Origin of the sequence: Streptomyces sp. NPDC029216, assembly GCF_040648015.1 — a bacterium.
Taxonomy (GTDB): Bacteria; Actinomycetota; Actinomycetes; order Streptomycetales; family Streptomycetaceae; genus Streptomyces.
Genome location: NZ_JBEZWL010000063.1, coordinates 1 through 41,473 on the forward strand (window position 1 = coordinate 1; position 41,473 = coordinate 41,473).

The following is a 41,473-nucleotide window of genomic DNA, read 5'->3' on the forward strand; positions in this document are numbered from 1 at the left end:
ACGGCTGGCGGCTGCGGGCGGTCCTGCCGCTCGGCGGGCCCGTCGCGGGCGCGGGGGCCGGGCGATGAGCCGGCCGCCGCTGCGCGTGGTCATCGCCGACGACGAGAGGATGGTCCGCACCGCCCTGCGGGTCATCCTCGACGCCGAAGCCGACCTGGAGGTCGTCGGAGAGGCCGCCACGGGCGCCGAGGCCGTCTCGCTGGTGCGCTCCCTGGCCCCCGACGTGGTCCTGATGGACGTCCGGATGCCCGAGATCGACGGCATCCGCGCCACCGAGCAGATCCTCGCCACGATGGCCGACCCGCCCAGGATCGTGGTCGTCACCACCTTCGAGAACGACGCCTACGTCTACGACGCGCTGCGCGCCGGCGCGGTCGGGTTCCTCCTCAAGCGCGCCGACGCGGACGAGCTGATCGGCGCGGTCCGCCTGGTCGCCCGCGGGGACTCCCTGCTCTTCCCCGCGGCCGTCCGCACCCTGGCCGCCGCCCACACGGCCGCCGCCGCGCCCGCGCCGCCGGCCTGGGCGGCCCGGCTCACGGACCGGGAGGCCGACGTCCTGCGCCTGATGGCCACCGGACTGTCCAACCACGAGATCAGCGAGCACCTCGGGGTCGGCCCGCAGACCGTCAAGACGCACGTGGCCGGGATCCTCGCCAAGACCGGCTCCCGTGACCGCACCCAGGCGGTCATCGCCGCGTACGAGGGGGGCTTCCTCATGAAGAAAGCCTGAGAACCCCGCCACAATCGGGGCAGAGCGGAACGCCCGGGGCCGCCGGGACGTCCTTCTGGGGGATGAACAAGACGATCAGGCGTGCGTCGGTCTTCTGTCTGCTTCTGGTGCTGGCCCTTTTGGTGCGGGTCACCTGGGTGCAGGCATACCAAGGCCAGGCCCTCGCAGACGACAAGAACAACCGCCGCAACCTCATCGGGCAGTACGAGAACCCGCTGGGCAACATCATCGTGGGCGGAACGGCGATCACCGGCTCGGCGAAGACCGACGGCAAGGACTTCGGGTACAAGCGCACCTACACCGACGGCCCCCTCTACGCGCCGATCACCGGCTACAGCTCCCAGGCCTTCGGCACGAGCATGCTGGAGGGGGTGTTCAAGAACGTCCTCAACGGCTCGGACAGCCGGCTGAAGACGGTGATGGACATCCTCACCAACAAGCGGGCCGACCCGGGCAACGTCCTGACCACCATCGACAAGGACGTGCAGAAGGCCGCCTACGACGCCCTCGACGGCAAGCAGGGCGCCGCCGTCGCCATCGACCCGGCGACCGGCGAGATCCTCGCCGTGGTCAACAACCCCTCCTACGACCCGGGCCGGATCTCGGGAGCGGGCGACCAGGCGGCCTGGGACGAGCTCTCCGCCGACAAGGGCAAGGCCATGGAGAACGTGGCCCTGCGCAAGCCGCAGGCGCCCGGCTCCACCTTCAAGCTGGTCACCCTGGCCGCGGCGATCGAGAACGGGCTCGTCAGCAGCATCGACCAGCCGACCGGGGTCCCCGGCGACTACACCATCCCCGGCACCCGGACGAAGCTGCCCAGCGAGGCCGGCGACGCGGCCTGCAACAACGTCTCCGCCCGTACCGCCCTCAAACTGTCCTGCAACAACGTCTTCGCGGAGCTGGCCTCCAAGCTCGGCCAGGACAAGATGCGGGCCATGGCCGAGAAGCTCGGCTTCAACACGCAGATCGACACCCCGGTCCGCACCAACCCGCCCAGCAAGTACCCCTCGAAGAAGCTGTCCGTCGACCAGGTCGCGCAGACGGGTATCGGCCAGTTCGACGTCCAGGCCACCCCGCTCCAGATGGCCATGGTGACCTCCGCGATCGAGAACGGCGGCAAGCTCGTCGCCCCGCACATGGTCTCGGAGGTGACCGACTCGGGCGGCACCGTGCTGGAGAGCTTCAAGGACCCGAAGGTCCAGCAGGTCATGAGCCCCAGGACCGCCTCGATGCTCCAGGACGCCATGCGCACCGTCGCCACCGAGGGCGGCGGCAAGCCCGCGCAGGTGGCGGGCGCCGAGGTCGGCGGAAAGACGGGCACCGCCCAGCGCGGCGTGAACAACAACATCCCGCCGCTCGCCTGGTTCACCTCGTACGGCAAGGCGGGCGGCAAGCAGATCGCCGTGGCGGTGATGATCGAGAACTCGGACACCGACCGCTCCGAGATCGGCGGCGGCAGGCTGGCCGCGCCCATCGCCCAGAAGATGATGGCGGCATGGCTGAAGAAGTAGCCGCCGCCTGAACGGGTGCCGCGCGCCGGGAACCGAACAGTTTCCCGGCGCGTTCCCCTTCCCATGATCAGGACCGCACTCCCCGAAGATCTCGACGCCATCGCCGCCCTGCACACCCGGGCGCGCGCCACCTACTACCAGGGCCGCATCCCCGAACAGGCCTACGCGGGCGAGGCCGAGCTGGCCCGCAGCCGCGAGGGCTGGTCCCGGGCGGTGGGCCGGTCCGAGACCGAGGGCCGGGTCTTCTGCGCCGAGCGGGAGGGCGAGATCACCGGGGTGGCCGCCTTCCTCACGGCCGACGGCCAGACCACCCTCACCCAGCTCCACGTGGACCCCCTCCACTGGCGGCAGGGCACCGGAGCCGCCCTGCACGCCGCCTGCCTCGCCGCCTGGCGCCGCGCCGGCGTCGAACGCGTCCGCCTGGAGGTCTACGAGCACAACGTGCGCGCCCAGGCCTTCTACGCCTCCCACGGCTGGCGCCCCGACCCGTCCGCCACCCCCTCCGGCTCCCACCGCACCCTGTGGCTGGAGGTGCGCGGGACGTCCGGGGAATGAGACGGGACGGCGATTGGTTGAACCACAAACCGTTTCGTCCGGCGCACACCCGGGCGGACTCGAACCCCCACCGGAATCCGGAGAAAAGAAGGATCATGCGCGTCGAGATCTGGAGCGACATCGCCTGCCCCTGGTGCTACATCGGCAAGGCCCGTTTCACGAAGGGGCTGGCCGAGTTCGCGCACCGCGACGAGGTGGAGGTGGTGTACCGCTCCTTCGAGCTCGACCCGAACGGCGCCAAGGGCGTCACCGCGCCCGTCCTGGAGATGCTCGCCCGCAAGTACGGCCGCACCCTCGACGAGGCGCGCGGCATGGAGGAGCACGTCGCCGCCAGCGCCCGCGCCGAGGGGCTGGAGTACCGCACCGAGGGCCGTGACCACGGCAACACCTTCGACATCCACCGCCTCCTGCACCTGGCCGCCGCCCGCGGCCGCCAGGAGCAGCTCCTCGACCTCGCCTTCCGCGCGAACTTCGCCGAGGAGCGGTCGGTCTTCGACGCGGAGGTGCTGCTCGCCCTCGCGGTGGAGGCCGGACTGGACGAGGCGGAGGCCAAGGCGGTCCTCGCCGACGACTCCGCCTACGCCGCCGAGGTGCGGGCCGACGAGCGCGAGGCGGCCGAACTGGGCGCCAACGCCGTCCCGTTCTTCGTCCTCGACCGCCGCTACGGCATCTCCGGCGGCCAGCCCGCCGAGGTGTTCACCCAGGCCCTGGAACAGGCCTGGGCCGGCCGTGAGGTCCCCGAGCCGGCCGCCGGCGCCGAGGCCTGCGAACCGGACGGGGCCTGCGCCGTACCCCAGGCCTGATCCGCCGACCCCGCACGGGCGCCCGCGTACCTCCCGTACCGGGCGCCCCGCCGCAGCCAGGTCCCGGCCCGCTCGGCGCGCCCGTCCCGCGGCCCGGCCGTAGGCTGGACGTACACGCGCACGGCGAGGGCCTCCGCCTGCTTCCGGCGCGTCAGTTCGCTTCGGTTTCAACCAGCTCGGGGACCCGACTCCTTTGCGGAAGGAGACCCCGATGACCGCCAAGAAGCGTACGTCCGCCGCCTCCGGGGCCGCCGCCACGGCGGACGGGCAGGAACAGCTCATCGCCTCGGCCAAGCAGTACATCCGTACCCACGGGTCCGGTTACCTCAAGGACCCGAACATCTCCTCCATCGGCATCGGCTACCGGGAGACCAACGGCCGGCGGACCAAGGAGCTCACCCTCCAGTTCACCGTCGACACCAAGGTGACCCCGGAGGGCCTGGCCCCGCTGCACACCAGGGAGATACCCCCGGTCATCGACCTCGGTGACGGCCGGACCCTGAGCACCGACGTGATCGAGCGCAGCTACCAGCCGCACTTCCTCGTCGTCCCCGAGGTGCCGACCCCGGAGCGCCAGAAGCGCGTCGACCCGGTCCGTCCCGGAGTCAGCGTCGGCAGCGTCCACCTTCACGCCGGAACCCTCGGCTGCATCGTCTTCGACAAGAACGACGGCGCCACCTGTCTGCTGAGCAACTGGCACGTGCTCAACGGCCGGAAGGGCCGGACGGGCGACGCGGTCGTCCAGCCGGGGACGGACGACGACAGCAGGTTCGCCGCCAACCGCCTCGGCGTCCTGCGGCGCGCCCACCTGGGCACGGCCGGCGACTGCGCCGTCTCGACCATCACGGAGCGCGGCGTCGAGACCGGCATCCTCGGCCTCGGGGTCACGCCGAAGCAGCTGGGCGAGCCGCACATCGACGACAAGGTCGTCAAGTCCGGCCGGACCACCGGCATCACGCACGGCATCGTGACCCGTCCCTTCGTCAAGGTCCGCGTCCCCTACGGGCCGCCGGTCGGGACGAAGGAGATCGAGTGCTTCGAGATCGGCCCCGACCCCCGGCACCCCGCGGCCGACGGGGAGATCAGCACGCACGGGGACTCCGGCTCGGCCTGGATGTTCAAGACGCGCTCGGGCCGGCCCTCGGACGTACTGGCCGGCCTGCACTTCGGCGGCGAGGACGCGTCCGCCCCCGAGGACCGGGCGCTGGCCTGCTTCCCGCGCGCGGTCTTCGAGCAGCTGAAGGTCACCCTGGACCGGCCGGCCGCCGTCTCGCCGGAATCCCTGACCACCGGGTACGACCCGGGATTCCTCGCCGTTCCGGTGGCCACCCCCTCGCTCAACCCCGCGATCAAGGACACCGCCGTACTGCTCGACGGCTCCGAGGTGATCCCGTACACCCACTTCTCGCTGGCGCTGAGCAAGCCGCGGCGCTTCGCGATCTGGGTGGCCTGGAACATAGACGGCGGCGCGCTCAAGGCCCTGAACCGCAAGGGGATCGAGTTCGTCAAGGACTCGCGGCTGCCGGCCGGGGACCAGGTCGACAACGACCTGTACAAGGGGAGGACCAACCGGCTCGACCGGGGCCACATCGCGCGTCGCGCCGACCTCTGCTGGGGCCCGCTGCCCGAGGCGCAGAAGGCCAACCGGGACTCGTTCTTCTACACCAACATCACTCCGCAGATGGACGACTTCAACCAGAGCATGCGGGGCGGCCTCTGGGGGAGGCTGGAGGACGCGGTGTTCGAGGACGTCGACGTCGACGACCTCAAGGTGAGCGTGTTCGGCGGACCGGTCTTCCAGGACGACGACCGCGTCTTCCGCGGGGTGGGGATCCCGCGCGCCTTCTGGAAGATCATCGTCTTCTCCGAAGGGGGCACGTTCAAGGCCAAGGCCTTCCTGCTGGCGCAGAACCTCGTCCTCCCCGAATCCCTGGACCTGGACGAGTTCCGCGTGTTCCAGGTCAAGGTCACCGAGGTCCAGAAGCAGGCCCACATCCGCTTCCCCGCCGTGATGACCGACGCCGACACCCTGGTGGTGCCGGAGTCGCTGGAGGAGCGCCTGCCGCTGGAGAGCCAGGCCGACATCGACTGGAGCTAGGAGGAGGCCGCCCGCCGCAGAAGCCCCTATTCATAAGCCTCTCTTTGAGGCTGCATGGAAAACTCGGCAATGGACTTTGGGATGGTCCTGGCGCAGAGTGGAGGCCATGGATCTTCCGCTCTCCGATGTGTCCCGCGTGTGCGCCGCCGAGTTCGCGCACTCCACCACCTACCTCAACACCGCCGGCGCCGGGGTGCTCCCGCGGGCCGCCGTCGCCGCGGTACGGGAGCTGGCCGAAGCGGCGGGGGCCGGACTGCCCGCCGGAGCGGGCGACTTCGACCGCGTCGAGCGGGTGCGGGCCTCCTTCGCCCGGCTGGTCGCGGTCGACCCGCGGCGCGTCGCCGTCGGGTCGTCCGTCGCCGCTCATGTGGGCCTGATCGCCGCGTCCCTGCCCGCCGGCGCCGAAGTCCTCGTTCCCGAGCGGGACTTCGCCTCCGTCATGAACCCCTTCGTGCTGCGCGGCGACCTCAAGGTCCGCTTCGCCCCGCTGGAGTCCCTCGCCGGAGCCGTCCGCCCGGACACCGCCCTGGTCGCGCTGAGCGCCGTACAGTCCGCCGACGGCCGGACGGCGGACCTCGCCGCCGTCCGCGCGGCGGCGGCCGCGCACGGGGCACGGGTGCTCGTGGACGCCACCCAGGCCGCCGGCTGGCTGCCCTTCGACGCCTCGCCGTACGCGTACACCGTCACCGGCGGCTACAAGTGGCTGCTCGGCGGCCGCGGCGCCTCGTACCTGACGGTCTCGCGGGAGGCGCAGCCCGGGCTGATCCCGCTGCACGCGGGCTGGGTGGCGGCCGAGTCCAAGTGGGACGCCGTCTACGGCCCGATGCGGCACCTGGCCGGCGACGCCCGCCGCTTCGACGAGTCCGCGGCCTTCCTCCCGTACTACGCCGCCGAACCCTCCCTGGCGCTGCTGGAGCGGATCGGCGTCGAGGCCGTCCATGCCCACGACACCGCCCTGGCCGCCCGCTACCGGGCCGGACTGGCCCGCCTCGGCCACGAGCCCGTGCCGGGGGACGCCGCGATCGTCTCCGTACCGGGCCTGGCCCACCGGCAGCCCGACCTGGCGGCCGCCGGCATCCACACCTCCGCCCGCGAGGGAGCCCTGCGGGCCTCCTTCCACCTCTACAACACGGAGGCGGACGTCGACCGGCTGCTGGACGTACTGTCCGGCTGACGGGGCTACCGCCAGGCGGCCGTGGCCGCCTCCAGGGCCGCCGCGGGGTCCGCCGACAGGGCCGACGCCAGGGCCCGCAGGGCCGTCGCGACCGACTCCGGCGAGGCCGCCGGGCCGTAGTGGTTGACCCGGACCATCTCCTGCGCCAGCGCCCCGCCGCCCGCCGCGAGCGGGGCCGACGCGTCCGCCGCCAGGGCCTTGCTCACCACCAGCGAGGCCTCCGGCACCCGCAGCGTGGTCGCCACCGGGGCGGCCTGCGCCGGGTCCCCGACCCACGGGGCCAGCCCGAGTGCGGCCGCACCCGCCCGGGTGGCCCGGGCCGCCGCCGCGTGCCGGCCGAGCACGCCCTCCAGGCCCTCGCCCGCGATCCGGTCCAGGCAGGCCTCCAGCGCCAGCATCTCCAGCTGCGCGGGCGCGTGGAGCAGCGTCTTGCGGCCCCCGTCGATCCAGCGCTCCTTCCAGTCCAGGAGGGAGAGGTACGAGCGGCGCGGCGCCGCCGGGTTGGCCGCGAACCGCTCCCAGGCCCGCTCACTCACCGACACCGCCGAGACCCCCGCCGGCCCGCCCATCGCCTTCTGCGCGCCGATCACGCACAGGTCCACGCCCCACGCGTCCGGCAGCAGCGGTTCGGCGCCCACCGAGGCGACCGCGTCCAGCATGAACAGCGCCCCGTGGGCCCGTACGGCCTCGCCGATCTCCGCGACCGGGTTGGTGTTGCCGGTGGCCGCCTCCGCGTGCACCAGCGAGACGAAGTCGATCTCCGGGTGCTCCGCCAGGGCGCGGGCGACCTGCTCCCCGCTCACCGCCGTGTCGAAGGGCACCGCCAGGTCCACCACGTTCGCCCCGGCGTCGCGCAGCCAGTTGCCGAACGTGGTCCCGTACGGCCCGGTGACCACGTTCAGCGCCGTCGAACCCGGCCGCGCCCCCGAGCGGATGCAGCCCTCCAGCGGCAGCAGCGCCTCGCCCTGGGTGATCACCACGTCGTGCCGGGTCTCCAGCAGCCGCGCGACGTCCCGCTCGACGGAGGCGAAGCGCTCGGCGGTCAGCGGCGGGAGGTCCAGGAGGGGGTGGGTCACGGCGGTGCTCTCTTCGTCCGGGGTCACCGGCCGAGCCTACCCAGCGCGCACGTACAGTGCGGACATGAGTGATCTGGGCGGTGTGCTCCATGTGAAGGGACGCGTGCTCGTCGGGCCCCACGAGGTCCGCGACGAGCTCTGGGTCGTCGGCGGACGGATCTCCTACGAGCGGCCGGCCGCCGCCCGCGAGGTCACCACCGTCACCGGCTGGGCCCTGCCGGGCCTGGTCGACGCGCACTGCCACGTCGGCCTCGACGCGCACGGCCCGGTCGACGCCGCGACCGCCGAGGCGCAGGCCCTCACCGACCGGGACGCGGGCACCCTCCTCATCCGCGACGCGGGCTCCCCGTCCGACACCCGCTGGATCGACGACCGCGAGGACCTCCCGAAGATCATCCGGGCGGGCCGGCACATCGCCCGCACCCGGCGCTACATCCGCAACTACGCGCACGAGATCGAGCCGCCGCAGCTCGTCGAGTACGTCGCCCGGGAGGCCCGGCGCGGCGACGGCTGGGTCAAGCTGGTGGGGGACTGGATCGACCGCGAGGCCGGCGACCTGACGGCCTGCTGGCCGCGCGCCGAGGTCGAGGCGGCCATCGCCGAGGCGCACCGGCTGGGCGCCCGGGTCACCGCCCACTGCTTCGCCGAGGACTCGCTGCGCGACCTCGTCGAGGCGGGCATCGACTGCATCGAGCACGCCACCGGGCTGACCGAGGACACCATCCCGCTGTTCGCGGAGCGCGGCGTCGCGATCGTCCCGACCCTCGTCAACATCGCGACGTTCCCGAAGCTGGCGGCGGGCGGCGAGGCCAAGTTCCCCCGCTGGTCGGCGCACATGCGCAGGCTCCACGAGCGGCGCTACGACACCGTCCGCGCGGCCTGGGACGCGGGCATCGGGGTGTACGTCGGCACGGACGCGGGCGGCTCCCTGCCGCACGGGCTGGTCGCCGCCGAGGTGCAGGAACTCGTGCGGGCCGGGATCCCGCCGCTCGACGCCCTCTCGGCGACGGCCTGGACGGCCCGCGAGTGGCTCGGCAGGCCCGGCCTGACCGAGGGGGCACCCGCCGACCTGGTGGTCTACGGATCCGATCCGCGGGCCGACGTACGGGTGCTGGCGCAGCCGGAACGGGTGGTCGTGAACGGGGCCGTCCGCGCCTGAGCCGGACCGGCGGGCCGCGGCACGGAGTTGACCGGGCGTGACGCGGCCCCCGTTCCGGTCGTTGTACTTGCCCGGCCGGCGACGGTGATGCGGTTCGCCGTGTGACACGTGGGAACTCCCGTGCCGCATGGGGCGTGACAAATCGAATACACGCATGGAAACCACCCGTTGGAGTGAACTCACGCCAGGTGGCTACCCGTTCACTCACAGTGCGTAAAGATGGCGGACGTCGAAGCCGTCGGCGCGCGCGATGTCCCCCATTGGCGCCGCGACGGCACCCATCTCCCCGGGGGTTCCACCATCTTGAACAGCAACACCTTCCGCCTGCCCGCGGCCGTTCTGCTCGCCACGGGGGCGGTCGCCCTGCTCGCCGCGCCGCCCGCCCTCGCCACGGACGGCGGCGGCAGCGGCGGCGGCCGGGGCACCTCCGGAGCCGTCGTCCTGCGGACCGGACTGGACGTGGGCCTGCTCAACAAGGCCGTGCACGTACCGCTGGAGGCCACCCTCAACGAGGTCAGCGCCCCCGCCACGGCCGAGAAGACGGCCCTCACCGTGACCCTCGACGGAGCCGAGCAGGGCCGGCCGGTGGACGTGCTCAAGGCGGAGGCCGCCACCGCGAAGGCGACCGCCGACGAGAACGGCGCCCGCGCCGAGGCGAACCTCGCCCACGCCAGGGTGCACGTCCCGGGCCTGCCTGCGCTCTCCCTCATCGAGGTGGAGAAGGTCACCTCCAAGGCCGTCTGCGAGGCCGGGAAGAAGCCGGTCGCCACCGCGAACGTCCTCGGCACCGTCACCGCGCTCGGCAAGAAGGTCACGCTGACGGCCGGCGGCCCCACCGAGGTCGAGGTCCCGGGTGTCGGCAAGGTCTCCCTGGAGCTCTCCGGCACGCAGACCACCTCCACCACCGCGGCGGCGGCCGCGCTCCGCCTGAAGGTGTCGGTGAACCCGCTGAACCTCAACGTGGCGCAGGTCGACGGCGAGGTCGTCCTGGCCGAGGCCCACTGCGAGGCCCCCGCGGCGGCCGCCAAGCCCGCGACGAAGCCGGACGTCAAACCGCAGACCGCCGTCGCCGCGCCCACCCAGGCCAACCTCGCCGAGACCGGGGCCGGGTCGGTCACCCCGTGGATCGCGGGCGGGGCCCTGCTGCTGCTCGGCGCGGGCGCGACCGCGCTCGTCGTCACCCGGCGCGGCCGGACCTCCTGACCCGGCCGCAGGCCGCGCTCCGGCCCCGGTCAGCGGGTCGCGCGCGTCAGCCCCTGGCCGGCCGCGCCCCGCGAGGTCACGGCCGAGGTGACCTCCTTGTCCACCCGGGCGTACTCGGCCCGCTTCGCGGCGGACAGGCCGCCGTCCCCGTCGGCGCAGGAGGCACAGACGACGCGGAACGGCGGCCCCATGTCCGAGTACTGGGTGAGGTATTCGGCCTTGACCACCTCCCAGCGGCCCGGATGCGAGGCCGCCGGGGCGAAGGTGAAACGGGGGATCGAGGACATGTTGCCGCGCGCCTTGTCGGCCTCGTAGAAGCTGGCGATCTGGTCGCCCATGCCGTAGACGACCCAGGTGCCGTTGATCTTCTCGTAGGGCTGCGGGACGTGGTTGTGCGTACCGATGATCAGATCGATGTCGGGGAGGCCGTCCGGCCCGCGCGAGGCGGTCAGCGCCTGTGCCAGGTCCTTCTGCTGCTGGTCGGGAGCGGTCTGCCACTCGGTGCCCCAGTGGACGCTGAGGACGACGACGTGCGCCCCGGCCGCCCGGGCCGCGCGGGCGTCGGCGATGATCCGGGCCTGGTCGATGAGGTTCACGGCCCAGGGCTTGCCGGCCGGGAGCGGTATCCCGTTCGTGCCGTACGTGTAGTCCAGCTGGGCGACCTTCGCGCCGCCGGCGGACAGCAGCGCGGGGGCCTTGGCCTCCTCGGGGCGGCGGGCCGAGCCGACGTGCTTGAGGCCGACGCGGTCGAGGTGGTCGAGGGTCCGCGAGAGCCCGTCGAACCCGTCGTCGAGGGTGTGGTTCGAGGCGGTGGAGCAACTGTCGTACCCGGCGTCCTTGAGGGCGTCGGCCAGTTGGTGGGGGGCCTTGAAGGCGGGGTAGCCGGTGTAGGGGCCGCCGGGCTTTCCGTACGGTATCTCGTGATGGCATATCGCCAGGTCGGCGGCGGAGACGACGGGCTTGACGCCGGCGAGTATCTTGCGGAAGTCGTACCCGGTGCCCGCGGCGTCGTCCGCGGCGCGCTGGATGATGGACGGGTACGGGATGACGTCCCCGGTCGCCACGAGGGTGAACGGCGCCCCGGTGGGAGCCGTCGGCTTCGTCTGGAGCCGCTGTTCGGTGCCGACGGCCGCGCCGTTCTCCAGCAGCCGGGGCACGGCGTAGACCCCGCCGCCGATCACCCCCACGGCCACCAGCCCCATGGTGATGCGCGTCGCCGCCCTCATGTCCCGTCCCCCGTCCGTGATTTGTTCCCCCGCCATGCTAGGCCGTGTCTTTTGGATCAGGCCGGGTCAGGGCGCGGTCAGCGCGAGGGCGTGGTCCAGGGCCTGGAGCAGGCGGCCCGTCGTCGCCCGGTCGCGGACCGCCAGGCGGAGCCAGGACGCGTCCAGCCCCGGAAACGTGTCACCGCGCCGCACCGCGAACCCCAGCGCCCGCAGCCGCGTACGGACCTCCGCCGCGCCGGGGATCCGGACCAGGACGAACGGGCCCTCGGCCACCCCCGAGACCTCCACCTCCTCGAACTCCGCCAGCCCCGCCAGCAGGTGCGCCCGGTCCACCGCGATCCGCCGCGCCGCCTCCTCCGCCTCCGCGAGGGCCTCCGGCGCCACGCACGCCTCCGCCGCCACCAGGGCCGGCGTGGACACCGGCCACAGCGGCTGCGCCGCCGCCAGCTTCGCGACGACCTCCGGCTCGGCCAGCACGTAACCGATCCGCAGCCCCGCCAGACCCCACGTCTTCGTCAGGCTGCGCAGCACCACCAGCCCCGGCACGTCCATCCGCCCGGCCAGGGCCTCCCGCTCGCCGGGGACCGCGTCCATGAAGGCCTCGTCCACCACCAGGGTCCGGCCCGGCCGGGCCAGCGCGGCCAGCACCCCCGCCGGGTGCAGGACCGACGTCGGGTTGGTGGGGTTGCCCACCACCACCAGGTCCGCCTCCTCCGGCACCGCCGCCGGATCCAGCCGGAACCCGTCCGCCGCCCGCAGCACCACCCGCTCCACCCGGTGCCCGGCGTCCCGCAGGGCCGCCTCCGGCTCGGTGAACTGCGGGTGCACCACCACCGGCCGCTCCGCGCCCAGCGCCCGCGCGATCAGCACGAACGCCTCCGCCGCCCCCGCCGTCAGCAGCACCCGCTCGACCGGCAGCCCGTGCCGCCGGGCCACCGCGGCCCGGGCCGCCCGGCCGTCCGGGTACGCCGCGAGGTCCCCCAGGGAGGCCGCGATCCGCTGCTTGAGCCACTCCGGCGGCGTGTCCGACCGTACGTTCACCGCGAGGTCCACGAGCGCGCCGCCCGCGTCGGCCACCTCCGCGTCCCCGTGATGGCGCAGGTCGTGCTCCTCGGCGGTGGCCACCGCGCAGGTCGCCGCCACCGAACGGCGCTTGGGCACGAGGAGCTCCCCGCCGCCCGCCAGCGCCGCCGCCTCCGCCACCGAGGCGGTCCCGGCGGCCTCGCGCACGGCCGGCGAGGGGTGCGGTACGGGGATCCGCGCGAGCTCCTCGGCGGGGTAGCCCACCAACGGCACGCCGAAACGTTCCGCCGCACCCGCGATCCCCGGCTCCAGGGTCTTCGAGTCCACCGTGGCCAGGGCCGTCACCGCCCCGGCCGTCAGCCCCGCCCCGCGCAGGGTCTCCTCGACCAGCGCGCAGACCTCCGCCACGGAAACCCCCGCGCGTCCCCCGACCCCGACCACCAGCCGCGTCACGTACTCGCCCACCGGGATCCTCCCTCCGTACTGGTGTCCGTCGTCTGTCTGTCGTCATCACGTTGGCGTCCGCCACCCGCGCGGCGGAAGTGCGCACGGCGCCGCCAGTCGGTATCCAGGGGCACATGGCGGTGATCGTGGCTCTGGGCGCGTTCCTGATGACGCTGGCGGGCGGTTGGACGGCGCAACGCGTCACCGACCGCCGCCACCTCGTCCTGGGTCTGGCCGGCGGGCTGATGCTCGGCGTCGTCGGCCTCGACCTGCTCCCGGAGGCCCTCCACGCGGCCGGCCAGGAGGTCTTCGGCGTCCCGCTCGCCCTGCTGCTCTTCGTGGCCGGCTTCCTCGTCGCCCACGTCGCGGAACGCCTGCTCGCCGTACGGCAGGCCGCCCACGGGGGCAGCAACGGGGAAGGCCCCGGGCACGACCACGGCGGCCGCGTCCCGCAGGTCGGGCTCACCGCCGCCGCGGCGATGGTCGGCCACAGCCTCGCCGACGGAGTGGCCCTCGGCGTCGCCTTCCAGGTCGGCGGCGGGATGGGCGTGGCCGTCGCGCTGGCCGTCATCACCCACGACTTCGCCGACGGGTTCAACACGTACACGCTCACCCGCCTGTACGGGAACGCCCGCCGCAAGGCGCTGATGATGCTCTTCGCCGACGCCGCGGCCCCCGTCGTGGGCGCCGCGTCCGCCACGCTGTTCACCCTTCCGGAGGAACCCCTCGGGGCGTACCTCGGATTCTTCGGCGGAGTCCTGCTCTACCTGGCGGCCGCCGAGATCCTGCCCGAGGCGCACCACCGGCACCCCGCCCTGTCCACACTGCTGTGCACGGTGGGCGGGGTGGCCGGGATCTGGCTGGTGGTCGGTCTGGCGGACTGAGCGGACCGGTCCGGCGGTGGTCACCGGCCGGCTGCCGCGAAGTCCGCCGCGGCCGCCGCGAAGCGGGCCGCCACGGACGGCTGCGCCGCCCAGTGCGTGTGCAGGTAGCTGGCGTGGACGTTCCCCCGGACGAAGCCCTCGACGCGGCGTTCGGGGTGCGTGAACCCCCACGCCGGCGCGGCCCCGGCACCCGGCTCGACCACCGTCCGGTGGAACTCGTGGCCCCGCAGCCGGGTGCCGGCCGCCGCGAGCGGGCTGTCCGACACCGCCACCGCCTCGCGGTAGCCGAGCGTGAGGCGCTCCGACATCCGGGCGTCGGCGTCGAGCACCCCGCACATGGGCTTCCCGTCCAGGGAGCGCGCCAGGTAGAGGAGGCCCGCGCACTCCGCGGCGACCGGACCGCCGGCCGCGGCGAAGGCGGCCACGGCCGCGCGGAGCGGTTCGTTCGCGGACAGCTCGGGGGCGTAGACCTCCGGGAAGCCGCCGCCGATCACCAGGCCGGTGGTGCCCTCGGGGAGCGCCTCGTCGTGGAGGGGGTCGAAGGTGACCACCTCCGCGCCGGCGGCGCGCAGCAGCTCGGCGTGCTCGGCGTACGAGAAGGTGAACGCGGGGCCGCCCGCTACGGCGATGAGAGGTCCCCCGCCCCGCCCGGCCGGATTGCCGCCCGCCGAGGCCGGACGCATCGGGACCGCCGCAAGTGCGGCCTCCGCCGACCACGCCCCGCCCGTCAGGGGCGGGGCCGTACGGGCCAGGGCCAGCAGGGCGTCCAGGTCGCAGCCCGAGCGGACCTGGTCCGCCAGGGCGGCCACCGCCGCCAGCGCGTCGGCGCGGCGCTCCGCCACCGGGACCAGGCCCAGGTGCCGGGACGGGGTCGCCACCTGGGGGGCCCGCCGCAGGACGCCGAGGACCGGCGTGCCGGCCTCCTCCAGGGCCTCCCGGAGCATGGCCTCGTGCCGGTCGGAGCCCACCTTGTTCAGGATGACCCCGCCGAGGCGCACCTGCGGGTCGAACGAGGCGAAGCCGTGCACCAGCGCCGCCACCGAACGCGACTGCGAGGAGGCGTCGACCACCAGCACCACCGGCGCCCGCAGCAGCTTCGCCACCTGCGCCGTCGACGCCAGCTCGCCCCGCCCCGCGGCCCCGTCGTAGAGCCCCATCACGCCCTCGACCACCGCGAGGTCGCACCCGGCGGCCCCGTGCGCGAACAGCGGGGCCACCAGTTCCGGCCCGCACATGAACGCGTCGAGGTTGCGCCCCGGCCGGCCCGTGGCCAGCGCGTGGTAGCCGGGGTCGATGTAGTCGGGCCCGGCCTTGTGCGGGGACACGGCCAGGCCGCGCTCCGCGAAGGCCGCCATCAGGCCCGTCGCCACGGTGGTCTTGCCGCTGCCGGAGGACGGCGCGGCGATGACCAGCCGCGGCACACTGGACGAGGTCACCACTCGATGCCCTTCTGGCCCTTCTGGCCGGCGTCCATCGGGTGCTTGACCTTGGTCATCTCGGTGACCAGGTCCGCGAACTCCATGAGCTTCTCGGGGGCGTTGCGGCCGGTGATGACCACGTGCTGGGTACCGGGACGGTTGCGCAGCACCTCGATGACCTCGTCGACGTCGATCCAGCCCCAGTGCATCGGGTACGCGAACTCGTCGAGCACGTACAGCCGGTGCGTCTCGGCGGCCAGGTCGCGCTTGACCTGCTCCCAGCCCTCCTTCGCCGCCTGCTCGTTGTCGAGCTGCGCGTCGCGCTGCACCCAGGACCAGCCCTCGCCCATCTTGTGCCAGACGACGGAGCCGCCCTCGCCGGAGGCGCCCAGCACCTTCAGCGCGTTCTCCTCGCCGACCTTCCACTTCGCCGACTTGACGAACTGGAACACCCCGATCGGCCAGCCCTGGTTCCAGGCGCGCAGCGCCAGCCCGAAGGCGGCCGTCGACTTGCCCTTGCCGGGGCCGGTGTGGACGAAGACGAGCGGGCGGTTACGGCGCTGACGCGTCGTGAGTCCGTCGTCGGGAACGACGGTCGGCTGTCCCTGCGGCATTACGCGGCCCTCCTGGTGGCGCTGTTGGACATCGCAGTGTTGGTCACTGCGCTACGTACGTTCTTCACGAGCCCGGCCAGCGAGTCGGCCCGCAGCCCGTCGAGGGTCACGGCGTGCGCGCCCAGATCGGCGGCCAGCACCCCCGCGAGCCCCAGCCGGACCGGCCCCGACTCGCAGTCCACGACCACCGACGCGACGCCCTCGGCGGCCAGCAGCCGGGCGCTGCGCCCGGACAGTTCGCGCGGGTCGCCGCCGACGGCCCCGGCCGAGGTGGCCCGCCCGTCGGTGACGACCACCAGCAGCGGGCGGCGGGACGGGTCCCTCAGCCGCTCGATCCGCAGCACCTCGTGGGCCTTGAGCAGGCCCGCCCCGAGGGGGGTGCGGCCGCCGGTCGGCAGCTTCTCCAGCCGGGCCGCGGCCGCGTCCACCGAGGAGGTGGGCGGCAGCGCCAGGTCGGCCCCCGCGCCGCGGAAGGTGATCAGGCCGACCTTGTCCCGGCGCTGGTAGGCGTCGAGGAGCAGGGAGAGCACGGCCCCCTTGACGGCGCTCATGCGCTGCCGGGCGGCCATCGAGCCGGAGGCGTCGACGCAGAACAGCACGAGGTTGCCCTCGCGGCCCTCGCGGGTCGCCTGCCGCAGGTCGTCCTTGCGCACGACGAGCCCGCGCCCCGAGCGGCCGCGCGCCTTCTGGTGCGGGGCGGCGGCGTGCACGGTGGCCGCCAGGTGCAGCTTCGTCAGCTGCCCCCGGGGGCGCTGGGCGCCGGTGGTGCGGCCGTGCGCGGTCCGGGCCCGCGAACGCCGGCCGGCCGCGCCCTCGCCCAGGCCGGGCACGCTCAGCATCTTGGTGCGGAAGGGCTCGGCGGCCGCCACGGCGGCCTGCTCGGCCCCGCCGGCCCCGCCCTGTGGGGCGGAGGGCTGGGCCTCGGGGGCCTCCTCCTGCTGCGGCGCGTCCGGGGTGTGCCCGGTCTCGGGGCCGCCGCCCTGCGGGGGCACCCCGCCGCCGTCCCCGCCGGGGCCGCCGTCGCCGCCGTCGTCCGGGCCCTCCGGCTCCGGGTCGGGCTCCGGCTCCTCGTCGGGGAAGCCGTCCAGGATCTCGTCGAGCTTGTCCTCGTCCAGTCCGGGCGCGTCGAAGGGGTTGCGCCGGCGGCGGTGCGGCAGTGCCAGCAGCGCCGCCTGCCGGACGTCCTCCTTCAGGACGGAGGTCCGCCCGGCCCAGGCGGCCAGGGCGGTCGCCGTACGGGCCATCACGATGTCGGCGCGCATGCCGTCCACCTCGAAGCCGGCGCAGGTGGCGGCGATCTGGAGCAGCGCGGTGTCCCCGAGCGCCACCTGCGGGAGCAGCGCCCGCGCGGCCACGACCCGGGCCCGGACCTCGCTCTCGTCACCGGCCCAGCGGGCGGCGAAGCCCGCGGGATCGTCCTCGTACGCGAGCCGGCGGCGCACCACCTCGACGCGCTGCGCCGGCTCCCGGGAGGCCGCGACCTCCACGGTCAGCCCGAACCGGTCGAGCAGCTGCGGACGCAGCTCGCCCTCCTCGGGGTTCATGGTGCCGACGAGGAGGAAGCGGGCGGCGTGCCGGACGGACACGCCCTCGCGCTCCACGTACGAGGCGCCCATCGCGGCCGCGTCGAGGAGGAGGTCGATGAGGTGGTCGTGCAGCAGGTTGACCTCGTCGACGTACAGGATCCCGCGGTGCGCGTCGGCCAGGAGGCCGGGCTCGAAGGCCTTGACGCCCTCGGCGAGGGCCCGCTCGATGTCCAGGGCGCCGACGAGGCGGTCCTCGGAGGCGCCGACGGGCAGCTCGACCATGCGGGCGGGGCGCTCGGCGCCGGGGCCCGGCTCGTGTGGGCCGTCCGGGCAGGCCGGGTCGGGCGCGGCGGGCGCGCACGAGAACCGGCAGCCGGGGACGACGTCCACCCGGGGGAGGAGGGCGGAGAGCGCGCGCACGGCGGTGGACTTGGCGGTTCCCTTCTCACCGCGCACGAGCACACCGCCGACCGCGGGGCTCACGGCGTTGAGCAGGAGCGCCAGCCGCAGGTCGGTCTGGCCGACCACTGCGGTGAACGGGTAGGGCGTGCTCATGGGTTGCTCACTCCTCCTGTGCGGGTGTGCTTGCGCGGGCTGTCGGGGGCGGGGGTGCCGTTTCCTGGGGGCTCGGAGGAAGGGCGGGGCGGGGAGAAGCCCCGCAGGGCCCGGGCCGTCACGGGGCGCCCGGGGGGAGGAACGGCAGCCCGGACGGGGCGCCGGACTCGATCAACGCCAGCAGCGCAGCGGTGTCGGCGTGTTCCTCGATCAGATCCCCCAGCAGGTCCAGCTGTTCCTCCCGCAACGCGGAGAACGACGTGGACGGCGCCGGGACGAAGCGGCGCCCGGCAGCCGCCGCCACCTCCCGGAGGAACGCCCGGCGGAAGCCGTCCGACTCCAGCGAGCCGTGCCAGTGCGTGCCCCACACCGACCCCACCCGGCACCCGTCCAGGAACGGCTCGCCGCCCAGTACCTCGGCCACGCCGTGGTGGATCTCGTAGCCCGAGACCTCCTCGCCCAGCGCCGTGCCGACCGGCCGTGCCAGGGTCTTCTCCGCCGCGAAGCGCACCCGCACCGGCAGCAGCCCCAGCCCCGCCACCGAGCCCGCCTTCGACTCGACCTCGTCCTCGATGTGCTCGCCGAGCGCCTGGAAGCCGCCGCAGATGCCCAGCACCGGACGCCCCTCAGCGGCGCGCCGTGCCAGCGCGTCGGCCAGGCCCCGCTCCCGCAGCCACTGCAGCGCCTTCACCGTGCCGCGCGTACCCGGTACGACGACCAGGTCCGCGTCGGCCAGTTCCTCGGCCCGGTCCACGAACCGCACGACCACGCCCGGCTCCGCCGCCAGCGCGTCGACGTCGGTGAAGTTCGACATCAGCGGCACCGCGCACACCGCGACCCGCAGCACGTCCTCGCCGACCGGCGGGGCCACCACGGACTCGCGGACCGCACCCCGCAGGGAGACCCGCAGCCCGTCCTCCTCGTCGATGCCCAGCCCGTGCCGGAACGGAAGGACCCCGTACGTCGCCCGCCCCGTCAGGCCGCGCAGCATCTCCATGCCCGGCTCCAGCAGGGACACGTCGCCGCGGAACTTGTTGACCATGTATCCGGCGATCAGCGACTGGTCCTCGGGCGACAGCAGCGCCGTCGTCCCGAAGAAGGACGCGAAGACCCCGCCCCGGTCGATGTCGCCGACCACCACCACCGGGAACCGCGCGGCCCGCGCGATGCCCATGTTCACGATGTCGGTCCGGCGCAGGTTGATCTCGGCCGGACTGCCCGCCCCCTCGCAGATCACGGCGTCATACGTGCCCCGCAGCTGCTCCAGGCAGTCCGTGACGATGCCGAGCAGCTGCTCCTGGCGGCCGCCGTGGTAGCCGCGGGCGCTCATCTCGCCCACCGGCTTGCCCAGCAGCACCACCTGGCTGCTGCGGTCGCTCCCCGGCTTGAGCAGGACCGGGTTCATCAGCGCGGTCGGCTCCACCCGGGCGGCCTGGGCCTGCATCGCCTGGGCCCGGCCGATCTCCGCGCCCTCGCGGGTCACGAACGAGTTCAGCGACATGTTCTGCGCCTTGAACGGGGCCACCTTCACGCCCTGGCGGGCCAGCCAGCGGCAGATGCCCGCCGTGACGACGCTCTTGCCCGCGTCGGACGTCGTCCCCGCGACCAGCAGTCCGCCCCCGCGCCTCGTGCCGCTCATGCCCGACCCCTCTTCCTCTTCGCCGTCGCCGTCACCGCGCACCGGACGGCCACGCAGGCGCCCAGCGCCAGCCAGGTCACCCGCCGCGACAGCCGTACCGCCCGCTCGATGTCCGCGACCTCCACAGGCCGCCCCCGCTCCCCGTTCAGCACGGCCCGGTGTTCGACCCGTCCCGCGTAGGACAGGGTCCCGCCCAGCCGGACGCCCAGCGCCCCGGCGAAGGAGGCCTCGACCGGGCCGGCGTTGGGGCTGGGGTGGGCGGCGGCGTCGGCGCGCCAGGCCCGTACGGCGCCCCGCCGGTCGGGGCCGGCGGCCACGGCGGCGAGCGCCGTCAGCCGTGCGCCGGGCCAGCCGGCGAGGTCGTCGAGGCGGGCGGAGGCCCAGCCGTAGCGCAGGTAGCGGGGCGACTTGTGGCCCACCATCGCGTCGAGGGTGTTCACGGCGCGGAAGGCGAGCAGACCGGGCACCCCGGCGACGGCGCCCCACACCAGGGCGCCTACCACCGCGTCGGAGGTGTTCTCCGCGACGGACTCCACGACGGCCCGTGCCATCTGCGGGCCGTCCAGGGCCTGCGGATCGCGTCCGCACAGGTGGGGGAGGCGTTCGCGGGCCACCTCGGTGTCCCCGGCGGCGAGCGCCCCGCCGATGGCCCGGGCCTCCCGGCCGAGCGTGGTGCCGCCGACGACGGCCCAGGTGGCCGCGGCGGTCAGGGCGATACGGGCGGCCGCGGGCCGGGAGCGCACGGCGCGTGCGCCCAGCGCTCCGACGGCGGCGGCCGCGCCGGCGCATACGAGGGTGTGCAGGACGCCCCGGGCGCGGTCGTCGCGCCACAGGGCGCGCTCCACGGCGGCGGCGGCTCGTCCGAAGGCGGCCACGGGGTGCCCTCGGCGGGGATCCCCGAGGATCCGGTCGCCGATCAGGCCCGCCGTGACGCCGTACGCGAAGACGCGGTCGGCACGCATGGTGGCAGGTATGTCCTCACTCAGGGTCCGCGCCCTGGTTCGACGTGTCCGGCGGCGAGAGTTCCTGGCTCCCGGGGCGCACGCGCGGCGTGCGTTCCCCGGTGACAGTGGCGGGACCGCGCCGGAATCGCACCGGACTTCCTCTCCATGCCGCCGTATTGGCTCGGGCAGTCCACCACGCCCCGCGAACGCCCGTCAACTTACCGTTGACCTGCGGTGGGACGGGGGGCGATCAGGGGGTGGCCAGGGGCCGCGGGTACGCCGCGGGTACGCCGCGGGTACGCGAAAACTCCCCCCGGGGATTCCCGGGGGGAGTTCTCGTACGCGGTGTCGCCTCGCGGAGACGGGGTGGGTCTCAGCTGACGATCAGGTAGATCCCGTAGGCCACGGCCGCCGCGCAGAGCGCGAAGCAGGCGTAGGCGCCGCTGCGGGCCAGGGCGGCGGTGCCGCCCTGCTCGGTGGCGGCCTCGTGCTTGGAGAGGCCCACCAGGCCCAGGCTGAACAGGGCCACGAGGGCGACGGTCGCGGAGAGGCTGACCCCGAAGACGGAGCCGAGTGCTGCCCAGTCGATCTTCATACTGCCGATTCCTCTGTCGTTCTCGGGATCAGACCGCGGCGGCCGGAGCCGTCGGGGTCGCCGGGTTCGCCGTGGCGGCCGGGATGGTGGCCTTGAGGTCCTCGTCGGTCACCGCGGCGGTGGTGCCGGCGGCCGGAGGGACGGCCACGGCCGCGATGGCGGTGGTGACCACGCCGGGCTGCTCGGCGTCGTCGGCCGCGCCGGCCTCGTTGACGTTGGTGTGGTCGACGACCTGGCGGCGCGAGATCAGCCAGATGGCGACGCAGGAGCCGACGAGGAAGAGCGCGACGGCGGCGACGCCGATGTCACCCGTACGCATGACCCGCTCGGCGCCCGCGGAGACCAGGGCGGCGGCCGGCAGGGTCAGGCCCCACGCGACGAACATGCGGGTGGCGGTGGACCAGCGGACCACACCGCCCTTGCGGCCGAGGCCCGCACCCATCACCGCGCCGGAGCAGGCGTGGGTGGTGGAGAGGGAGAAGCCGAGGTTGGAGGAGGCCAGGATGACGCTCGCGGCCGAGGTTTGGGCGGCGAAGCCCTGCTGCGGGTGCAGGTCGGTCAGGCCGCTGCCCATGGTGCGGATGATCCGCCAGCCGCCCAGGTAGGTGCCCATCGCGATGGCCGTACCGGCGGAGACGATGACCCAGACCGGCGGGTTCGAGCCGGGGGCGAGGGCGCCGCCGGCGACCAGGGCCAGGGTGATGATGCCCATCGTCTTCTGCGCGTCGTTGGTGCCGTGCGCGAGGGAGACCAGACCGGCCGAGGCGATCTGACCCGCCTTGTAGCCCTTGGCGGAGGTCTTCTCGCCGACCTTGCCGTTCAGCTTGTACGTGACCTTGGCGGCCAGCATCGCGGCCACACCGGCCACGATCGGAGCGGCGACGGCCGGGATGAGCACCTTGGTGACGACGACGCTGCCGTTGACCGCGCCGAGGCCGGCCGAGGCGACCGCAGCACCGATCAGGCCGCCCATCAGGGCGTGCGAGGAGCTTGAGGGCAGTCCGACCAGCCAGGTGACGAGGTTCCAGAGGATCGCGCCGACGAGCGCGGCGAAGATCACTTCCGGCTGGATGCCCTCTTCGTTGACGAGACCCTTGGAGATCGTCTTGGCGACCTCCACGGACATGAACGCGCCGACGAGGTTGAGCACGGCGGACATGGCCACCGCCGTCTTGGGCTTGAGGGCGCCGGTCGAGATGGTGGTCGCCATCGCGTTGGCTGTGTCGTGGAAACCGTTCGTGAAGTCGAACACGAGAGCGGTGATGATCACGATCCCGAGGAGAAGCGTTATGTGCTCCATTTACCCAGGCTTCTGTTTGGCGTCAGTGGCTCGCCGACCGTAGGCAACCTGGGTGAACGGAAGATGAACTGACTCGGGCGGTGTGGTGTCCCCGGGTGGCCTCTCATCAGGCCCTTCGTCCCGATTCTGTCGTAGTTATCGCCATTCATGCACGTCAGGGGCAGGTAAACGGAACCTTCCGGCGGGGCGCCGGGGCCCGTTCGCACCCGCCCCGGCGGCGGCGAAAGAGAGCTAGATCACTCCGCTTTCCGCAGCGCCCTCCGGTGGCCGCCGCGACCCCGCGCCCCGACACTGGAGCGGTGCGTACCGCCACTGCGACGGCCGCGGCCGTCACCACGACCCTCATCGGTGCCGGAGCGGCCGCGGCCCTGGCCGGCCGGTACGCCGCCGATGCCGCCCTGCGGCCCGAACCCGGCCGCCCCCTGCCCGGCGGCCCCCGGCTGAGCGTCCACTCCGCCGACGGCGACCGGGTCGTGCTCACCCGCTCCCTGGCCTCCCTGCGCCCCGGCGTCCACGGGCTCACCGCTCCCGGGATCCACGCCGCGGTCGGCCCCGTCCTCGACGGCGTACCGCACGGCCCGGACACCGTCGTACGCCGCCTCCTGCGCGTCACCCACGGCACCCTCGACCCCGGTACCCGCGTCACCCTCACCCCGCAGGTGTACGCGGGCAACCCGCGCACCGCCCTCGGGCTGGAGCACGCCGACGTGGACGTCCCCGGCGAGCTCGGCCCGCTCCCCGCCTGGTTCCTGCCCGGCGCCCGGCGGACCTGGGTGATCACCGTCCACGGACTCGGCGCCGGCCGGGAGCACCCGATGGTGGTCATGCCCTTCCTGCACCGCCTCCGGCTCCCGGTCCTCGCCCTCGGCTACCGGGGCGACCTCGGCGCCCCCGCGCCCCCGGACGGCATCGGCCACCTCGGTGAGTCCGAGTGGCGGGACCTGGACGCCGCCGTCCGCTACGCCCTGCGCTACGGGGCCCGGCGCATCGTCCTGCACGGCTGGTCCACCGGGGCCGCCATGGCCGTGCGTGCCGCCGAGCGCTCGGCCCTGGCCGGCCGGATCTCCGGGATGGTGCTCGACTCGCCCGTCCTCGACTGGCACACCACCCTCCGCAACCTCGTCGCCGCCCGCGGCACCCCGGCCCCGCTGGTCCCGCTCGCCGTCCGGGCCGCCGAGGGCCGCGCCGGGCTGCGCGCCGACCACCGGCCGCCGTTCGCGGACCCCGGCGCGCTCCGCGTCCCCGTGCTGCTCTTCCACGGGCCCGACGACACCCTCGCCCCCTGGGAGCCCTCCCGCCGGCTCGCCGCGGCCCGGCCCGACCTCGTCACCCTGCACACCGTCCGCAACGCCGGGCACGGGGCGATGTGGAACGCCGACCCGGCCCGGTACGAGGAGGCGCTGCGGCGGTTCCTGACCCCGCTCATGTGACCTCCCGATGGGGCCGGTGGGGCTCCACGAAAGAGGGGCAACGGGAGGTGTCTTGTGGCGCTGGAGTGAAGGCGGTGTGGCGGACGGGACTGGGTGGGTGGTCTGTCCTGGTTCCTCCACCCCATGACCTGTGGAAATGACCCGTTCCGTTTGGGCTTTCGGCCAGTGACGGGCGAGACTGCTTCCGTGACGTCCCGAAAGCCTGATGAGCAGTTGGCTCGCGACTCCAGACTCCGACTCGTCTCCCCGCGCTCCGTCGCCACGGCGCGCAAGGCGGTGACCGACCGGCGAACCCGGCCGGCCACCCGGCCCCCGGCGGGCACCCCTGCCAGGGCGGACCTGGCGAACCGCGCCCGCGCCTCCCTGTCCGACGCGGTCCGGCTGGCCCGCTGGGCCGAACTGAACCTCGGTGCCGGCGACGGCGGCCGCCCCGCCCCGGCCGGCGCCCTGCCCGCCCCGGACGTCGAACGGGCCGCCGCGGAACTGGGCCTGACGCACGGCCAGATCCGGGTCGGCTGGGACCGCGCCCGCCTCTCCGGCCTCGTCGAGGTGCACGGCGGCCAGGCCCGGCCCGGCTGGCGGCTGCGGGCCTGGGACCGGGACGACACCGCCGTGCTGCGCGGCTGGGTCGCCCTCTTCGACGCCTGGTCCCTCGTCCACCCGGCCCCCGCGGACATCGCTCCCTCGGCGGTCGCCGAGGTGGTCGAGGCCATGCCGCAGCTGCTCTCGCTGCTCCAGCTGTCCGCCGGCCCGGTGACCGTCCCGGACCTGCTGGACCTGCTCGGGCAGCGGGTCACCGAACTGCGCGACGAGCGCTGCGAGGTCCCCTACGACACGGAACCCGCCTCCGCGGAACCCCGGCCCCTCCCGCTCGCCCGGCTGCTGCGCTGGGCGCTGGGCGGACTCGCCGCCGTGGACGCCGTCACCCTCGGCCCCGCCCGGGCCACCCTGACCCCGCTCGGCAGCTGGGCCGTCTGGGTCAAGCTGGAGCAGATCTGCGTCGCCGCCCAGAGCCCGGCCGGGAACATCGAGCAGTCCGCCGCCGCCATGCTGCACGGCTGCGCCCGGCTCACCCCCGGACCGGCCCGCGCCGAGTACCAGGCCTGGCTCGCCGCCCGGCCCGTCGGCCACGCCGTCAGCGAGCTGCTGCACGCCGCCCGGGGGGAGGACGCCCTGCTGCGGGGCCTCGCCTTCGAGGCCCTGCGCGTGGTCGGCGCGCCCGCCGAACCCGAGGTGCGCGCGGCCGTACGGGAGTCCGCCCTGCGGCCCTACGCCCTGCTCTGGCTCGCCGAGCACGACGGGGTGGACCCGGACGACGCCCAGGACGTGCTGACGCCCGAGGAGTCGACCTGGCTCTGGGTGGACACCGCGGCCGCCATCGCCGACCACGGCGAGGCCGACCTGCTCGCCCGCCACCTGGACTCCGCCGTCCGCACCACCGTCCCCCGGCTGCTGGACGAGGTCCGGGCCGTCGGCCACCCGCGCACCGTCCAGGTCCTGGTCGCGCTGGCCGCCGCCCACCCCGACCCGGCCCTGGCCAAAGCGGTGCGGCGGGCCGCGTTCCAGGTCCACACCGGCACGGCCTAGCCCTGGCCGGGCGGTTGGCGGGCCCTCCGCGTGGGCCCGCCGGCCGGTGGTGACCTGCGGGTCCGCTGTGGCCGGTCGCGCAGTTCCCCGCGCCCCTGGTGGGGCCGGGAGCGGTCAGAGCTGGGGGGCGTACGTGCCGAAGCTCCAGATGTTGCCCTCGGCGTCGCGGGCCATGTAGTCCCGCGAGCCGTAGTCCTGGTCGGTGGGCGGTGTCAGGATCTCCACGCCGTGCTCCAGGGCCCGCTGGTGGTGGGCGTCCACGTCGTCGACGACCACGTAGACCCCCGCGGGCCCGGCGCCCTCCATGACCTTGTCGAACATGCCGCCCCGGCCCTTGCTGCCGAGCATCACCACACCGTTGCCGTACGCCAGCTCGGCATGCATCACCGAGCCGTCCTCACCCTCGTAGACCGCGACCTGGCTGAACCCGAAGGCCTCGGTCAGCAGCTTGATGGCCGCCTTCGCATCGCTGAAGAGCAGCGTGGGGCAGATGGACGGAACGCCTGCCATGACGATCACTCCCTCTCGTGACGGTGACCCAAGTGACCCACGTCACAGCATGGCAGGCGCCACTGACACTCAGCGGAAGGTGTTGCACTGGGCCATGTCGCCCGTGCGGTAGCCCTGGTAGAACCACTGCTGGCGCTGCTCCGCCGAGCCGTGCGTCCAGGACTCCGGGGTGACCCGCCCCTGGAACTTCTCCTGGATCCGGTCGTCGCCCACCGCCGCCGCCGCGTTCAGCCCGTCCCGGATGTCCTCGTCGGTCAGGTTCTTGATCAGCGGCCGCCCCGTGGACTCGTCCGGGGTCCGGGTCGCGTTGTGCGCCCACACCCCGGCGTAGCAGTCGGCCTGGAGCTCGACCCTCACCGCGTTGCTGTTCGCGCCCGTCTGGCCGTTCTGGGCCCGCGCCAGCGTCCCCGTCAGGTTCTGGATGTGGTGCCCGTACTCGTGGGCGATCACGTACGCCTGGGCGAAGGGGCCGCCGGTGGCCCCGAACTTGGTCCGCAGGTCGTCGAAGAAGCCCAGGTCCAGGTAGACCTGCCGGTCGGCCGGGCAGTAGAAGGGCCCGACCGCCTTGCTGGCCGCCCCGCAGGCGGTGTTCACCTGGCCCGTGAAGAAGACCGTCGACGCCGGCGTGTACTTCCCGCCGCGCCGCTGGAACTCCTGCCTCCAGAAATCCTGTGTGCTGTTCACCACGGCGACGAGCCGGCAGTCCTCCCGGGTGTTGGCGTCGCGGCCCTTCTTGCAGCTCTGCTGCACCTGGGCGGCAGAGGAGGCCGTCGAGACCGGCTCGGGGCTCCCGTCGGACAGCCCCAGCTGGTCCGGCCCCACCCCGAAGAGCAGGCCCAGGACCAGCGCGATCAGCCCGACGACCCCACCGCCGATCGTGGCCCGCCCGCCCGGGATGCGGCTGCCGCGCATGTCCTTGACCTCGGACGTGTCCAGATCGGCGTCGTCGTCGAACTGCATGCCCCACCGCCCTCCAAGCGTGGCCAACCCCTTCATCCTGATACGTGCCCCGCCCGCCCGGCGTGGCCCCTGGGCCGAACGGGTGAGGGCCGGGGCCCGAAAAGTGGTTGCGCACCCCCGTTAGAATGGCTCCATGGCAAATCTCCTCGCGGATTAGCGGCGTCGAAGAACGCGCGTCCCGCCACCCCTTCCGCCGTCCATACCGCCCTGGAGTATTTCCGTGATCACCGCCACCGGCATCGAGCTGCGCGCCGGCGCCCGCGTCCTCATCGAGTCCGCTTCCTTCCGCATCGCCAAGGGCGACCGCATCGGCCTGGTCGGCCGCAACGGAGCGGGCAAGACCACCCTCACCAAGTGCCTCGCCGGCGAGGGCCAGCCCGCCGCCGGCACCATCACCCGCTCGGGTGAGGTCGGCTACCTCCCGCAGGACCCCCGCACCGGCGACCTCGACGTGCTGGCCCGCGACCGGATCCTCTCCGCCCGCGGCCTCGACGTCCTGATCAAGAAGATGCGGATGAACGAGGAGCGCATCGCCACCGGCGCCGGCGCCACCCGCGAGAAGGCCCTGCGCCAGTACGAGCGCCAGGAGACCGAGTTCCTCACCAAGGGCGGGTACGCCGCCGAGTCCGAGGCCGCGACCATCTCCGCCGCCCTCAGCCTCCCCGACCGGGTCCTCGGCCAGCCGCTGCACACCCTCTCCGGCGGTCAGCGCCGCCGCGTCGAGCTCGCCCGGATCCTCTTCTCGGACGCCGACACCCTGCTCCTCGACGAGCCCACGAACCACCTCGACGCCGACTCGATCATCTGGCTGCGCGACTACCTGAAGAACTACCGCGGCGGCTTCGTCGTGATCTCCCACGACGTCGACCTGGTCGAGACCGTGGTCAACAAGGTCTTCTACCTCGACGCCAACCGCTCGGTCATCGACATCTACAACATGGGCTGGAAGCTCTACCAGCAGCAGCGCGAGGCCGACGAGAAGCGCCGCAAGCGCGAGCGCCAGAACGCCGAGAAGAAGGCCGCCGCCCTGAACTCGCAGGCCGACAAGATGCGCGCCAAGGCCACCAAGACGGTCGCCGCGCAGAACATGGCCAAGCGCGCCGAGCGGCTGCTGTCCGGCCTGGAGGCCGTCCGCGTCTCCGACAAGGTCGCCAAGCTGCGCTTCCCGGACCCGGCGCCCTGCGGAAAGACCCCGCTGACCGCCGAGGGCCTGTCGAAGTCCTACGGCTCCCTGGAGATCTTCACCGACGTCGACCTGGCCATCGACAAGGGCTCCCGCGTGGTCATCCTCGGCCTCAACGGCGCCGGCAAGACCACCCTGCTGCGCCTGCTCGCGGGCGCCGAGCAGCCCGACACCGGCCAGGTCACCCCCGGCCACGGCCTCAAGCTCGGCTACTACGCCCAGGAGCACGAGACGCTCGACCCGGACCGCACGGTCCTGGAGAACATGCGCTCCTCCGCGCCCGACCTGGACCTGGTCGACGTGCGCAAGACGCTGGGCTCCTTCCTGTTCTCCGGCGACGACGTCGACAAGCCGGCGGGCGTGCTCTCCGGCGGCGAGAAGACCCGTCTGGCCCTGGCCACCCTGGTCGTCTCCTCGGCGAACGTGCTGCTCCTCGACGAGCCCACCAACAACCTCGACCCGGCCAGCCGCGAGGAGATCCTCGGCGCGCTGCGCACCTACAAGGGCGCGGTCATCCTCGTCACCCACGACGAGGGCGCGGTCGAGGCCCTGGAGCCGGAGCGGATCATCCTGCTCCCGGACGGGGTCGAGGACCTGTGGGGCCCGGACTACCGGGACCTGGTCGCCCTCGCCTGACCCCCTCCCGCCGGGTTGATCCAGTTCCCTCTGGATCATTCGGCGCAGACGTGATCCATCATCTGAGTGAGACGGTCTCGTACCGTCGCGCTCTGTACAACGACCCCGGCCGCATCCTCCCGGATGCGCGGCCGGGGTCGGCTGTTTCCCGCTTCCGGCCCCTGACCTGGTGATTCCCCTCGGTGACGGGGGAATGTGACGGAGGTCATGCGGCGGAAGAGGAGATTCCGTTCTGCTCGCGCGTCCACGGGCTGAGAAATGCCGCCGTACCGACCTTGCTGAATGGGTGGCCAGGAAGCCGGGGAGGGGTGATCATGAGAAGCACAGAGCGCACTTCCCACGAGGAGGCATCGGGTGGCCGAGACTCTGAAGAAGGGCAGCCGGGTGACCGGCGCCGCGCGCGACAAGCTCGCGGCAGACCTGAAGAAGAAGTACGACTCCGGTGCGAGTATCCGGGCGCTGGCCGAAGAGACCGGCCGGTCCTACGGATTCGTCCACCGGATGCTCAGCGAGTCCGGAGTCACGCTGCGTGGTCGCGGTGGCGCGACGCGCGGCAAGAAGGCGGCCGCGGCCTGACCCTGGCCGTCAGGCCGGGGCCGGCGCCGGAGAGCGACCGCCCGACAGCTCCGTTCCGTTCCATGTTGTCCCATGCTGTACCGCTGGTGTTCCACGCATGGTTCCTTCGGTGACCCCCGGTCGGCCCCGTGGTCGGCTGGGTGGTTACTGTGCAGTCACTTAGGCCGGGCGTCCGGCCACGACTGCACACCGGAGGCACCAGATGGCTCTGCTCGACAAGGATGGCGTACGGCTCACCATCGACGACACGGTCGCCACGGTGACGCTGACCAATCCGGCCAAGCGAAACGCTCAATCCCCCGCGCTCTGGCGGGCGTTGGCGGAGGCCGGACGGTCGCTGCCCGGCACGGTCCGGGTCGTCGTGCTGCGCGGCGAGGGCAAGTCCTTCTCCGCAGGGCTCGACCGGCAGGCGTTCACCCCCGAGGGTTTCGAGGGCGAGCCGTCCTTCCTCGATCTGGCGCGCGGTTCCGACGAACTGCTCGACTCCACGATCGCCGAATACCAGGAGGCCTTCACCTGGTGGCGGCGCAATGACATCGTCTCCATCGCCGCCGTGCAGGGGCACGCCATCGGCGCCGGCTTCCAGCTCGCGCTCGCGTGCGACCTGCGGGTCGTCGCGGACGACGTGCAGTTCGCCATGCGCGAGACCAGCCTGGGCCTGGTCCCCGACCTGGCCGGCACCCAGCCGCTGACCTCCCTGGTCGGCTACGCCCGCGCGCTCGAAATCTGCGCGACGGGCCGCTTCGTGCACGCCGAAGAAGCCGAACGGGTGGGCCTGGCCAACCTGGTCGTCCCCGCCGACGAGCTCGACGCCGCCGTCCAGGACCTCACCACCGCCCTGCTCGCCCCGCCGCGCGACGCCGTGATCGAGACCAAGGCCCTGCTGCGCGCGGCCGGGTCCCGCTCGTACGACGACCAGCGCACCGCCGAGCGCGCCGCCCAGGCCCGCCGCCTGCGCGACCTGGCGGGCCTCTCGGACTGATTCCTTCTGGCGCCGCTCGCGCGGCTCTGCCGTGGCCGACCTCCCCGGCTTCGCGCCGCTGGGACGGACTCCGTCCGTCGGGTGCTGGGCGGGGCCGGCGGCCCCGCCCAGCACCAGAGGCTAGAAGCCGTGGCGGGAGCCGCCGTCGATGGGGAGCATCACGCCCGTGAGGTACGACGCCGCCGGCGACAGGAGGAACGCCGCCGTCCGCCCGAACTCCTCCGCCGTGCCGTAACGCCGCAACGGGATCCGGGCCTCGTGCCCGGCCCGTGCGGCGGCCGCGTCCCCGGACAGCGCGTCCAGCTCCCGCACCCGGTCCGTGTCGATCCGCGCCGGCAGCAGACCGACCACGCGGATCCCCCGCGGGCCCAGGTCCACCGACAGGGACTTCGCGAAGCCCGCCAGCCCCGGCCGCAGGCCGTTCGAGATGGTCAGGCCGGGGATCGGCTCGTGCACCGAGCCCGAGAGGACGAAGCCGATGACCCCGCCCTCGCCCAGCTCCGCGGCCGCCGCCCGCGCCAGCCGCACGGCGCCCAGGAAGACCGCGTCGAACGCCGCCGCCCACTGCTCGTCGGTGTTGTCCGTCGCCAGGCCCGGCGCCGGTCCGCCGACGCTGATGAGGATGCCGTCGAGCCGCCCGAAGCGCTCCTTGGCCTCGGCCACCAGCCGCTCCGCCGAGCCCGGGTCGGCGTTGTCCGCCGCCAGGCCCACCGCGTCCGGCCCCAGTTCGGCGGCCGCGGCCGCCGCCCGCTTCTCGTCCCGCCCGGTCACCACCACCTTCGCGCCCTCGGCGGCCAGTTCCCGCGCGGAGGCGAAGCCGAGGCCACGGGTGGCGCCGGTGACGACGTAGACACGGTCCTTCAGTCCAAGATCCATACGGGCCAACCTACGCCGAAGCGGGCTCCGGCGACACGCTCTGGGCCGAGGCCGCCGCGGCCGCCTCGCGGTCGCGCCGTTCCCGCCGGACCAGGACCACCCACCCCACCGGCACGGCCGCCGCGAACAGCCACCACTGCACGGCGTACGCCATGTGCGGGCCGATCGAATCGTGGTCGGGCTCCGCCACCGCCTCGGGCCCGCCGCCCTGCGGCAGCGGGGAGGTGAGTTCCAGGTAGCCGCCGAGGACCGGCCGGCCCAGGGAGGCGGACTGCTGCTCGCTGTTGATCAGCATCACCTGACGGTCGGGCAGGCCCCTGCGGTCCTTGATCCCGCTGCCCCCGCTGGTCTCGTCGGCCTTCAGCCGCCCGGTGACCGTGACCTCGCCCGAGGGCGCCGCCGGCACGGGCGGGTAGGCGGTCGGGTCGTCCCCGCCGGGCACCCAGCCCCGGTTGACCAGAACCACCCGTCCGTCGCCCAGCACCAGCGGGGTGAGGACCTGGAAGCCGACCTTGTCGTCGTTCGAGGTGCGCATCCGGACGACGACCTCGTGCGCGGAGTCGTACGTGCCGGTGGCCGTGACGGCACGCCAGTAGTCGGACCGCGGAACGGTGTGGCCCGGGGAGGTGACCTCGGTCACCGGTACCGGCTTCGCGGACAGGTTCCTCGCGATCAGCTCGTTCTGGGCGACCCGGTGCTCATGGCGGTGGAACTGCCAGAACCCCAGCTTGACCATCACGGGGATGAGGACGAGGGCGATGAGGGTGAGGCACACCCACTGCCGGGTCAGGACGAAGCGGTACACGCCCACGACGTTACCCGCAGCGCGAGGGACCCCGGCGGCCGGGTGGCCTTCCGGGGTCCGGGGGAGGAAAGGGGCGAGTCGGATACGGACGGGTCAGACGCGGTCGACGATCCCCACCTTCCCCTCCGCCCGGGCGCAGTGCCCGCCGCAGAACCACTGCCCCTCGACCTCCACGCCCTGCCCGATGATCTGCACCCGGCAGTGCTCGCAGATGGGCGCCATGCGGTGGATGGCGCAGGAGAAGCAGTCGAAGACGTGAACCTCGCCCTGGGCATGAACCTCGAAGGACATGCCGTAGTCGTTTCCGCAGACCTCACAACGTGCCATGCGCCGCATGCTTCGCGGGCCGGCGGGCCGGAACAAGATCCGCCGGGGTGAGTCGCCGTGCCTGCACCCGCCCGGAGCAACACCCGCGGCTACTTCTCCTCGGCGGGCGCCACGTCCCGCAGCAGCTGGGTGAAGGCCGCCTCGTCCACCACCGGGGTGCCGAAGGACCTGGCCTTGGCCGTCTTGGAGGTGGCGGAGTCGGGGTCGTTGGTCACGAGCAGGCTGGTGAGCCGCGACACACTGGACGCGATGTGCAGCCCGGCCTCCACCGCCCGGTCCTCCAGCAGCTCCCGGTCCACCGAGGTGTCACCGGAGAAGGCGACCCGCATGCCCTGCTTCAGCGGCTTGCCGTCCTCGAAGCGCCCCGGGTTCGGGTACGGGGAGGGCGGCAGCTTGCGCGAGGCCCGCCAGCTGCCCCCGCCCCCGTACGAGGCCTGGTAGCCGACGCGGGGGGTGGCGGGGGAGTCCGACCACTCCGTCAGCGGGCGGCACTCCAGCAGGGGGAGCCGTACGCCGTCCCGCGCGGCCGCGTGCAGCGACGGGCGGAAGGCCTCCGCCAGCACCCGGGCGTCGTCGAGCGCGTGGTGCGCGCGCTGCTGGACCACGCCGTAGTGCGCGGCGAGGGACGCCAGCTTGTGGTTGGGCAGCGGGAGGTTCAGCTCCTTGGACAGGGCGATGGTGCACAGCCGCTGTCGCACCGGCGCGGCCGACGAGGCCCGCGCGTACTCCCGGGCGATCATCTGCCAGTCGAAGATGGCGTTGTGCGCGACGAGCACCCGCCCGTCCAGCCGCGCCGCGAACTCCTCGGCGATGTCCTCGAAGAGGGGGGCGTCGGAGAGCATCTCGCTCGTCAGGCCGTGGATCCACACCGGTCCGGGGTCCCGGCGCGGGTTGACCAGGCTGTACCAGTGGTCCTCCACGTTGCCCTGCGCGTCGAGCCGGTAGACGGCCGCGGACACTATCCGGTCGTCGCGAGCGAGCCCGGTCGTCTCCACGTCGACGACCGCGTACCCCTGGGGGTACGCGGTCGGCCACGTCGTCTCTGCGGTCGTACGGTCGTCGAGCATGGTCATAGAGGATACGGGCAGCGACTGACAGGGCCGATTCCGCCGGGGTCGGTTTCCGGCCGCCCCGGTGGGCGGTGCCGCCGCGGGTGGTGTCACCCGGGACCCAGCAGGGCCTTCGTCAGGGCCCGTACCGACAGCAGGAACAGCCGTTCCGGGTCGGCCGGGCCGGCCAGGGCGCGGGTCAGGGCCGGGTCGTCGGGGGCCGTGGTCCCCCCGGGGGAGCCGGGGGACGGGTCCCACAGCTCGCCCTCGCCGGGGGACTGGACGGGGGAGCGCTCGCGGTTGCGTTCCACCAGGACGAAGCCCACGACCTGGAACTGGACGGCGCGCACGGCGTCGGCCGCGCGGGCGCCGTGCAGCCCCGCCGCCCGTACCTCGGCGACCAGCGCCCGCTGGGCGGGCAGGAACATCCGGTCGGTCAGGCCGCGTTCGTGGACCATCGCGATCAGGTGCGGGCGCTCGCGCAGCTCGCGGCGCATGCTGCGGGCCACGGAGACGATGCGCTCGGCGGGGGTGCGGCCGGCGGCCCGGATGGCGCCCATGTCCCGGACGGTCCGCTCGACGAGCGCGTCGAGGAGCTGCTCGCGGTTGCCCACGTGCCAGTAGATCGAGGTGGCCGCCGTGCCGAGCTCGGCGGCGAGCCTGCGCATGGTGAGGGCGTCCGGGCCGTGCTGCCTGACCAGCGCGGCGGCGGCGTCCAGTACCGCCTCGCGGGTGAGCGGGCTCTTCGCCATCGGCGTCCTCCCCGGGTCCGGTGATCCGACGTATCGTCAGTTTTCCTGTGTGCGGCCCTCTTTACCCTTCATCGGCGGCGGTGTAACTGTGTTACAGAACCCCTCCCCCAGACTCCGTCCGGGGGGACCCCAGAAGGGTGGTGCGGAACATGGCACGCGTACGGTACGGAGCGCGCACCGAGGCGGAGATCGCCGCGTCGCGCGAGAAGAGCTCGAACCTCCCCGACATCTGGTCCACCGGCGTCGTGGCCGTCTGGGAGACCGACCCGGACGTGGTGGCGGCCGTCCTGCCGCCGCCGCTCAAGCCCGCCGAACGGCCCCTCGTACGGGCCAACATCAGCAAGGTCGACCTGCCGGGCTACCCGCTCGGGGCCGGCTCGGTGGCCGTCGCCGCCCGGCACGGCGGCGTCGAGGGCTGGTACCCGCTGGTCATGCCGATGACCCACGAGCGCGCCCTGACCGGCGGCCGCGAGGTCTTCGGCGAGCCGAAGAAGCTCGGCGAGGTCACCGTCGAACGCGAGGGGCTGGTCGTGCGGGCCGCCCTCGCCCGGCACGGCATCGCCTTCGTCGAGGTGCGCGCGGCGGTGGACCGCGAGCTGCCGGTGCCCGAGCCGGCCCGGAAGACCGACTTCTACTTCAAGTTCCTCCCGGCGGTCGACGGCTCGGGCTTCGAGAGCGACCCGGTCCTGGTGCACTGCACGCGCAACGAGAAGGTCCGCAAGCTGGAGCACCTCACCGGTGACGTGGTCCTGCGGGAGTCCATGTTCGACCCGGTCGCCGACCTGCCCGTACGCCGCCTCGTGGAGCTCACCATCGGCGAGAAGACCACCGACCAGAAGGGCCGGGTCGTCGAACGGGTCAGCGCGCAGGCCCTGCTCCCGTACCTCCACCAGCGCTACGACGACCCGCAGCAGGCCTTCGACGGTCCGCCCGAGGGGAGTGCGTGACATGCGGCTCGAAACCGGACAGGTGGCCGTCGTCACCGGCGCCGCGAGCGGCATCGGCCTGGCCATGGCCCGCCGCTTCGCCGCCGAGGGGCTCAGGGTGGTCCTCGCCGACGTCGAGGAGGGCGCCCTGCGCAAGGCCGCCGAAGAACTCCGGGCCGAGGGAGCCGAGGTGCTCGCCCGGACCGTCGACGTCAGCGACCGCGACTCCGTCCTGTCCCTCGCCGACGCCGCCTACGAGACCTTCGGCGCCGTCCACGTGCTGTGCAACAACGCCGGCGTCGGCTCCGGCGCCGAGGGACGGATGTGGGAGCACGAGCCCAACGACTGGAAGTGGGCCTTCTCCGTCAACGTCTGGGGCGTCTTCCACGGCATCCAGGCCTTCGTCCCCCGCATGATCGCGGGCGGCGCCCCCGGGCACGTCGTCAACACCTCCTCCGGCGACGGCGGCATCGCCCCCCTGCCCACCGCCTCCGTGTACGCCGTCACCAAGGCGGCCGTGGTCACCATGACCGAGTCCCTGTACGCCCACCTCAAGGCGGAGGGCGCGGCCGTCGGCGCCTCCGTCCTCTTCCCCGGACCGCACATGCTGCGCACCGGGCTGTGGGAGTCGCACCGCAACCGGCCCGAGCGCTACGCGAAGCAGCGGCCGCGCAGGTCCCCGTACCGCACCCTCGACCAGTACGAGTCCGCGATGCGCGCGGCCGGGCACGAGGTGGACTTCACCCCGGTCGAGGAGGTCGCCGAGCACGTCGTCGACGGCATCCGCGCCGACCGCTTCTGGATGCTCCCGGCCAGCGAGCACAGCGACCGGCAGATCCGCGCCCGGTCGCAGTCGATGCTCGACCGCGCCAACCCCGCCTACCTGGAAACCTTCATCCTCGACTGAGGAGAGACACACCGTGAGCGCGTACGAAGACCCGTACCTGATCATCTCCTCCGACTGTCATGCCGGACTGCCCACCGAGCAGTACCGCCCCTATCTGGACTCCCGCTTCCACCGCGCCTTCGACGAGTTCCTCGGCCAGCGCGACGCCCGCCGCGAGGAGGCCACCCGCCTCGGCATTCGCAACGAGGCCTTCGCCGAGAAGTGGTTCCACGACCACGAGGAGGGCCTCAAGGGCGGCTGGGACAGCACCCAGCGGCTGAAGGAGCTCGACGGCGACGGAGTGGCCGCCGAGGTCGTCTTCCCCGACGCGGACGCCGTGGACAGCCAGACCGCCGCTCCGTTCGGCGTGGGCCTGGGCCTCTCCGGCGACCAGGACCCCGAGCTCGGCATGGCGGGTGCCCGGGCGCACAACCGCTGGCTCGCCGACTTCGTCTCGCGCAACCCCGAACGGCACTGCGGCGTCGCCCTGCTGCCCGTCACCGCCGACCCGGACGAGGTCGTCGCCGAGATCCACCGGGCCAAGGAGTCCGGCCTCGGCGCCCTGATGATCCCCTCCATGTGGGTGGACAAGGCCCCCTACCACGACCGCCGCTACGACCCGGTCTGGGCGGCCGCCGCCGAGACCGGGATGCCCGTCGTCACCCACTCGGGCGCCGCTCCGCGCCACGAGTACGGCGACCACCTGGGCATCTACGTCTCGGAGGTGACCTGGTGGCCCGCCCGGCCGCTGTGGTTCCTGCTGTGGTCCGGGGCCTTCGAACGCCACCCGGGCCTGAAGTTCGGCGTCGCCGAGTCGGGCTGCTGGTGGCTGCCGAACCAGCTGTGGTTCATGGACCGCCTCTACCTCGGCGCGCACGGCGGCAAGAAGCTGTCGCCCTTCGCCGAGCTGAAGCGCCCGCCGAGCGAGTACCTGGACCGCCAGATCTTCGTCTGCGCCACGAACACCAAGCGCCGTGAACTGGCCCAGCGCTACGAGATCGGTGTGGACAACATCCTGTGGGGCTCGGACTTCCCGCACCCCGAGGGCACCTGGCCGGACACCCGCAACTGGCTGGCGAAGACCTTCCACGACATCCCGGTGGCCGAGACCCGCCGCATGCTGGGCCTGGCCGCGGCCGAGGTCTTCGGCTTCGACACGGAGAAACTCGCCCCGCTCGCCCGCCGGATCGGCCCCACCCCGGCCGAGCTGGGCCAGAGCCCGGACCAGCCGGCGGTCGAGGCCTCCTGGGCCCGCTCCCGCGAAACGGGCCGGCACTGGCTCACCGGCGAGGACTTCCCGGTCCTGGGGGTGTCGCGGTGACGGGCGAGGACCGCTACACGGTCATCTCGGCGGACTGCCACGCCGGCGCGGACCTGCTGGACTACAAGCCGTACCTGGAGAAGCGCCACCACGACGCGTTCGACGCCTGGGCCGCCACCTACGTCAACCCGTACGAGGACCTCCTCGCGGACACCGCCGACCGCAACTGGAACTCCCGGCGGCGGCTCGCCGAGCTGGAGGCGGACGGGATCGTCGCCGAGGTCGTCTTCCCGAACACCATCCCGCCGTTCTTCCCCAAGGCCTCCCTGATGGCGCAGCCCCCGTCGGCGGCGGAGTACGAGCTGCGCTGGGCCGGCCTCCAGGCGCACAACCGCTGGCTGGCCGACTTCTGCGCGGACGCGCCGGGCCGGCGGGCGGGGGTGGCGCAGATCCTCCTCAACGACGTCGACTCGGCGGTGCGGGAGATCCGCCGCACCAAGGAGGCCGGGCTCACGGGCGGCATCCTGCTGCCCGGCGTCCCGCCCGGCTCGACCGTCCCCGAGCTGTACTCGGACGCGTACGACCCGATCTGGGCGGTCTGCGACGAGCTGGACGTCCCGGTCAACCACCACGGCGGCTCGGCGTCCCCGCCGCTGGGGGACGAACCCGCCGCCCGTGCCGTCTTCATGGTCGAAACCACCTGGTTCTCGCACCGGGCCCTGTGGCACCTGATCTTCGGCGGCGCCTTCCGCCGCCACCCGGGCCTGAAACTGGTCCTGACGGAACAGGGCTCGGGGTGGATCCCGGGCGTCCTCCAGATGCTGGACTACTACCACGGCCGCCTGGTCGCCGCCTCGGCCACGGCGGAGTCCAAGTTCGGGGCGGGCCTGGCGGAGTCCATGGGCAAGGGCCCGAGCGAGGTGTGGCGGGAGAACTGCTTCGTGGGCGCGAGCTTCATGCGCCCCCACGAGGTCCCGCTGCGGGAGCGGATCGGCCTGGACAAGATCATGTGGGGCAGCGACTACCCCCACGACGAGGGCACCACCCCGTACTCCCGCGAGGGCCTGCGCATCGCGTACGCGGGCCTGCCGAGGGAGGAGGTCGCGGCGATGGTGGGCGGCAACGCGGCCCGGGTCTACGGCTTCGACCTGCCCCTGCTGGACGCGGTGGCGGCGAAACACGGACCGCTGGTCGCGGAGATCGCCGAGCTCCTGACGGAGGCCCCGCCGGCCGCCACCAGCCCGGCCTTCGCCCGAGGGGGCTCGGTCCGGGTCTGGTGACGGGCGGCTCCCGCCGGGCGGATCAGAAGGCGCCCAGCCACTTGATCCGCTCGGGCGGGAACCGGTCCAGGCCGTCGACCTCGACCCTCGGGCTGAGCGTGATCGTCAGCCTGTCCAGGTCGGCCAGCGGGGCCAGATCGTAGATGCCCATGGAGCCGGTCAGGGTCAGGTGCGTGAGATCGGGGAGGTCACGGAGCGCCTCCAGGCCCTCCACGTGGTGACAGCTGCCGATGTGCAGCGCCTGCAGCTGGGACTGGCCCAGCAGCGCCCTCGGATCCAAGGCCGGGTGCTCCAGGACGTTGAGGGTGCGGAGCCCGGGAAGCGGCGGGAGCACGGCCAGGTCGTTCAGCAGGTCGGCACCGTTGACGGTCAACTGGTCCAGTTCGGGCCAGGGTGCCAAGGAATCGAGCCGGAGCTCCAAGGTGCTCAGTACCAGCGTCCTGAGGGACTTCGGGGCCGGGAGCTCCGATACGCGTCGCAGGCCGGTCGGCGTGCTGATCGTCAGCCAGTCGAGTGCGCGCAGTTCGGCCAACGGCGAGAGGTCCAGGCCGGTGGGCAGGTCCGTCAGGATCAGCGTGCGGAGCCGGGGAAGCGCGGTGAGTGCTCCCAGCGCGGCCAGTTCCTGGCAGCTGTAGAGGCCCAGGTACTCGAGTTCCTCTTGCACGGACAACGCTTCGAGGTCCGTGAGCGTGTTGCGGAAGAGGATCAGCTGTGCCAGCCGTCGGTCGGCGAGGAAGGCCGGGATCCCTTCGGTATCGCTGAGGTGCACGCGCGACACGTGTTGCAACCGGGCAAGAGCGGTCAGCTGATCGGGAGTACGGACCGTGAGAAACGCCTGGCCGAGGTCGGAGTCGGCCAGCACCCGGTCGGCGAACTCCTCGGCGTCGAACCCGTGCCAACTGTTCCCGAGCAGATACGGCACGACGCCGCGGCCGTCGTGGCGGAAGCGCGCGATCACCGCCAGTGCCCGGGGCCCGCCGACCAGCGCCGCCGTCTGTACGCATGCGGCCACCTCGTCCGCGGACAGGTTCCCCGGCCCCGGCAGCAGCTCCAGCACCAGTTCTCCCGCCTTCGCCAGTTCCTCCGCCTGTTCCGGCGTGCGCGGTGGGAGCAGCTCCGCCGTCCGGGACTGGATTTCGTTCCGCAGGGACGGGTCCAGTTCCGGGGCGTGTTCCAGGCAGGCGGCGGCCAGGAGGACGAGCCTGTTCTTCGCCCCCTTGACCTTGTCCGCCCGCTTCAGCAGCCCCCGCAGGATGCGGGTGCGCTCGTCCGGGCGGGCGTGGCCGACGGCCATGCGGATCACGTCGTCCCAGGTGTCGTCCTGGGCGTTGCGGACCAGCACGCCGAAGTCCCGCGACTCCACCGCCGCCTTGGCGCCCAGGTAGTCCTGGAAGGTGCGGTGGACGAAGTCCACCGAGCCCTTCACCGGCTCGCGCAGCAGCCCGCTGCGGATGAGGAGGTGGGTGAAGACCTGCTCCGCATCCGCCTGTTCGCGGACCTGCGGCATGCCCTCCAGCCACTCCTCCACCAGCTCGACCGCCTCCTCCCGGCCCGCCTCCACCTGCCCGTTGCGGATCAGCCAGTACGCGAACCTCTGGAGCAGCAGGATCTGTTCGTCGCGGGTGAGGTAGACCCCCTCCACCCCCGCGATCTCGCGCTCCGTGTCCCGCCGGACCAGCAGCATGTCCAGCGCCGCGTCGTACAGCTCTTTCCGCGCCCGGGGCAGCTGCATCCGCCGGTCCCGGTTCAGGGCGCAGAGCAGGGCGCACATCAGGGGGTTGGTGGCCAGGCGGCCCAGGTCGCGGCGGGCCGTCACCGCCTCGCGCAGCGAGGACTCGTACGCGTCGAGGTCCTCACCCGGGCACTCCGCCCGCGCGGCCCGGTGCCAGTGTCCGATGAACGCGCCCACCTCCTCCCGCTCCATCGGCAGCAGTGAGTGTGCTGCGAAGCCCTCCCGCGCCAGCCAGTCCTCCGGCACCGCCGACGGCCGGGTGGTGACCACGTACCGGGCCTTCGGGAAGGCCGAGATCAGGGACCGCAGCCAGGTCTCCGTACGGCCGCGCAGCCGCTGCGGGACCTCGTCCACCCCGTCGACCAGGACCAGCGCCCGGCCGCTGAGCATCAGCTCCTCCACCCAGCCCGGCGGAGCCGACAACGGCACGCCGGCGGCCTTGAGGAACTCCTCCGGCAGGGGCAGCGACTCCGACGTCGTGAAGGACCGCAGCCGCAGGACGAACGGTACGGACAAGGCCCAGGGCCCCTCGGCCTGCCGGGCCGCGTTCAGCGCGAGCCACTGGAGCAGCGTGCTCTTGCCCGAGCCCGCCGGGCCGCGCAGCAGTACCCGTTCCGCCGCGCCGAGCGCCTGGTCGGAGCGGAGCGTCGTACGGTGCGGCCCGGGCTCGCCCGGCAGCACCGGCGGCTGCTCCCCGCTCACGCCCAGGCCGATGTACGCCAGGTCCAGCGGCCACTCCTCCCGGGCGCGGCCGGTCGTCAGGCCGAACAGCTGGAGCCGCCCGTGGGTGTCGGCCACCCAGCGGGCGTACCGCTCCTCGAAGGCTTGCCCCGCGCCGTCGCCCCCGGCCTCCGCCAGGCGGTCCACCGAGCGCTGCAACGCCCCGGTGCGGCGGACGAGTTCCACCTCCGCCCGGGCCCCGAACGACGGCAGCGTCGTCAGGTACTCCACCGCGTGCGTACAGGTCATCCGGATCAGGTCCGCCGCGAGGGCCCGGGCCGCCGGGCTCAGGACCGCTCCCGTCGGCACCGGCAGCTTCGCCGCCAGGGCCGCCGGGTCCAGGTCCGCCGCGAACAGGGCGTCGGCGCCGGCCCCGCCCAGCCCGGCCGCGAAGGCGTCGGCCACCGCGTCGAGCGCCGCGAGCCGTTCGTGCTCAGGTAACCGGGCCGCGGCCCCGCCCAGCCGCGCCGCCAGCTCCCCGGCCAGCCTCCGCGCCTCCGGCGCCCCCAGCTCCTCCG

General features: G+C 73.5%; 36 protein-coding genes and 1 riboswitch. Of the genes, 18 read left to right on the forward strand and 18 right to left on the reverse strand.

What is annotated here, in order from left to right:
• Window positions 1–64: 64 nt before the first annotated feature.
• The 6 genes from AB0F18_RS22190 (at window position 65) to AB0F18_RS22215 (ending at window position 6,871) form a co-directional block, all read left to right on the forward strand.
• Window positions 65–730, forward strand: coding sequence for a response regulator transcription factor (locus tag AB0F18_RS22190; RefSeq protein WP_362063306.1), 666 nt, complete (start codon window positions 65–67; stop codon window positions 728–730).
• A gap of 62 nt (window positions 731–792) precedes the next feature.
• Complete coding sequence (locus tag AB0F18_RS22195) at window positions 793–2,241, forward strand: penicillin-binding protein 2 (protein WP_362063252.1); 1,449 nt, start codon at window positions 793–795, stop codon at window positions 2,239–2,241.
• 63 nt (window positions 2,242–2,304) lie between these two features.
• Window positions 2,305–2,796, forward strand: a complete 492-nt coding sequence (locus AB0F18_RS22200; protein ID WP_362063254.1) for a GNAT family N-acetyltransferase — start codon at window positions 2,305–2,307, stop codon at window positions 2,794–2,796.
• Window positions 2,797–2,891: 95 nt separating this feature from the next.
• Window positions 2,892–3,599 (forward strand): DsbA family oxidoreductase, encoded by a 708-nt coding sequence (locus AB0F18_RS22205; RefSeq protein ID WP_362063256.1) that lies wholly within the window; start codon window positions 2,892–2,894, stop codon window positions 3,597–3,599.
• A 211-nt stretch (window positions 3,600–3,810) separates the two neighbouring features.
• Entirely contained in the window at window positions 3,811–5,697 is a 1,887-nt protein-coding gene (locus tag AB0F18_RS22210) for a DNA/RNA non-specific endonuclease (protein WP_362063258.1), read from the forward strand.
• Window positions 5,698–5,803: 106 nt separating this feature from the next.
• Complete coding sequence (locus AB0F18_RS22215; protein WP_362063260.1) at window positions 5,804–6,871, forward strand: aminotransferase class V-fold PLP-dependent enzyme; 1,068 nt, start codon at window positions 5,804–5,806, stop codon at window positions 6,869–6,871.
• A 5-nt stretch (window positions 6,872–6,876) separates the two neighbouring features.
• On the opposite strand, the gene AB0F18_RS22220 is transcribed toward AB0F18_RS22215, so the two are convergent.
• A complete protein-coding gene (locus tag AB0F18_RS22220; RefSeq protein ID WP_362063308.1) occupies window positions 6,877–7,947 on the reverse strand; it encodes an aminotransferase class V-fold PLP-dependent enzyme in 1,071 nt (356 codons plus the stop codon).
• 64 nt (window positions 7,948–8,011) lie between these two features.
• On the opposite strand from AB0F18_RS22220, the gene AB0F18_RS22225 reads away from it, so the two are divergent.
• Window positions 8,012–9,106, forward strand: coding sequence for an amidohydrolase family protein (locus tag AB0F18_RS22225; RefSeq protein WP_362063262.1), 1,095 nt, complete (start codon window positions 8,012–8,014; stop codon window positions 9,104–9,106).
• A gap of 303 nt (window positions 9,107–9,409) precedes the next feature.
• Window positions 9,410–10,309, forward strand: a complete 900-nt coding sequence (locus AB0F18_RS22230) for an SCO1860 family LAETG-anchored protein (protein WP_362063310.1) — start codon at window positions 9,410–9,412, stop codon at window positions 10,307–10,309.
• 29 nt (window positions 10,310–10,338) lie between these two features.
• Here AB0F18_RS22230 and AB0F18_RS22235 read toward each other — a convergent pair whose 3' ends face one another.
• Both AB0F18_RS22235 and cobC read right to left on the reverse strand, forming a co-directional pair.
• A complete protein-coding gene (locus AB0F18_RS22235; protein ID WP_362063264.1) occupies window positions 10,339–11,535 on the reverse strand; it encodes a CapA family protein in 1,197 nt (398 codons plus the stop codon).
• 66 nt (window positions 11,536–11,601) lie between these two features.
• The gene (cobC, locus tag AB0F18_RS22240; protein WP_362063312.1) at window positions 11,602–13,011 is read right to left on the reverse strand and encodes an Rv2231c family pyridoxal phosphate-dependent protein CobC; all 1,410 of its coding nucleotides are present in this window, start codon (window positions 13,009–13,011) and stop codon (window positions 11,602–11,604) included.
• Window positions 13,012–13,136: 125 nt separating this feature from the next.
• Here cobC and AB0F18_RS22245 point away from each other — a divergent pair, with 125 nt between their 5' ends.
• Window positions 13,137–13,886, forward strand: a complete 750-nt coding sequence (locus AB0F18_RS22245) for a ZIP family metal transporter (RefSeq protein ID WP_362063266.1) — start codon at window positions 13,137–13,139, stop codon at window positions 13,884–13,886.
• A gap of 20 nt (window positions 13,887–13,906) precedes the next feature.
• Here AB0F18_RS22245 and AB0F18_RS22250 read toward each other — a convergent pair whose 3' ends face one another.
• The 7 genes from AB0F18_RS22250 to AB0F18_RS22280 all read right to left on the reverse strand — a co-directional run bounded on the left by AB0F18_RS22250 (window position 13,907) and on the right by AB0F18_RS22280 (window position 22,477).
• Window positions 13,907–15,325: a cobyrinate a,c-diamide synthase gene (locus tag AB0F18_RS22250; RefSeq protein ID WP_362063268.1), complete on the reverse strand. Its 1,419-nt coding sequence runs from the start codon at window positions 15,323–15,325 to the stop codon at window positions 13,907–13,909.
• Window positions 15,319–15,918: a cob(I)yrinic acid a,c-diamide adenosyltransferase gene (gene cobO / locus AB0F18_RS22255; RefSeq protein WP_042813759.1), complete on the reverse strand. Its 600-nt coding sequence runs from the start codon at window positions 15,916–15,918 to the stop codon at window positions 15,319–15,321. Before cobO ends, AB0F18_RS22250 begins: the two co-directional genes overlap by 7 nt.
• A complete protein-coding gene (locus AB0F18_RS22260) occupies window positions 15,918–17,999 on the reverse strand; it encodes a putative cobaltochelatase (protein WP_362063270.1) in 2,082 nt (693 codons plus the stop codon). Before AB0F18_RS22260 ends, cobO begins: the two co-directional genes overlap by 1 nt.
• Before the next feature lie 118 nt (window positions 18,000–18,117).
• On the reverse strand, window positions 18,118–19,638 hold the full coding sequence (locus AB0F18_RS22265; RefSeq protein WP_362063272.1) for a cobyric acid synthase: 1,521 nt from the start codon (window positions 19,636–19,638) through the stop codon (window positions 18,118–18,120).
• Entirely contained in the window at window positions 19,635–20,600 is a 966-nt protein-coding gene (locus AB0F18_RS22270; protein ID WP_362063274.1) for a cobalamin biosynthesis protein, read from the reverse strand. The genes AB0F18_RS22265 and AB0F18_RS22270 overlap by 4 nt, the downstream gene beginning before the upstream one ends.
• A gap of 58 nt (window positions 20,601–20,658) precedes the next feature.
• Window positions 20,659–20,745, reverse strand: a riboswitch (cobalamin riboswitch).
• Between the two features lie 210 nt (window positions 20,746–20,955).
• Window positions 20,956–21,177: a hypothetical protein gene (locus AB0F18_RS22275; protein WP_079425611.1), complete on the reverse strand. Its 222-nt coding sequence runs from the start codon at window positions 21,175–21,177 to the stop codon at window positions 20,956–20,958.
• A 28-nt stretch (window positions 21,178–21,205) separates the two neighbouring features.
• Window positions 21,206–22,477 carry an inorganic phosphate transporter gene (locus AB0F18_RS22280; RefSeq protein WP_362063276.1) on the reverse strand — a complete coding sequence of 424 codons (1,272 nt, stop codon included), beginning with the start codon at window positions 22,475–22,477 and terminating at the stop codon, window positions 21,206–21,208.
• A 299-nt stretch (window positions 22,478–22,776) separates the two neighbouring features.
• Between AB0F18_RS22280 and AB0F18_RS22285 the strand changes: the two genes are divergently transcribed.
• Entirely contained in the window at window positions 22,777–23,907 is a 1,131-nt protein-coding gene (locus AB0F18_RS22285) for an alpha/beta fold hydrolase (protein ID WP_362063278.1), read from the forward strand.
• Window positions 23,908–24,183: 276 nt separating this feature from the next.
• The gene (locus AB0F18_RS22290; protein WP_362063314.1) at window positions 24,184–25,494 is read left to right on the forward strand and encodes a hypothetical protein; all 1,311 of its coding nucleotides are present in this window, start codon (window positions 24,184–24,186) and stop codon (window positions 25,492–25,494) included.
• 114 nt (window positions 25,495–25,608) lie between these two features.
• Here AB0F18_RS22290 and AB0F18_RS22295 read toward each other — a convergent pair whose 3' ends face one another.
• Window positions 25,609–26,004: a VOC family protein gene (locus tag AB0F18_RS22295; RefSeq protein ID WP_362063280.1), complete on the reverse strand. Its 396-nt coding sequence runs from the start codon at window positions 26,002–26,004 to the stop codon at window positions 25,609–25,611.
• 69 nt (window positions 26,005–26,073) lie between these two features.
• Window positions 26,074–26,964 (reverse strand): neutral zinc metallopeptidase, encoded by an 891-nt coding sequence (locus tag AB0F18_RS22300; protein WP_362063282.1) that lies wholly within the window; start codon window positions 26,962–26,964, stop codon window positions 26,074–26,076.
• Window positions 26,965–27,184: 220 nt separating this feature from the next.
• On the opposite strand from AB0F18_RS22300, the gene AB0F18_RS22305 reads away from it, so the two are divergent.
• The 3 genes from AB0F18_RS22305 (at window position 27,185) to AB0F18_RS22315 (ending at window position 30,341) form a co-directional block, all read left to right on the forward strand.
• The gene (locus tag AB0F18_RS22305; RefSeq protein WP_362063284.1) at window positions 27,185–28,783 is read left to right on the forward strand and encodes an ABC-F family ATP-binding cassette domain-containing protein; all 1,599 of its coding nucleotides are present in this window, start codon (window positions 27,185–27,187) and stop codon (window positions 28,781–28,783) included.
• Between the two features lie 354 nt (window positions 28,784–29,137).
• A complete protein-coding gene (locus AB0F18_RS22310; protein ID WP_007263382.1) occupies window positions 29,138–29,359 on the forward strand; it encodes a helix-turn-helix domain-containing protein in 222 nt (73 codons plus the stop codon).
• Window positions 29,360–29,561: 202 nt separating this feature from the next.
• Window positions 29,562–30,341 carry an enoyl-CoA hydratase/isomerase family protein gene (locus tag AB0F18_RS22315; protein WP_362063286.1) on the forward strand — a complete coding sequence of 260 codons (780 nt, stop codon included), beginning with the start codon at window positions 29,562–29,564 and terminating at the stop codon, window positions 30,339–30,341.
• A 120-nt stretch (window positions 30,342–30,461) separates the two neighbouring features.
• On the opposite strand, the gene AB0F18_RS22320 is transcribed toward AB0F18_RS22315, so the two are convergent.
• The 5 genes from AB0F18_RS22320 to AB0F18_RS22340 all read right to left on the reverse strand — a co-directional run bounded on the left by AB0F18_RS22320 (window position 30,462) and on the right by AB0F18_RS22340 (window position 34,150).
• Window positions 30,462–31,217: an SDR family oxidoreductase gene (locus AB0F18_RS22320; protein WP_362063287.1), complete on the reverse strand. Its 756-nt coding sequence runs from the start codon at window positions 31,215–31,217 to the stop codon at window positions 30,462–30,464.
• A 10-nt stretch (window positions 31,218–31,227) separates the two neighbouring features.
• Complete coding sequence (locus AB0F18_RS22325) at window positions 31,228–32,022, reverse strand: SURF1 family protein (RefSeq protein ID WP_362063289.1); 795 nt, start codon at window positions 32,020–32,022, stop codon at window positions 31,228–31,230.
• Window positions 32,023–32,115: 93 nt separating this feature from the next.
• Window positions 32,116–32,349, reverse strand: a complete 234-nt coding sequence (locus AB0F18_RS22330) for a hypothetical protein (RefSeq protein WP_362063291.1) — start codon at window positions 32,347–32,349, stop codon at window positions 32,116–32,118.
• Window positions 32,350–32,438: 89 nt separating this feature from the next.
• Complete coding sequence (locus AB0F18_RS22335; RefSeq protein ID WP_362063293.1) at window positions 32,439–33,422, reverse strand: DEDDh family exonuclease; 984 nt, start codon at window positions 33,420–33,422, stop codon at window positions 32,439–32,441.
• An 86-nt stretch (window positions 33,423–33,508) separates the two neighbouring features.
• Window positions 33,509–34,150 carry a helix-turn-helix domain-containing protein gene (locus tag AB0F18_RS22340; protein WP_362063295.1) on the reverse strand — a complete coding sequence of 214 codons (642 nt, stop codon included), beginning with the start codon at window positions 34,148–34,150 and terminating at the stop codon, window positions 33,509–33,511.
• Window positions 34,151–34,299: 149 nt separating this feature from the next.
• On the opposite strand from AB0F18_RS22340, the gene AB0F18_RS22345 reads away from it, so the two are divergent.
• The 4 genes from AB0F18_RS22345 to AB0F18_RS22360 are packed head-to-tail and all read left to right on the forward strand — an operon-like array spanning window position 34,300 to window position 38,503.
• Entirely contained in the window at window positions 34,300–35,097 is a 798-nt protein-coding gene (locus AB0F18_RS22345) for an acetoacetate decarboxylase family protein (protein ID WP_362063297.1), read from the forward strand.
• A 1-nt stretch (window position 35,098) separates the two neighbouring features.
• Complete coding sequence (locus AB0F18_RS22350; RefSeq protein ID WP_362063299.1) at window positions 35,099–35,983, forward strand: SDR family NAD(P)-dependent oxidoreductase; 885 nt, start codon at window positions 35,099–35,101, stop codon at window positions 35,981–35,983.
• Window positions 35,984–35,996: 13 nt separating this feature from the next.
• Complete coding sequence (locus tag AB0F18_RS22355; protein WP_362063301.1) at window positions 35,997–37,283, forward strand: amidohydrolase family protein; 1,287 nt, start codon at window positions 35,997–35,999, stop codon at window positions 37,281–37,283.
• Window positions 37,280–38,503, forward strand: a complete 1,224-nt coding sequence (locus AB0F18_RS22360) for an amidohydrolase family protein (protein WP_362063302.1) — start codon at window positions 37,280–37,282, stop codon at window positions 38,501–38,503. Before AB0F18_RS22355 ends, AB0F18_RS22360 begins: the two co-directional genes overlap by 4 nt.
• Before the next feature lie 22 nt (window positions 38,504–38,525).
• Here AB0F18_RS22360 and AB0F18_RS22365 read toward each other — a convergent pair.
• The coding region (locus AB0F18_RS22365) for an NACHT domain-containing protein (RefSeq protein WP_362063304.1) at window positions 38,526–41,473 on the reverse strand (2,948 nt) is incomplete at its 5' end.

Bases quoted from the DNA above. Each gene is read 5' to 3' on its own strand.
- AB0F18_RS22275 (WP_079425611.1), bottom strand. From the start codon at position 21,177: ATGAAGATCGACTGGGCAGCACTCGGCTCCGTCTTCGGGGTCAGCCTC.
- AB0F18_RS22190 (WP_362063306.1), top strand. From the start codon at position 65: ATGAGCCGGCCGCCGCTGCGCGTGGTCATCGCCGACGACGAGAGGATG.
- AB0F18_RS22235 (WP_362063264.1), bottom strand. From the start codon at position 11,535: ATGAGGGCGGCGACGCGCATCACCATGGGGCTGGTGGCCGTGGGGGTG.
- AB0F18_RS22225 (WP_362063262.1), top strand. From the start codon at position 8,012: ATGAGTGATCTGGGCGGTGTGCTCCATGTGAAGGGACGCGTGCTCGTC.
- AB0F18_RS22330 (WP_362063291.1), bottom strand. From the start codon at position 32,349: ATGGCACGTTGTGAGGTCTGCGGAAACGACTACGGCATGTCCTTCGAG.
- AB0F18_RS22270 (WP_362063274.1), bottom strand. From the start codon at position 20,600: ATGCGTGCCGACCGCGTCTTCGCGTACGGCGTCACGGCGGGCCTGATC.
- AB0F18_RS22265 (WP_362063272.1), bottom strand. From the start codon at position 19,638: ATGAGCGGCACGAGGCGCGGGGGCGGACTGCTGGTCGCGGGGACGACG.
- AB0F18_RS22350 (WP_362063299.1), top strand. From the start codon at position 35,099: ATGCGGCTCGAAACCGGACAGGTGGCCGTCGTCACCGGCGCCGCGAGC.
- AB0F18_RS22300 (WP_362063282.1), bottom strand. From the start codon at position 26,964: ATGCAGTTCGACGACGACGCCGATCTGGACACGTCCGAGGTCAAGGAC.
- AB0F18_RS22260 (WP_362063270.1), bottom strand. From the start codon at position 17,999: ATGAGCACGCCCTACCCGTTCACCGCAGTGGTCGGCCAGACCGACCTG.
- AB0F18_RS22315 (WP_362063286.1), top strand. From the start codon at position 29,562: ATGGCTCTGCTCGACAAGGATGGCGTACGGCTCACCATCGACGACACG.
- AB0F18_RS22245 (WP_362063266.1), top strand. From the start codon at position 13,137: ATGGCGGTGATCGTGGCTCTGGGCGCGTTCCTGATGACGCTGGCGGGC.
- AB0F18_RS22215 (WP_362063260.1), top strand. From the start codon at position 5,804: ATGGATCTTCCGCTCTCCGATGTGTCCCGCGTGTGCGCCGCCGAGTTC.
- cobO (WP_042813759.1), bottom strand. From the start codon at position 15,918: ATGCCGCAGGGACAGCCGACCGTCGTTCCCGACGACGGACTCACGACG.
- AB0F18_RS22280 (WP_362063276.1), bottom strand. From the start codon at position 22,477: ATGGAGCACATAACGCTTCTCCTCGGGATCGTGATCATCACCGCTCTC.
- AB0F18_RS22210 (WP_362063258.1), top strand. From the start codon at position 3,811: ATGACCGCCAAGAAGCGTACGTCCGCCGCCTCCGGGGCCGCCGCCACG.
- AB0F18_RS22320 (WP_362063287.1), bottom strand. From the start codon at position 31,217: ATGGATCTTGGACTGAAGGACCGTGTCTACGTCGTCACCGGCGCCACC.
- AB0F18_RS22345 (WP_362063297.1), top strand. From the start codon at position 34,300: ATGGCACGCGTACGGTACGGAGCGCGCACCGAGGCGGAGATCGCCGCG.
- AB0F18_RS22195 (WP_362063252.1), top strand. From the start codon at position 793: ATGAACAAGACGATCAGGCGTGCGTCGGTCTTCTGTCTGCTTCTGGTG.
- AB0F18_RS22295 (WP_362063280.1), bottom strand. From the start codon at position 26,004: ATGGCAGGCGTTCCGTCCATCTGCCCCACGCTGCTCTTCAGCGATGCG.
- AB0F18_RS22200 (WP_362063254.1), top strand. From the start codon at position 2,305: ATGATCAGGACCGCACTCCCCGAAGATCTCGACGCCATCGCCGCCCTG.
- AB0F18_RS22335 (WP_362063293.1), bottom strand. From the start codon at position 33,422: ATGACCATGCTCGACGACCGTACGACCGCAGAGACGACGTGGCCGACC.
- AB0F18_RS22340 (WP_362063295.1), bottom strand. From the start codon at position 34,150: ATGGCGAAGAGCCCGCTCACCCGCGAGGCGGTACTGGACGCCGCCGCC.
- AB0F18_RS22205 (WP_362063256.1), top strand. From the start codon at position 2,892: ATGCGCGTCGAGATCTGGAGCGACATCGCCTGCCCCTGGTGCTACATC.